31 protein-coding genes and 1 pseudogene are annotated in these 47,329 nt (G+C 67.1%); 21 read left to right on the top strand and 11 right to left on the bottom strand.

The window, feature by feature from the left end:
- Positions 1–500 precede the first annotated feature (500 nt).
- The 5 genes and pseudogenes from JWN03_RS18755 to JWN03_RS18735 form a co-directional block, all read left to right on the top strand.
- A pseudogene (locus JWN03_RS18755) lies at positions 501–2,096 on the top strand (DNA polymerase III subunit gamma and tau); the annotation flags it as partial.
- Positions 2,097–4,297: 2,201 nt separating this feature from the next.
- Entirely contained in the window at positions 4,298–5,509 is a 1,212-nt protein-coding gene (locus JWN03_RS18750) for an acetyl-CoA C-acetyltransferase (protein WP_297616324.1), read from the top strand.
- A 36-nt stretch (positions 5,510–5,545) separates the two neighbouring features.
- Positions 5,546–7,699, top strand: coding sequence for a 3-hydroxyacyl-CoA dehydrogenase NAD-binding domain-containing protein (locus tag JWN03_RS18745; protein ID WP_297616321.1), 2,154 nt, complete (start codon positions 5,546–5,548; stop codon positions 7,697–7,699).
- A 207-nt stretch (positions 7,700–7,906) separates the two neighbouring features.
- Entirely contained in the window at positions 7,907–11,536 is a 3,630-nt protein-coding gene (locus JWN03_RS18740; protein WP_297616318.1) for a serine/threonine-protein kinase, read from the top strand.
- Positions 11,537–11,761: 225 nt separating this feature from the next.
- Positions 11,762–13,225: an alpha/beta hydrolase gene (locus tag JWN03_RS18735; RefSeq protein ID WP_297616315.1), complete on the top strand. Its 1,464-nt coding sequence runs from the start codon at positions 11,762–11,764 to the stop codon at positions 13,223–13,225.
- Between the two features lie 92 nt (positions 13,226–13,317).
- Here the strand turns inward: JWN03_RS18735 and JWN03_RS18730 are convergent, their stop codons facing one another.
- Positions 13,318–14,634 (bottom strand): class I SAM-dependent methyltransferase, encoded by a 1,317-nt coding sequence (locus JWN03_RS18730; RefSeq protein WP_297616312.1) that lies wholly within the window; start codon positions 14,632–14,634, stop codon positions 13,318–13,320.
- Positions 14,631–16,085: an FAD-binding oxidoreductase gene (locus JWN03_RS18725; RefSeq protein WP_297616335.1), complete on the bottom strand. Its 1,455-nt coding sequence runs from the start codon at positions 16,083–16,085 to the stop codon at positions 14,631–14,633. The genes JWN03_RS18730 and JWN03_RS18725 overlap by 4 nt, the downstream gene beginning before the upstream one ends.
- 394 nt (positions 16,086–16,479) lie before the next feature.
- Between JWN03_RS18725 and JWN03_RS18720 the strand changes: the two genes are divergently transcribed.
- A complete protein-coding gene (locus tag JWN03_RS18720; protein ID WP_297616309.1) occupies positions 16,480–16,914 on the top strand; it encodes an SRPBCC family protein in 435 nt (144 codons plus the stop codon).
- Positions 16,915–16,953: 39 nt separating this feature from the next.
- Here JWN03_RS18720 and JWN03_RS18715 read toward each other — a convergent pair whose 3' ends face one another.
- A complete protein-coding gene (locus JWN03_RS18715; RefSeq protein WP_297616307.1) occupies positions 16,954–17,316 on the bottom strand; it encodes a VOC family protein in 363 nt (120 codons plus the stop codon).
- 15 nt (positions 17,317–17,331) lie between these two features.
- Positions 17,332–18,171, bottom strand: a complete 840-nt coding sequence (locus JWN03_RS18710; RefSeq protein WP_297616305.1) for a MerR family transcriptional regulator — start codon at positions 18,169–18,171, stop codon at positions 17,332–17,334.
- A gap of 117 nt (positions 18,172–18,288) precedes the next feature.
- On the opposite strand from JWN03_RS18710, the gene JWN03_RS18705 reads away from it, so the two are divergent.
- Both JWN03_RS18705 and recR read left to right on the top strand, forming a co-directional pair.
- The gene (locus JWN03_RS18705) at positions 18,289–18,621 is read left to right on the top strand and encodes a YbaB/EbfC family nucleoid-associated protein (protein WP_297616303.1); all 333 of its coding nucleotides are present in this window, start codon (positions 18,289–18,291) and stop codon (positions 18,619–18,621) included.
- A gap of 57 nt (positions 18,622–18,678) precedes the next feature.
- Positions 18,679–19,287: a recombination mediator RecR gene (recR, locus tag JWN03_RS18700; RefSeq protein ID WP_297616301.1), complete on the top strand. Its 609-nt coding sequence runs from the start codon at positions 18,679–18,681 to the stop codon at positions 19,285–19,287.
- Here the strand turns inward: recR and JWN03_RS18695 are convergent, their stop codons facing one another.
- The 3 genes from JWN03_RS18695 to JWN03_RS18685 form a co-directional block, all read right to left on the bottom strand.
- Positions 19,288–19,476 (bottom strand): hypothetical protein, encoded by a 189-nt coding sequence (locus JWN03_RS18695; protein WP_297616300.1) that lies wholly within the window; start codon positions 19,474–19,476, stop codon positions 19,288–19,290.
- Positions 19,477–19,673: 197 nt separating this feature from the next.
- Positions 19,674–20,315 (bottom strand): hypothetical protein, encoded by a 642-nt coding sequence (locus JWN03_RS18690; RefSeq protein ID WP_297616298.1) that lies wholly within the window; start codon positions 20,313–20,315, stop codon positions 19,674–19,676.
- A 76-nt stretch (positions 20,316–20,391) separates the two neighbouring features.
- Positions 20,392–20,628 carry a hypothetical protein gene (locus tag JWN03_RS18685; protein WP_297616296.1) on the bottom strand — a complete coding sequence of 79 codons (237 nt, stop codon included), beginning with the start codon at positions 20,626–20,628 and terminating at the stop codon, positions 20,392–20,394.
- 128 nt (positions 20,629–20,756) lie between these two features.
- Between JWN03_RS18685 and JWN03_RS18680 the strand changes: the two genes are divergently transcribed.
- From JWN03_RS18680 to JWN03_RS18655, 6 genes are all read left to right on the top strand, one after another.
- Complete coding sequence (locus tag JWN03_RS18680; protein ID WP_297616332.1) at positions 20,757–24,377, top strand: transglutaminase family protein; 3,621 nt, start codon at positions 20,757–20,759, stop codon at positions 24,375–24,377.
- Between the two features lie 23 nt (positions 24,378–24,400).
- Positions 24,401–27,484, top strand: a complete 3,084-nt coding sequence (locus JWN03_RS18675) for a circularly permuted type 2 ATP-grasp protein (protein WP_297616294.1) — start codon at positions 24,401–24,403, stop codon at positions 27,482–27,484.
- A gap of 20 nt (positions 27,485–27,504) precedes the next feature.
- On the top strand, positions 27,505–28,365 hold the full coding sequence (locus tag JWN03_RS18670) for a transglutaminase family protein (protein ID WP_297616292.1): 861 nt from the start codon (positions 27,505–27,507) through the stop codon (positions 28,363–28,365).
- A 3-nt stretch (positions 28,366–28,368) separates the two neighbouring features.
- Positions 28,369–29,391: a zinc-binding metallopeptidase family protein gene (locus JWN03_RS18665; RefSeq protein WP_297616290.1), complete on the top strand. Its 1,023-nt coding sequence runs from the start codon at positions 28,369–28,371 to the stop codon at positions 29,389–29,391.
- Positions 29,392–29,566: 175 nt separating this feature from the next.
- The gene (gene leuA / locus JWN03_RS18660) at positions 29,567–31,369 is read left to right on the top strand and encodes a 2-isopropylmalate synthase (protein WP_297616288.1); all 1,803 of its coding nucleotides are present in this window, start codon (positions 29,567–29,569) and stop codon (positions 31,367–31,369) included.
- Between the two features lie 266 nt (positions 31,370–31,635).
- Positions 31,636–33,501 (top strand): MinD/ParA family ATP-binding protein, encoded by a 1,866-nt coding sequence (locus tag JWN03_RS18655; RefSeq protein WP_297616286.1) that lies wholly within the window; start codon positions 31,636–31,638, stop codon positions 33,499–33,501.
- 366 nt (positions 33,502–33,867) lie between these two features.
- On the opposite strand, the gene JWN03_RS18650 is transcribed toward JWN03_RS18655, so the two are convergent.
- Both JWN03_RS18650 and JWN03_RS18645 read right to left on the bottom strand, forming a co-directional pair.
- Positions 33,868–34,857 (bottom strand): LLM class F420-dependent oxidoreductase, encoded by a 990-nt coding sequence (locus JWN03_RS18650; protein WP_297616284.1) that lies wholly within the window; start codon positions 34,855–34,857, stop codon positions 33,868–33,870.
- 217 nt (positions 34,858–35,074) lie between these two features.
- Entirely contained in the window at positions 35,075–35,986 is a 912-nt protein-coding gene (locus JWN03_RS18645) for a LysR family transcriptional regulator (RefSeq protein WP_297616330.1), read from the bottom strand.
- Positions 35,987–36,570: 584 nt separating this feature from the next.
- On the opposite strand from JWN03_RS18645, the gene JWN03_RS18640 reads away from it, so the two are divergent.
- From JWN03_RS18640 to JWN03_RS18610, 7 genes are all read left to right on the top strand, one after another.
- Positions 36,571–37,527 (top strand): EamA family transporter, encoded by a 957-nt coding sequence (locus JWN03_RS18640; protein ID WP_297616281.1) that lies wholly within the window; start codon positions 36,571–36,573, stop codon positions 37,525–37,527.
- Between the two features lie 130 nt (positions 37,528–37,657).
- Positions 37,658–39,409 (top strand): hydroxysqualene dehydroxylase, encoded by a 1,752-nt coding sequence (locus tag JWN03_RS18635; protein ID WP_297616279.1) that lies wholly within the window; start codon positions 37,658–37,660, stop codon positions 39,407–39,409.
- A 56-nt stretch (positions 39,410–39,465) separates the two neighbouring features.
- The gene (locus JWN03_RS18630) at positions 39,466–40,086 is read left to right on the top strand and encodes a pyridoxamine 5'-phosphate oxidase family protein (RefSeq protein WP_297616276.1); all 621 of its coding nucleotides are present in this window, start codon (positions 39,466–39,468) and stop codon (positions 40,084–40,086) included.
- 108 nt (positions 40,087–40,194) lie between these two features.
- Positions 40,195–41,442 carry a Mur ligase family protein gene (locus JWN03_RS18625; RefSeq protein WP_297616273.1) on the top strand — a complete coding sequence of 416 codons (1,248 nt, stop codon included), beginning with the start codon at positions 40,195–40,197 and terminating at the stop codon, positions 41,440–41,442.
- Positions 41,443–41,515: 73 nt separating this feature from the next.
- On the top strand, positions 41,516–42,226 hold the full coding sequence (locus JWN03_RS18620; protein WP_297616270.1) for a type 1 glutamine amidotransferase: 711 nt from the start codon (positions 41,516–41,518) through the stop codon (positions 42,224–42,226).
- 510 nt (positions 42,227–42,736) lie between these two features.
- On the top strand, positions 42,737–44,365 hold the full coding sequence (locus tag JWN03_RS18615; RefSeq protein ID WP_297616267.1) for a GMC oxidoreductase: 1,629 nt from the start codon (positions 42,737–42,739) through the stop codon (positions 44,363–44,365).
- 129 nt (positions 44,366–44,494) lie between these two features.
- Complete coding sequence (locus tag JWN03_RS18610) at positions 44,495–45,277, top strand: ion transporter (protein ID WP_297616264.1); 783 nt, start codon at positions 44,495–44,497, stop codon at positions 45,275–45,277.
- A 3-nt stretch (positions 45,278–45,280) separates the two neighbouring features.
- Here JWN03_RS18610 and JWN03_RS18605 read toward each other — a convergent pair whose 3' ends face one another.
- Both JWN03_RS18605 and JWN03_RS18600 read right to left on the bottom strand, forming a co-directional pair.
- Positions 45,281–46,486 carry a low temperature requirement protein A gene (locus JWN03_RS18605; protein ID WP_297616327.1) on the bottom strand — a complete coding sequence of 402 codons (1,206 nt, stop codon included), beginning with the start codon at positions 46,484–46,486 and terminating at the stop codon, positions 45,281–45,283.
- Positions 46,487–46,688: 202 nt separating this feature from the next.
- Positions 46,689–47,249, bottom strand: coding sequence for an SRPBCC family protein (locus tag JWN03_RS18600; RefSeq protein ID WP_297616262.1), 561 nt, complete (start codon positions 47,247–47,249; stop codon positions 46,689–46,691).
- Positions 47,250–47,329 lie beyond the last annotated feature (80 nt).

The following is a 47,329-nucleotide window of genomic DNA, read 5'->3' as shown; positions in this document are numbered from 1 at the left end:
AAAATTTGGTTGTGCCCCGGTCGGGATGAGGGACCGGCCGGGGCCACCAACCTGATGAAGGTTTGGCTACCGAAGTTGCCGATGTCCACGGTAGCCAAACGATTGCGATCTTGCTGCATCGGTTGATGTGATCGTTATGTCCGGTCTGCCAAGTTGAAACCGAATGCGCATCCGTAAATGGTGATCTTGGGTGGAGGCCGCGTCCGGCTATCGCCCCAGGAGGACGCGCTAAGAATTTGCTCGCTTGGACAAGCAATACCGAGTTCAGTCCGGTCGGTATCGAACAGGCGCGCAGATTGCATGTGACATACGCCACATGGGTGTCAGGTTTAGGTTTGTCACCTCATGTTCGCGGCCCGCCCGGGTCTGGACTGACGTAGCGGGGGAGCGAAGCGGAGGAGCGGAGGAGGGAAGGCCCGGGTAACAGGGCCGCGAACCCGCCGCAGCGAAGCGGAGGCAATGAAACAGAGTGTCGGAGGTACTCGGTACCCTCAGAAGCCGTGGCTCTGTACCGGAAGTACCGACCGGCAACGTTCGCTGAAGTGGTGGGGCAGGAGCACGTCACCGATCCCCTGAGTATTGCGCTCGACACCGGGCGGATCAGTCATGCCTACCTGTTCTCCGGACCGCGCGGATGTGGCAAGACCTCCTCCGCGCGCATCCTCGCGCGCTCGCTGAACTGCGTGGAGGGTCCGACCTCCACACCGTGCGGGGTCTGCCACTCCTGCGTCGCCCTGGGCCCGGGCGGGTCCGGCAACCTCGACGTCATCGAGCTCGACGCCGCGAGTCACGGTGGTGTCGACGACACCCGTGAACTGCGCGATCGCGCCTTCTACGCCCCTGCCGAATCCCGGTACCGCGTCTTCATCGTCGATGAGGCGCACATGGTGACCACCGCGGGCTTCAATGCGCTGCTCAAGATCGTCGAAGAGCCGCCCGCGCACCTGATCTTCGTCTTCGCCACCACCGAGCCGGAGAAGGTCCTCCCGACCATTCGCTCCCGGACCCACCACTACCCGTTCCGGCTGCTCCCGCCCGCCACCATGCGCGGTCTGCTCGGCAAGATCTGCGACCAGGAAAACGTCCAGGTCGAAGAGTCCGTGTACCCCTTGGTGATTCGGGCCGGCGGCGGCTCCCCGCGCGACAGCCTCAGCGTCCTGGACCAGCTGCTCGCGGGCGCGGGGCCGGAGGGTGTCACCTACCCCCGCGCCGTCTCGCTCCTCGGCGTCACCGACGTCGCATTGATCGATGACGCGGTCGAGGCCCTCGCGATCTCCGACGGCGCAGCCTTGTTCGGCACCATCGACCACGTTGTCGAGGCCGGTCACGATCCCCGCCGCTTCGCCACCGACCTGCTCGAACGCCTCCGCGACCTCATCCTCATGCGCGCCGTCCCCGACGCCGTCGAGCGCAACCTCGTCACCGGCCCCGGCGATGTCCTCGACCGCATGCACGACCAGGCGCAGCGCATCGGCCCCGCCACCCTCACCCGCTACGCCGAACTCCTGCACGAGGGTCTCGGCGATATGCGCGGCGCCACCGCCCCCCGCCTCCTCCTCGAGGTAGTGGCGGCCCGCATGCTCCTCCCCGCCGCCACCGACACCGAGGTAGCGACCCTCCAACGCCTCGAAACCCTCGAACGCCGCATGGCAGGCGGCGCCCTCCCCGCCGCCGCCCCCGCAGGCAGCGCGCCCCCCGCCCCCCGCCCCGCTGCCGCGGCCCAAGCCTCGCCCGCCCCCGCAGCCCCGCCGACTTCCGGCGAGCCCCGCCGTCGCGGCGCCGAGGCCCTCGCAGCCCTCCGCGGCAACCGCGGCGAAACCCCCACCGCCCCAACCCCTCCCCAGCAGACCACTGCGCCACGCCAGGCTCCGCAGGCTGCCCCACCCGCCGCTGTGCCACGCCAGGCTGCCCAGCCCGTGCCGTCCCAGCCCACAGTGGACTCGCCCGCCGCACCGCCCATGCAGTCCCAGCAGGCCGTCCGGCCTGCGACTGTTGCGGGACAACCCTCGGCCCAGCCCGTCGCTGCGCAGCCCGAGGCTCCGCAAGCGGTCCGGCCCACCACGCCGGCTCAGGTCGAGGCCGCTAGGCCTCCCGCTCCCGCGCTGAAGTCCGATGTGGTCAGCGGTGCGAGCGCGGCAGCAGGCGCCGCTGCGGCTGTGTCGCAAGGTGATTCGCCGGAGACTGCCCCACAGGTCGCGGTTCGCCCACCCGAAATGAGCGCTGCCCGAGTCCCTGTCGGCGAGTCCGCACCGGCGAGCAGCACCACCGCGCCCGCGGAAACTCCTGCACAGCAGCCTGTTTCCGCACCGCCCGCCGAGGTTGTGGCGCAAGCCGCAATGGCCGAGGGCGCCGCACAGGAGCCGACTTCCGCAGCTGTACAGACGGCGACCTCGCCCGAGGTTTCGGCCGCCGCCCCGAGCACCCGCACAGCTGATTCCTCCAATGCGGCGCAGGCCGCCGGCTCCGCTGCACAGGCGGCGGTCACTACGCCGCCCACGGCGGCGGTGGCGCAAGCCGTTGTCGCTGAAGGTAGCGCGCAGCTGTCGGCTACTCCGTCTGTAAAGACTCCTGCCGCGCAGGAGGTTTCCTCCGCTCAGAGCGTGGGAGCGGTTGATTCCGCAGGCGCCCCGCATGCGGCCGCCTCCGACCGGGCTGCGGAAGCTCCTGCGCAGCAGCCTGTTTCCGCGCCTCCGGCAACCGTGGTGGCACAGGCGGCGGTGGCTGAGAGCGTTGATCTGGATCCGAATCAGACGAGCCTGCTGCCGGAGCTTGATGGGGTTGTCGGCGAAAGTGGTTCGGAGACTGCGGCGTCGGTTGATGCAACGGCTGCTGAAGTGTCCGCGCCGGCCTTCGCGTTCTCGGCCCAGTCCGATGAGCCCGCTGACGCGCCGCAGGAAGAGCTTGATGTCCCGCTCTTCGACACGCCGGAAAGCTCGGCAGTGCAGATCGTCGCCGGATCGACGGCTGTGTCTGCGGCGGCGGAAGCCATTGGGGCCCAGCCCGTCGCGGCTGCGAGTGCTATCGCAGCCGGTGCCGATTCAGGTGCCGAGGTTCCCGATGCAGCGCCTGCGCTGGACTCCGAAGCGGTCAGCGGGGCCGAAACCGGTGCTGCGACAGCAGGCTCCGAGTCGGTGGCCGGTGCTCGAGCGGACGCGGCGGACGCTGTGCAGGTCGCGGATGTGGCAGCGGTTCCCGCCCCGTCGGCGGAGGTTGCGGTAGCTCCTTCGGCTGCGGCGCAGTCGGCTGTGTCGGCGGGGCTCGATGGGGATGAGCTGCTGCGGGAGATCGAGGGGGCCTGGGCGGATATTCGGGCCAAGGTGCGGGAGTTCGGGGCCACGGTGCAGGCGATGCTGTCCGGCGCTTCGGTGTCGCGGATCGACGGCCAGTTGATCGTTTTCGCGCATCCCAACGAGATGCTGGCGCAGCGGTTGGCGCAGCCACAGAATGTGCAGGCGGTGCGGTCGGCGGTACAGGCCGTGCTCGGCCGCGATCATGACGTGAAGTGGGAAGTCGGGGGTGCGGGTGCGCCACCGGCCGCGCGGGGTGCGGGCAAGGGCCCGGCCGCGGGCGGTGAGGCCGCTCCGAAAAAGGCGGCGGCGAAGTTCTCGCGGCCCAGCCAGTCGAAGAGTGCGACGGCGAGTGCCGGTGCGGCGACGGCCGTCACGGATGGGACGGACTGGGGCAATGGTCCTACCGGAGGTGGCGCAGTTGCGACGGCAGCGGTGAGCGCGCCTCAGGTGGCGGAGGTGGTGGCTCCGGCCGAGCCGCGGGTCTTCGAGCGTCCCGCCGCGCCGCGGAATACACCGCCGGAAGACGATATTCCGCTGCCCGACGGTCCGGACCTTCCGGACGACCCGGGGCCCTCGGACTACTCGCCAGTAGGTTATGACAGCGTCCCACCTGCTATTACGCCGGAGGACGAGCGCGAGATGATGGCGGAGGCGGCCGTGCCGGTGCCCCCGGAGGAGCGTCGCGACCCTGATGATGTGGCCTTGGAACTCCTGCGCGCCGAATTGGGGGCCACTCCGCTGGAGGGTTGACAGTTGCCCTGTGAGACGCATTAAGTTAACCGGAGTTCGCATCGGGCGGTACTATGATCGGGTGGCCGTGAGTATCGGTTCGGCGAAGTTCTAAGGTATGCCCAGGCGTACGGGTTACCTGCGAGCGCGTCGGTCGGCTCGTGAGGCTGTTTGTACAGCGTCAGACGGTTGGCTGGAAGGCTCACCGGCGAGGTTATGGCTACGTGCTGACCGCACAACGCGGTGTCGGCGCACATTACGGAAGGAAGAACTCCGATATGACCACAGAGGCCTACATTTACGAGGCCATCCGCACCCCGCGCGGCCGCAATCGGAACGGGTCGCTGCACTCGGTCAAGCCGATCGATCTGACCACCGGTCTGGTCGAAGAGCTGCGGAAGCGCTTCCCGAACCTCGATGAGGATCGGATTTCGGACATCATCCTGGGTGTCGTTTCCCCCGTGGGTGACCAGGGCGCCGATATCGCTCGCACCACCGTGCTCACCGCCAAGCTCCCCGACACCGTCGGTGGCTTCCAGATCAACCGCTTCTGCGCCTCCGGCCTCGAGGCCGTGAACCTGGCTGCCCAGAAGGTCCGCTCCGGCTTCGATGACCTGGTCATCGCCGGTGGCGTCGAGTCCATGTCCCGCGTGCCCATGGGCTCCGACGGCGGCGCCATGTTCATGGACCCGGCCACCAGCTTCGGCGCCTACATTGTCCCGCAGGGCATTTCGGCCGACCTGATCGCCACCATCGAGGGCTTCACCCGCGATGATGTCGACGCCTACGCCGTCCGCTCGCAGGACCTGGCCGCCAACGCCTGGAAGAACGGCTACTTCACCAACTCCGTCGTCCCGGTCAAGGACATCAACGGCCTGACCGTGCTCGACAAAGACGAGCACATGCGCCCCGGCACCACCGCCGCCGACCTCGGCAAGCTGAACCCGGCCTTCGCCGGCATCGGCGACATGGGTGGCTTCGACGCGGTTGCCATGCAGCGCTACACCTACGTCGAGTCCATCAACCACGTGCACCACGGCGGCAACAGCTCGGGCATCGTCGACGGCGCCGCCATGGTGCTGGTCGGCTCCGAGGAGGCAGGCGCCGCTTCGGGTCTGACCCCGCGCGCCCGCATCGTCGCCACCGGCACCTCCGGCGCGGATGCCACCATCATGCTCACCGGCCCCACCCCGGCCGCGGAGAAGGCTCTCGCCAAGGCGGGCCTGAAGCGTGAGGACATCGACCTCTACGAGATCAACGAGGCCTTCGCCTCCGTCGTCCTGAAGTTCCAGAAGGACCTGCAGATCCCGGACGAGAAGCTGAACGTCAATGGTGGCGCCATCGCCATGGGCCACCCGCTGGGCGCCACCGGCGCGATGATCACCGGAACCGTTGTCGACGAGCTGCACCGCCGCAACGCCCGCTACGGCCTGATCACCCTTTGCATCGGCGGCGGCATGGGTGTCGCCACCATCATCGAGCGCGTCTAACGCCTCCCCCGACTTTTTTCAGGAGAACGAAAACACATGACTGAGAACATGATCGGCTGGGAAAAGGACGCCGACGGCATCGTCGTGCTGACCATGGACGACCCCAACCAGGGCGCCAACACCATGAACCAGCTCTACAAGGACTCGATGAAGGCGACCGTCGATCGCCTCGAGGCCGAGAAGGACGACATCACCGGTGTTGTCATCACCTCCGGCAAGAAGACCTTCTTCGCCGGCGGCGACCTCAAGAACATGATGAAGACCACCCCGGAGAACGCGGCGGACATCATGGAGGAGCTCGGCAATATCAAGGGCGACCTGCGTCGTCTGGAGAAGCTGGGCAAGCCCGTCGTCTCCGCGATCAACGGCGCTGCCCTCGGCGGCGGCCTGGAGATCACCCTGGCCACCCACTACCGCATTGCCGCCGACGTCAAGGGCGTGCAGCTGGGCCTGCCCGAGGTTTCCCTCGGCCTGCTCCCGGCCGGTGGCGGCGTCACCCGCATCACTCGCATGCTGGGCATTGCAGGCGGCCTGATGGGTGTCCTGTTGCAGGGCAACAAGTTCACCCCGGCCAAGGCCAAGGCCACCGGCATCATCAACGAGGTTGTCGGCTCGATCGAAGAGCTGATCCCGGCCGCCAAGGCGTGGATCAAGGCCAACCCGGACAAGGGCGTGCAGCCCTGGGATGTCAAGGGCTACAAGATCCCCGGCGGCACCCCGTCCACCCCGGCGCTCGCCGCCAACCTGCCTGCCTTCCCGGCCAACCTGCGCAAGCAGATCAAGGGTCAGAACATGCCGGCGCCGGTCGCCATCATGTCCGCCGCGGTCGAGGGCGCCCAGGTCGATTTCGACAACGCGTCGCTGATCGAGTCGCGCTACTTCGTCTCCCTGCTGACCGGCCCGGTCGCGAAGAACATGATCCAGGCGTTCTTCTTCGATCTGCAGTCGATCAACAACGGTGGCTCGCGTCCCAAGGACGTGCCGAAGCGTGAGATCAAGAAGATCGGCGTCGTCGGCGCGGGCATGATGGGCGCGGGCATCGCGTACGTCTCCGCGAAGGCCGGTTACACCGTCGTGCTCAAGGACGTCACCATCGAGGCGGCCGAGCGCGGCAAGAACTACTCCGAGAAGATCGAGGCCAAGGCCCTCTCGCGTGGCAAGACCACCGAGGAGAAGTCCAAGGCGCTGCTGGCTCGGATCACCCCGACCGCCGATGCGGCCGATTTCGCGGGCGTCGACTTCGTGATCGAGGCTGTCTTCGAGAAGCCGGAGCTGAAGAACGCGGTGTTCCACGAGATCGAGGACATCGTCGATCCCGATGCGCTGCTGGGCTCGAACACCTCGACCCTGCCGATCACCCTGCTGGCCAATGGTGTGAAGCGGTCCGAGGACTTCATCGGCATCCACTTCTTCTCCCCCGTGGACAAGATGCCGCTGGTCGAGATCATTCGCGGCGAGAAGACCTCGGACGAGGCGCTGGCCCGGGTGTACGACTACACCCTCGCGATCCGCAAGACCCCGATCGTGGTCAACGACAGCCGCGGCTTCTTCACCTCGCGCGTGATCGGCACCTTCATCAATGAAGCGATCATGATGCTGCAGGAGAACATCGATCCGGCGACCATCGAGCAGGCCGGTCTGCAGGCCGGTTACCCGGCGGCGCCGCTGAAGCTGAGCGATGAGCTCAACTTCGAGACGATGAACAAGATCTTCAAGGAGACTCTTGCGGCCGCGGAGAAGGAGGGCAAGAAGATCTCTGCCTCCTCCCTCGCCTCGGGCAATGTCATCGACACGATGATCGACAAGTTCGATCGCAAGGGCAAGCTCGGCGGCGCCGGCTTCTACAACTATGTCGACGGCAAGACCGCCGGCATCTGGGAGGGCCTGCGTGAGGCCTTCGGTTCCAACCGCGAACTGCCCGAGGGCGTTTCGCTGCAGGACCTGAAGGACCGCATGCTCTTCATCGAGGCCATCGAGACCCAGAAGTGCTTCGACGAGGGTGTACTGACCACCACCGCCGACGCCAATATCGGCTCGATCTTCGGTATCGGTTACCCGGCCTGGACCGGTGGCGTGCACCAGTTCGTCGTCGGCTACCCGGGCGGCACCGCCGGCTTCGTGGCTCGCGCCGACGAGCTGGCTGCCAAGTTCGGCGAGCGCTTCGAGGTTCCGGCTTCGCTGCGTAAGTAGTACGAGCACGCAGGGCCCGGGTTGCGGAATCGCGACCCGGGCCTTGTCGTTTGTATAGGTATGGCACAGAGCAGCCAGGACGGCGGCGTGGGAGCGAATACCGCACACATCGGTGCGTCTCGCGCTACGTTTGGAATATGCGCGGGTAGAACACCGGAATCGCCCGTAGATTCGGTGCGCGCTCGTCACAGCGGGAGGTGGGCCGAGATGAATCCACAGCCGCGTCCGGAGGGCTCTCCGGGCGACTCTACTCGCCCCGAATCTGCCACGCAGTCATACGTTCCCATCAGCATCGTCGATGAACTCGAGGCCATGGGCCTGGTCGATGCCGAGGAGGTCGGGCGCGGCGGGTTCGGGGTGGTCTTCCGCTGCACGCAGCGCATTCTGGATCGCATTGTCGCGGTGAAGGTGCTCTCGACCGAGATAGACGACGAGAGCCGGGAGCGCTTCCTGCGCGAGGAGCACGCCATGGGGCGGCTCTCCGGGCATCCGAATATCGTCGACATCCTGCAGGTCGATGTGACGGCGAGCGGCCGGCCCTACATTGTGATGCCGTATGCGACGCACGGGTCGCTGGAACAGCTGGTGCGCGACAACGGCCCGCTCACCTGGTCCGATTCGCTGCGGGTCGGGGTGAAGCTGGCGGGGGCCATCGAGACCGCGCACCGCGCCGAGGTACTGCACCGGGATGTGAAACCCGCCAATGTGCTGTTGAGCCGATACGGGGAACCGCAGCTCACCGATTTCGGAATCGCCCGCATCCCAGGCGGTTTCCGCACCTCGACCAGTTTGATCACCGGATCGCCCGCCTTCACCGCCCCCGAAGTGCTCAAGGGTGACGAGCCGACGGTGCGCTCGGATGTGTACGGTCTCGGATCCACCCTGTTCGCCCTGCTGACCGGCCATGCCGCCTATGAGAGGCAGTCGGGGGAGAAGGTGATCGCGCAGTTCCTGCGCATCACCAGCCAGCCGGTGCCGGATCTGCGGGAGCTGGAGATTCCACCGGCCGTGGCGGCCGCCATCGAAGCGGCCATGTCACCCGATCCGCGTCATCGGCCCGAATCCGCTGTGGAATTCGGGGAACTGCTGCGCACAGTGCAGGCCGGGCAGGGGCAGGTGCCGGACGAAATGGCGCTGCTGGACGGTGCCGCGGACGCCGAGTCCGGTTTCGTGGACGGCACGGAATCCGGTGCCACCCAGCAGTATTCGCGGCAACGCCCCGCCACCGTGGTGAGCTCCCCGCGCAATCGTTCCCTGATACTGCGGCCGGGGACGCCGAGCGGCATCTCCCCGCCCATGGGCGGCGTGAGTACGCCGACCGGAAATACGCTGCCGCCCACGGCCACTACGAAATTCCGCCCGCCGACGCCCGCGCGTGAGCCGGTGTCGCGTCCGCGGCTGCTGGAACCGCTGCGGGCCGGGGGACGGCGGCGGCTGGCAATCATCCACGGCCCGGCGGGATTCGGTAAGAGCACCCTGGCGGCGCAGTGGTGCGCCGAACTCACCGATCGCGGAGTCGCGGTGGCCTGGATCGGAATCGATCGCGGCGACGACAATGAGGTGTGGCTGCTGGCCCACATCATTGCGGCTATTCGCCGGGTGCGGCCGGAGCTCGGGGCCGGGCTGGAGCAGGTGCTGGAGGAGCGGCCGGCCGAGGCGGTCCCGTATGCGGTGTCCGCGCTCATCGACGAGGTGCATGCCGGAGGGCATACCGTCGTGGTGGTCGTGGACGACTGGCACCGTGTCACCGACACCGGTGCGCATCGGGTGATGGATTCGCTGCTCGACAATGGTTGCCACCATTTGCGTTTCGTCGTCACCAGCCGGGAGCGGGCCGGATTGCCGCTGAGTCGGCTGCAGGTCGCGGACGAGCTGGTCGAAATCGGTTGTGAGCAGCTGAGTCTCACCGAGGAGGAGACGCGGCAGATTCTGGTGGATCGCACCGGCCTGCAGCTCACCGACCGGCAGATCGAGCAGATATACACCGCCACCGACGGCTGGCCGGCGGCCATTCAGCTGGCGGGCCTGTCGTTGCGCGCCCGGGGATCGGATGCGGATAAGCTGATCTCTCGAATATCCGGTGACAACAAGGCAATTCGCGAATATCTCGCCGAGAATGTGTTGGACAGTCTGGAACCGCGCATGCTCGACTTCCTCACCGGAATCTCCGTACCGGAGCGGGTGAACGCCTCATTGGCGGAGGCGCTCACGGGTATTGCCGAGGCCGCTCAGCTGCTCGATCAGGCCGAACAGCGCGAGCTGTTCCTGCATCGGCTCTCCGAGGATTCCTCCTGGTATCGCATGCAACCCATGGTGGCGGAGCATCTGCGGGCACGGCTGGAGCGAGCTCATCCCGGGCAGGTGAAAGCACTGCACCGCAAGGCTTCCCGCTGGTTCGCCGAACATCAGCTGCTGCGGCAATCGGTGGATCACGCGCTGGCCGCCACCGATTTCAAATTCGCCCTGGATCTGGTCGAGAACGGCGGGATGGATCTGATCGACCGCTCCCGGTTGGCGACGCTGTTCGGCACGGTATCGAAACTGCCTGTGCAACAGGTGGCTTCGCGCAGCAAGCTGTTGATGGCGCTGGCGCGGGCCAATGTGAATCTGCAGCAGTCCGGCGCCGCGCGCACCGCACTGGGCAAGCTCTCGAGCATGCTGGCGCGCAGCTCGCCCACGGATGCGGAGGCGGTGAATCAGCGCTGCCAGGCCGCCGTGCTGGCCGCCGCCGATCAGGTGGCGCGGGACCGCACCGACGGTGTGCTGGACAAGCTCACCGACTGTCTGGAACTGGCTGACGAGCTCCCGGCCTGGACGGTCTCCACCGCCGCGAATCTGGTGTCGTTCGTACGACTCTGTGATTTCGACTTCGACGGCGCGCGCGGCATGCAGGAGTGGGCCGAGCCCTATCACCAGCGCTCCGCCGATCCGCTGGGCGAGGTGTTCGGCCTGTGCAGTCAGGGTGATGCCGCCTACGAGCAGCTCGATATCGCCACCGCCACAGCCTGTTTCGAGCAGGCGTGGCAGACGGCACGGGATCGCTCCGGCCCGCGCTCTGATTCGGTGCGGGTGGCGGCGGCGCTGCTGGGTGAACTGGCTTATCGCCGTGGCGATCTGGAGAGCGCGGAACGGCTGCTGGACCAGAGTCATCAGCTGGTCACCCATGTCGGGCCGGTCGACTTCCTGGTCAGCATCTTCGTCATCGGCGCCCGGGTGAAGGCGGCGCATGGTGATCTCGATACCGCGGCCGCCCGCCTGGACGAGGGGGCGCGGATCGCCGCCGATCGCAAGCTCGTCCGCCTCGCCGCACACATCCGGGCGGAACGTCTCCGGCTGGGCCTGCCGTCCGATCAGCTGACCGCCGGTCTGGTCACCGATCCCATGGTCCGTTCCGTCCGGCATCTCACCGGCGCGGCCGCGCTGGCCTCCGAGGCCGAGGAGATCGCCGTCATCCGCGCCCTGCTCGCCCGCCACTACCGGGGGGACGACCGCGGCGGCACGGATGCGCTCGCACCCCTCGGCACGGACGACACCGCCGTCAAACGGGCCCGCGTGCTGCATGCCCGGATACGCGAGAAGAATCGGCCCCGAGCCGAACTCGATGCGGCCCTGCTGCTCACCGAATGCCTCTCCGCTTCCGGCTGGGTGGGTGAGTCCATAGCCGTCCTGACACCCGTCGTGATCCGCTGTGCCCAACTCGGCTGGACGCGTCCGCTCCTGGACGCTGGGCCGGGCGTACAGGGCATTCTGCGCACCATGCGCCAGTTCGCGCTTGTCGATACCGGCAACCCGGACACCCCGGAGCTGCCGCGCGCCTTCCTCGACTCGCTACTCTGAGCAGCCGGGCGCAAGACCCTCGTCGTCGCAGTCGGGTGCAAGACCCTCGTCGTCGCAGTCGGGTGCAAGACCCTCGTCATCCCGGCGTGCTTGTGGCCGGGATCCTTCTTAACCAGGTCGATTCCCCCTGGAAACACGTCCGAATTACGAGTGTTCATGCGGTCGCCAGGGTTCGTTGAGGTCGTTCACAGGGTTTCTCGAGGAAAGTCATCGACAATCGCCGACGTGCTATCCACCCGAGTGCTGTCGCAGACCCCACCCCTGGCGCCGCCGCCGGCGCCGCACGCGCCGGTGAATACGGGGCATCAGGGATTCGAGTTCCATCACGGACTTTCGCTGCTGAACGGCTGGGTCCCGCAGGTGGCGGCGTTCCTGGCGGTGTTCGCGCTGATCGTCGCGCTGGCGCGGTTCAACAGGAGATGGTGGCTGCTGAGTGTGCCGATCTGTCTCGCCCTCGGGGTGGCGGCGGCCTTCGGCGCCTGGATGTACACGAATGACGAAGGGCTGGCGTCGGATCCGGCTCCGATATTGCTGTGGGTCTGCATCGGCATGATCGCGGCGGCACTCGGCGCGATTGTGGTGGGTTTTCGCCGGGGCCCGTGGTGGCAGACGGTCGCCGCGGTACTGGCGGTGCCGTTTGCGCTCGTGAATGCCCTGATCGTGCTGGACCAGTGGGTCGGTTACTACCCGACGGTGCAGTCGGCCTGGGCCGCGGTGACCGCCGAGCCACTGCCGCATCAGACGAGCCTGGCATCGCTTGCCGGTCTGCGGAATACGAATGTCGGCACGGGCCGCATTGTGCCGGTGGATATTCCGGAGAGCGGCAGTCACTTCAAGCATCGCACCGAGTACGTCTATCTGCCCCCGGCCTGGTTCGCCGGTGACAAGCCGCCCGCGCTCCCGGTGATCATGATGATCGGCGGCGAGTTCAATACCCCGAAGGACTGGGTGAACAGCGGCCAGATCATGCCCGCGGTGGACGATTTCGCGGCGAACAACAACGGCCAGGCGCCGGTGCTGGTCTTCGTCGATTCCGGCGGCAGTTTCAACAATGACACCGAATGCGTGAACGGCACCCGCGGCGATACGGCCGACCACCTGACCAAGGATGTCCCCGGCTACGTGGAGTCGACCTTCGGCGTCTCCGCCGATCCGGCCGAGTGGGCGGCGGTCGGCTGGTCGATGGGCGGCACCTGCGCGGTGGATCTCGCGGTCATGCACCCGGAGCTGGTCGACACCTTCGTCGATATCGCGGGTGACCTGGGCCCGACCGCGGGCACCAAGGACCAGACCATCCGGCGGCTCTACGGCGGAAATGCCGATGCCTGGGCACAATTCGATCCGCAGACCGTGATGGCCAAGCACGGCCCGTACAGCGATATGGTCGGCGTCTTCGACGATCTGACCCCGCCGAAGCGGCAGGCGGAGATGTACCAGAAGTACTCCCAGATGCACGGCCCCGCCAAGGATGACGACAATGCGGGTCTGGGCGGGCACGACGGCGTCATGGACACCGGTGAGGTCGGCGCGGCGGACACGCTCTGCGGCGATGGCCGCAAGGTGGATATGACGTGCTGGGTGAACACCGCGGAGGGTGGTCACACCTGGCAGTTCGCGTCGTCGGCCTTCACCTCGTCGCTGCCGTGGCTGACGGCTCGCCTCGGACTGCCGGTGCAGAATCAGTCCTGAGCGAAACAGGCTGCTGCCCTGAGCGAAACAAGCGAAACGCCCCGGGCGGATACCCGGGGCGTTTCGATTCAGCTGAACTCAGCCGACACCGCTCAGGGCTTCCACCAGGGCCGCAGCGGCACCGTCCAGGCCTGATCGTCACCGAGCTTGACGCCCAGCACCTGGTGCAGCTGCACCACATTCTTTTCGAAGCCGAGCTGACAGCCGGCCATGTACAGGCCCCACACCTTGGCGGTGCCCTCGCCGACCTCGTCGACGCAGGCTTCCCAGTTCTTCACCAGGTTGTCGCACCATTCGGCGAGGGTGAGCGCGTAGTGCTGGCGCAGGTTCTCCTCGTGCAGCACCTCGAGTCCGACGTTCTGGATCTCGGAGATGATGCGCCCGGAGCCGGCGAGCTCACCGTCCGGGAACACATAGCGGTCGATGAAATCGCCCGCCCGGGTGGTGTGCTTATTGTCCGGCCGGGTGATGGTGTGGTTGAGGAAGGTGCCGCCGACCCGGAGCTTGGACTGCATGTACTCGAAGTAGGCCGGGTAGTTCTGCACCCCGATGTGCTCGGTGAGGCCGATGGAGGAGACGGCGTCGAATTCGTCCTCGGCCACATCGCGGTAGTCGGAGTGCCGGACTTCGGCGAGTTCGGCGAGGCCCTCCTCGGCGATCTTCTGCTGCGCCCATTCGGCCTGTTCGGCCGAGAGCGTGGCGCCGATGACCTTGACCCCGCGCTTGGCCGCGTACCGCACCATGCCGCCCCAGCCGCAGCCGATATCGAGCAGCCGGTCGCCGGGCTTCAGGTTCAGCTTGTCGAAGACCAGCCGGTACTTGTTCTCCTGCGCCTGCTCGAGGGTCCAGGACTCGTCCTCGTACACCGCGCAGGTGTAGGTCATGGAGGAGCCGAGTACGTACTCGTAGAAGGTATTCGAGACGTCGTAGTGGTGATGGATCGCCTCGGCGTCACGAGTCTTGCTGTGCCGCAGGCCTTCCAGTGCGATGCGGCGCCAGCGCGGCAGTGTCTCCTGCGGCGGCGGGGCCACAGGCTTGAGCAACTCCCAGCCGAGCGAGCGTGCGATGGCGACCAGCTGCATGGCGGTCGGCCGGCGGAACTTCAAGCCCGCCATGGCCTTCAGCAGTTCGTACGGGTCGCCCGCGTGCACTCCGTGCGCGATCATGTCGCCGGAGATGTAGGCGCGGGCCATGCCCAGATCACCTGGTGCGTTGGCTACGTAGTTCACGCCGCGGGGGTGGATGATCTCCAGGCCGAATTCCGAGTCCTCGGGACCGGTGCTGCTGCCGTCGTACGCGGTGAAGCGAATCGGCACCGGGCCGTCGATGAGGGTCTCGAAGATCTCGGCAATGGTGAGCTTCGTTCCGAGCTCGGCGAATACGTCGGAACGATCCTTGAACGTGGTCACTTGCGTTGCACCGCCTTCGAATACAGATCCAGTAAACGAGAATCCGGGTCGTAGGTTCGTTTGAGATTCCGGTACGTGTCGCCGCCGTAGTAGAGGTCGGCGAACTCGTCCAGTTCGTAGTAGGAGTCCGAATACAGCGACTTGTGGCCGTCGAGGGCGGACACCTCGTGTTCGATGGCGCGATTGGCCGCGCCCTCCGGCTGCCCCGCGGTGGTCGGCACGGCAGACCAGAAGCCGATGTTCACATAGGTGCGGTCGGGTTCGAGCGGGTAGAGCGGCCACGGCCGTTCGGCACCGCCGCCCGCGGTCGGGTTGTCGGCGGAGCCGCGCAATCGCAACGGGCACAACCAGATCGGCTCGATGGGGATCTCGCGCAGGAACCAGTGCAGGAATTCCGCGGTGCGCTCGATGGGCACCTCGATGTCCTGCACGACCCGTTCGCGCGGCAGATTGCCCTGGCGGGCCTCGAGGCGGTCGCCGATGCCGTACTTCTGGTCGAGGGCGATGAGCTTCCAGTAGAAGCTGCTGCGCCGGTACTGCTTCGGCCAGATCTTGCGGATCTTCGGGTTCTGGGCGCCGAAGGCCCGCGAGCACCAGAACCAGTCGGTGTCCCAGCGCCACAGGTAATCCGCGATGGTAAGCCGGTCGCGTTTGGGCTCTGGCGAATCGTGCTGGATAGACCGGTAGAAGATGTCCTGATCGGTGTAATCGCTGACCGGGCCGGTTTCGGCGGTCTGCCGTCCGAGCACCAGGTAACTCTCGTCGGCGGTGAATACCGCGCCGTCGAGATAGTCGACCTGCTCACCGGCATACGAGCGGTCCGCGATGATCTGCGCCATGGTTGTTTCCAGCTCCTGCAGATCATGAAACCGTATGTGCCGCAATGCCACATACGGTTCGACCGCTTCCAGCTGGATTTTCAGGCGGGTGGAGTAGCCCAGCGTCCCGTAGGAGTTCGGGAATCCCCGGAACAGATCGGCGTACTCGCCGTCCGGGGTGGCGGTGATGATCTCGCCCGCCCCGGTGAGCACGTCGATCTCCAGCACCGACTCGTGCGGCAGGCCGTTGCGGAACGAGGTCGACTCGATTCCCAGCCCGGTCACCGCCCCGCCGAGGGTGATGGTCTTGAGCTGCGGCACCACCAGCGGGGCCAGGCCGTACTGCAGGGTGACCGCGACCAGATCCTCGTAGGTGGTCATGCCTGCCACATCCGCGGTCCGCGCCTGCGGATCCACCGCGATGACCTGCGTCAGCCCGGAAACGTCCAGTCCGGGCGCGGTGCTCTTCGCACGCGCCCGGAACAGGTTCGAGGTCTTTTTGGCCAGGCGGACGTTCGCATCGGGTGGAATGGCGCGATACGACGCGAGCAGTCGATCGACTCCAACCCGATGCGCTGCGAACCCTGATTCCTGCGCGGCCGGTGCGCGGCCGGCCTTCCCCAACAGACTCACTGCCACCCCCGGAACGCTAGCCTGCACCGACGGCTCAGGCCAGCAGGAGCACACCGGCGGGCCGGTTTTTCACGCACAGTTTTCCTATGCCACGGCTGTTGCTACCAGCCGCACTCCGAGTCTATTCCCACCTACCCCGTGATTATTATTACTTCAGCTAACAATCTAAACTGCCTGCGCAGGCGAACCTTTCGGCGCGTGTGTGAACGCCGCGCCAGGGTCTGGGTACTAATTCGTTGCCCAAGGTGACAGCTGATCTAGTTCCGATCGGGGTAACTCCTGGGGTACCCCCCAAAATAGGTGTCCCACCTCACCGCTCCTACGCGTCTAGAATTCTCCACGGCTCCCGGCCGGGCGCTAAAGTCCCGGAGGGTCGGAACATAAGGAGCACATGGTGGGACAGGTCAGCGCCTCCAGTTCGATCGTCGTGACGGCAGATCCGAAGCGCACTCTCGATGCGATCGCGGATTACGAGTCGGTGCGGCCGCGCATCCTCTCCTCGCACTACCGGGACTACAAGGTGGTCGAGGGCGGTAAGGGCGCGGGCACCGTGGTGGATTGGACGCTGGACGCCACCGAGAAGCGGTCCCGCAACGTACACGCAACCATCTCGGTGTCGGATTCCATGGTGACGGAACGGGATTCGAATTCCTCCATGGTCACCACCTGGACGGTCACTCCGCAGGGCGAGGGCTCGCTGGTCACCACGCGCACCAGCTGGAAGGGCGCCGGCGGTATCGGCGGCATCTTCGAGGGCATCTTCGCGCCGCTCGGCCTGAAGAAGATCCAGGCCGAGGTGCTCGAGAACCTCAAGGAAGTACTGGCCTGAGCCCGTGGCCAAAACGGCCGGCGGACGAGCCGGCATCGCTTAGTCGGCCGCTTTTTCCACTGCTACATCGAACAGGTTGCCCTCGGGGTCGGCGAAGGTCGACCAGCGCACGCCGTACTCGTCGAAATCGGCGATGTGCTTGGCGCCGAGGGCAACCGCGCGTTCGTGCTGTGTGGGCAGATCGTCGGCGGTCAGATCCATATGCACGACATTCTTGCCCGGCGTCTTGTCCGGAACCTGGACGAACATCAGCGTCGGAGTGAATCCGGTGCTCTCGCCGACGGTGGCGAAATGCTCGTTGCCGCCCGGATCGACGGTGCGCTCCAGCAGCTGCGCCCAGAATTCGGCCAGTTCCGCGGCGTTCGCGCTGTCGATGGTGATGTTGGCGATCTTCAATGCCATGACGATGTCTCCTGTTCAGAGCCGGCCGATGGGCCAGCAGATTTCGGTGAGGTAGTCGGCCGGTTCGGCATCGCCGGGTCCGACCAGGTAGAGCTCGCGAATGGGTTCCGCGAGCGCGGTATCGTGTTCGGCCACATGGGTTCCGAGTGCGCCGTAGGTGCGGTCGAAGTCGGTGAACGGGCCGTGATGGACGGCGACGGCGAAGCGGCGGGCGGGCATATCGACCACCGTGTTGATCGTTCCGGCACTGCTGCCGAGCGTCGCGAAGCGATCCCGGTCCGCGGGTGCGATCGGCACGAAGGCCACCACCTCGCCGAAGTCCTCCTCGAAGAACTCCAGCGCATAGGTGGCCCCGCCCGGACCGTCCGGCTGCACGCCCGCGATCTCCAGCGCCTGATACAGCGCGGGGAAGGCGGTCTCGCACCACTGGTCGATCGCGTCCCGGGTCACCTTCTCGGTGAGAGCGAGCGCGGGATAGCTTGGGATGGAACGATATTCGATCCGCAATCGGACTTCGCTCGGTGGCAGCAGCAGTGCCCGCAGCGAGGCCACCACATCGCGGGTGCGCAGCAGCTCCGCCTCCATGCGCGCCAGATGCGCCCGCAGTGCGGCATCGCGTGCCGCCCGATCCGGTGCGGCCAGTACCGCTTTGATCTCCGGTACCGGCATGTTCAATTCGCGCAGCCGCCGGATCAGGTGCGCCTGCTCCACCTGATCGGTGGAATAGAAGCGGTAGCCGGAGCTGATATCCACCTCGGTCGGCTCCAGGAGCTCGATCTCGTGGTAATACCGCAGCGCCTTCACGCTGAGATGGCTGAGCCGGGAGAACTCCCCGATCGGAACCGTCGCTGTCATGCCTTCAGCGAACACTCTCCCACCGGGGGAGAGTCAAGACTCGCCGCGAACGGCGACGACTAGGCTGGTGCCGATCGCTTACTTCGAGAAGCGCAGGCCCCGCAGAGAGGACACACCGTGCAACCCGGTGGAGAGTTCGATATCCAGCAGTTGATGGCCCAGGCCCAGCAGATGCAGCAGGCCGTGATGGCCGCACAGCAGGAGATCGCGGAGTCCGAGGTGGACGGCGAGGCGGGCGGTGGCCTGGTGCGCGCCAGGATTCGCGCCACCGGCGAGGTGCTGTCGCTGACCATCGACCCGAAGGTGGTCGATCCGGAGGATGTCGAGACGCTGCAGGACCTGGTCATCGGCGCGCTCAACGATGCCATGGACAATGCTCAGCAGCTGGCCGCCGATCGGCTGGGCCCGCTGGCCGGTGGTCTCGGCGGCGGCGCACTTCCCGGCTTCTGATTCAGCGAGCCGGGCTTCTGATCGACGTCGGGGCAAGCCACAGAGAGGTGTGAAGGCGTGTACGAGGGTCCGGTTCAGGATCTCATCGACGAGCTGGGCAAGCTGCCGGGCGTCGGTCCGAAGAGCGCACAGCGCATTGCTTTTCATTTCCTCTCGGTGGAGCCGCCCGAGATCGACCGCCTGCAGGCGGCGCTGCAGAAGGTGCGCGACGGCGTGCGGTTCTGCGCCGTCTGCGGCACGGTCTCCGATGGCGAGCTGTGCCGTATCTGCGCCGACCCGCGCCGCGACCGCACCATGATCTGTGTCGTCGAGGAGCCCAAGGACGTGCAGGCCATCGAGCGCACCCGCGAATTCCGCGGCCGCTATCACGTGCTCGGCGGCGCGCTCGATCCACTGTCGGGTGTGGGCCCGGATCAATTGCGCATCCGGGAACTGTTGACGCGCATCGGCAATCAGGACGACGGCGTCGATGTCAGTGAGGTCATTATCGCCACCGACCCGAATACCGAGGGCGAGGCGACAGCCACCTATCTCGTGCGCATGCTCCGGGATTTCGCCGGCCTCAGCGTGACTCGGCTCGCTTCGGGCCTGCCTATGGGCGGCGACCTCGAATTCGCCGACGAGCTCACTCTGGGCCGAGCGCTTTCCGGCCGCCGAGTGCTGTAACTACGTCCAAACGGGCGGGGCGAGCGCTGCCGGTTGCGGGCACGGCATGTGCTGGCTGTTGCGAGGAACGTCGGCGCCCGCGCCGGTGGCGTGCAATGCGACCACCGCGGCCAGGGCGGCGGCGATTCCGGCCAGTACGGCCAGGCTCTTGCGCAGCCCCGGGGTGGCGGCTTTTCGGCGTAGCTTCATACGTTCTCTCCTCGCTCCGGGTGAGTTACGAGAACAAGCAGCGTGCGATTCGTGCGGTGCCGATTCCGTGCAGCGGGGAATCAGCGTGTGGTGTGACACGAGTGAAAGGCTAGCGTTCCTACACCTGTGCAGACTGGACGGTACGGGTACAAGAATCCGAATCGAGATGCGGTTGTTACTGCATTGTTCGCGTCCGTTCAGAAGGTGAGGCGCTGCCAATCGAGGGCGCCGAAGTTCGAGCGATCATCGAGGGTCCAGGACCAGATCAGGTCGGCGACGGTGTGCGGGTCATCGATTCGCACGGCGAAATGCCGGTCCGGCGAACCGTCCCGATATTCGACGTCGTAGCGCCCGTTCTCGTGCCGGTAGATCTGGATATAGACCTGTTCGGCGCTCTCGACGATCAGGTACGGGCCGGGCGCGCTCAGCTCCGGCACCCACCGATGTGCGAGTGCGCTTGTGAGATACGGGAATTCGCCCGCACCACCGTGTGAGACCGTGACCGGCACCGAATCGGCCGGATCGATGATCCAGGCCAGCTGCGGATCGTAGACGGCGTACCCGCGGGGCGTCGCCAGCTCGAACAGCAGGGCGCGCACATGCCCGATGGCGTCATAGGGGCTGGACACGAACAGTGCGGCGCCGATGGCGCCGTCGACGGCGTCCGCACTCAGGAACCGATCCGCTTCGGGCAGGTCCGCATTGCGCTTGTCGAGCTCGGCGGCCATCTCGGCGACCGGGTGCGCGGCGGGTTTCCCGTCCTGCGCGGTCAGGTACGCATCGACGTCGGCGGGCGTCGCGGCTGCGCCGGAGGGCAGCAGAACGTAGTCGTAGCTCACCTGACCAGGCTAGTAGCCGACCCGGCAGGCGCCGAAATGAGCCCGGCGCAGGCCTCGAAACCCGGTGGCGCGCTGGCTAGCCCGCCAGGGGATGCAGTGCGATACGGGGGCTGACCATGGCTTCTGCACATTCGCAGCCGCCTGCCACATCGGAGCAGTCGGCGGAGAAGGGGTGGCGTAGCCGATCGGTATCGGCGCACGCCCAATCCGTGCACTCGGCGGAACCGTCGGCATGCGCGATCAGTGTCCCGTGACAGTGATCGAGGGCCGATGCGCAGAGCGAACAGGCCGCTTTGTTCATGAGGTGGCTCATGAAACCTCCTTCGATCGTCGCTGTAAATCCAAGCACTCGGGTGTGACAACTGTGGGAGGTCGCCGCGTGTCGTCCGATCTGTCGGGAATAAGCCCGCGTGTCAGGGCACTGGCGTGGTGAACTTGATTATGGGGATTCGGGTTTCCCTCGAACATCGCACGACGTACACCTTCGACCGGCCCGTGCAGATTCATCCGCACGTGGTCCGCTTGCGGCCTGCGCCGCATACGCGCACGGCCATCGAGGCGTACTCCATGCGGGTCGAGCCTGCCGATCACTGGGTCAACTGGCAGCAGGACGCCTTCGGGAATTTCCTTGCGCGCCTGGTCTTCCACGAACCCGCGACCGAGCTCTCGGTGGTGATCGGCCTGGTCGCCGATATGGACGCGATCAATCCGTTCGACTTCTTCATCGAGGAGTACGCCGAGCATTTCCCGTTCACCTACGCGCCGGAGCTGGCCGCCGACCTGGAGCCGTACCTGCGGCCGGTGGACGAGCACCAATCCGGTTCCGGGCCGGGCGAATCGGTGCGCGACTGGGTGCGCCGGAATACGCCGCGCGATCGGCCCCGCACCATCGAATTCCTGATCGCCCTGAATCTGGCGCTGCGCCAGGACGTCGACTACACCATCCGGCTGGAACCGGGCGTGCAGACGCCCGATCACACGTTGCGCGCCGCGCTCGGCTCGTGCCGGGATTCGGCGTGGCTGCTCGTCTCCATTCTGCGTGAATTCGGGCTGGCCGCGCGCTTCGTATCCGGTTATCTCATTCAACTGGCACAGGATGTTCCGTCCCTGGACGGGCCTTCGGGACCGCCCGCCGATTTCACCGATCTGCACGCCTGGACCGAGGTGTATCTGCCCGGCGCGGGCTGGATCGGATTGGATCCCACCTCCGGTCTCTTTGCGGGGGAAGGTCATATCCCGCTCGCCGCGACCCCGCATCCCGTTTCCTCCGCGCCGATCACCGGCACCACCGATCCGGTCGATGCCACGCTCGATTTCTCCAATACCGTGCGCCGGATCCACGAGGATCCGCGAGTTACGCTGCCTTACAGCGATACCCAGTGGAATCGCATCACCACCGCCGGTGCGGCAATCGATTCGCGCACCAGGGCGGCCGGGATCGGACTGACCATCGGTGGTGAACCCACCTTCGTCTCCATCGACGATCAGACCGGTCCGGAATGGACCATCGAGGCGGACGGACCGCACAAGCGGCAGCGGGCCGCCGATCTCGCACAGCGTCTGCGCCGCATCTACGCACCCCGTGGCCTCGTGCAGTATCGGCAGGGCAAGTGGTATCCGGGAGAACCCCTGCCGCGCTGGGAGATCGCCACGCTCTGGCGTGCCGACGGCGAGGCGCTGTGGCTGAACCCCGAACTCCTCGCCGATCCGTGGCTGCCGAGCGCCGGTTCGTCGAGTGCCCGCGCGCCCGGCCCGGTCGCTGACGAGCAGCGCACCCACGGTGCCGATGAACAGCGGAAGGACGTCGGCGACGAACAGCGCGGCGGCCGGCCCGCGGCCGGTGAGCGTCGCGAAAGCTCTTCGAGTGCAGCGCGTCCCACCGCCACCATGAGTCAGCAGCAGCGCGCGAGCGCGGCGGTCGGCGAGGACGCCGCGGTGTCCGGACTGCCGTGGCAGGCCGATGCGGCCGCGGCGCACACCCTGCTGGCCGAGGTGGCGGACGGGCTCGGGCTGCCGCACACGCAGATTCGCCCGGCCTACGAAGATCCACTACTGCGCATGGCGGCGAAAGCACGTGCGCCGGAGGGCGAGCCGGTCGAATCCGAGGAGGATCTCGCGCCGCAGCAGGATTCGGTGCAGGCGCGAAAGGAGTTGCTGGCCCGGCTGGATTCCGCTGTCACCGAACCTGTCGCCTATGTGCTGCCGCTCTACCGGCGTGCGGACGAATCCGGTTGGGCGAGTGCGGACTGGCGGCTGCGGCGTGGCCGAATCATGCTGACGGAGGGCGATTCTCCGGCCGGTCTGCGCCTGCCGCTGAACGCCGTCTCCTGGCATGAGCCGCCGATCCCGTTCGAGGTGGACCCGGTGGTGCCGCGTGCGCAGCCGATCGCCGCGTACGAGCCGGCCGCCATGATCGAACCCGCCGATCGCGTACCGATCACCGCGCTGGTCGTCGAGGTACGGGATGGTCGGCTCTGCGTATTCCTGCCGCCTGTCGAGGAATTGGAAGCCTTCTTCGATCTGGTGGCCCGGGTGGAGGCGGCAGTGGTCGCGGTGGGACAGCCGATCGTGCTGGAAGGCTATGCGCCGCCGGTCGATACCCGGCTGCACAGCCTGTCCATCACGCCGGATCCGGGTGTGATCGAGGTGAACATCCAGCCGACCGGCAGCTTCGCCGAGCAGTCACGGCTCCTCGAAACCCTTTATGATCAGGCGAGATTGGCCCGTCTCAGCACCGAGACCTTCGATATCGACGGCACTCACAGTGGCACCGGCGGCGGCAATCACATCACGCTGGGCGGTCGCACCCCGGCGCAGTCACCGCTACTTCGCCGCCCGGACCTGCTGGTCTCCATGCTCACCTACTGGCAGCGGCACCCGGCGCTGTCCTATCTGTTCTCCGGCCGCTTCATCGGTCCCACCTCGCAGGCTCCGCGGGCGGACGAATCGCGTCCGGACTCCCTGTACGACCTCGAAATAGCGTTCGCGGAGATCGCCCGGCTGGCGGGGCGCAATGCCTCGGACGGACCCGGTTCGACTACGCATGGTGCGGGACGCGGCTCGAGCGGCGGCACCGGTGAAAGTACCGCTGCCCCATGGATGGTGGATCGCGCACTGCGGCATCTGCTGACCGATCTCACCGGCAATACGCATCGCGCCGAATTCTGTATCGACAAGCTGTACAGCCCGGACTCCGCGCGCGGCCGGCTCGGGCTGGTGGAACTGCGCGGTTTCGAGATGCCGCCGCACTTCCGCATGGCCATGGTGCAGTCGCTGCTGGTACGGGCGCTGGTGCTGCGATTCTGGGAGCGGCCGTACACCGCGCCGCTGCTGCGGCACGGGTCGAATCTGCACGGGCGATATCTGCTGCCGCACTTCCTGATCGCCGATATGTCCGAGGTCGCGGCCGATCTGCGCGCACACGGTATCGATTTCGATATCAGCTGGCTGGAACCGTTCACGGAATTCCGTTTCCCGCGCATCGGCACGGTGGTACACGGTGGCATGGAGCTCGAATTGCGCGGCGCCATCGAACCGTGGAACACGCTGGGGGAGCAGACCACCCTCTCCGGCACCGCTCGCTATGTGGATTCTTCGGTGGAGCGTTTGCAGCTGCGGGTCGTCGGCGGCGACCGGGGCCGATACCTGATCACCTGCAATGGTTTTCCGGTGCCGCTGCTGGCCACCGACAAGGCGGATGTGCAGGTGGCGGGCGTGCGCTTCCGGGCGTGGCAGCCGCCGAACTCCCTGCATCCGTCGATCACGGTGGATGCGCCGCTGGTCTTCGATGTGATCGATCTGGAGGCGGGTGTGTCCCTGGGCGGTTGCACCTACTACGTGTCGCATCCCGGCGGCATGTTCTATCCGTCGCCGCCGGTGAATGCGGTGGTGGCGCAATCTCGGCGCAATCGTCGTTTCGAACCGAACGGTCACACTCCCGGGCCGGTCGATATTGCGGATCTGCGTGCCAAATCGGCCATACAGGCCACCGATGTCGGTGCGCCTGGGATCCTCGATCTACGCCGGGCGCGCACGGTGTGGGGCATGACCGGCGACCGGTAGGCACACCCTGGGAAGTGGTAGCGGTGACAGTGTTCGACACAACGCCACCCGATGACGCCACGACCGGCGGACCCCACGGCTGGGGCTCCCCGGCCGGCGCGGGAACGGCCGACGAGTACGCGAAATACCGTGCGGCAGCGGCTGATACCGGTGCTTTCGATGCCTGCGGGCTGCCCACCGACGGCTACTACGACGAACTCGTGAACGGTGGCGGGCGGCTGCGCCCCATCTGGTCCGAACTCTCCACCGACTTCCTGGAACAGGGCCGCGACGGGCTGCACGCACTGGATGCACGGGTGCGGCGGCTCATCGAGGACGACGGCATCACCTATACCGAGCTCGGCGCCACCGCGAACGAGCCCGCCTCGCCGCGCCTGTGGCGGCTCGACCCGATTCCGCTGCTGCTGTCCGCCGAGGACTGGGCCACGCTGGAGGCGGGCGTGGTGCAGCGCTCGCGACTGCTGGATGCGGTGCTGGCGGATGTGTACGGGCCGCGCCGCACGCTCACCGCGGGACTGCTCCCGCCGCAGGTGGTGTTCGGGTACACCGGGTATATGCGTGCCGCGCACGGGATTTCGCTGCCCGGACAGCATCAGCTGTTCCTGCACGCCTGCGATATCAGCCGCTGGAGCGACGGGCAGTTCCGGGTGCTGTCCGATTGGGCGCAGGCGCCGTCCGGTGCGGGCTATGCGATCGCGGATCGGCGCGTGGTGTCCTCGGCCATCCCGGAGGCCTTCGAACTGGCCAGCCCGCTGCCGATCACGCCGTTCGTGCGCGCCATGCGGCTCATGCTCGTGGAAGCCGCGCCGCACGCCGCCGACGAGGAACCCGTGGTGGTCGTGCTGAGCCCCGGGCCGCAGTCCGAAACCGCCTTCGATCAGGCATATCTCGCGTCGGTGCTGGGTTTCCCGCTGGTCGAGAACGCCGATCTGGTGGTGCGCGACGGCCATCTGTGGATGCGTTCGCTCGGCACGCTCAAACAGGTCGATGTGGTGCTGCGCCGGGTGGACGCCGAATTCTCCGATCCGCTGGATTTGCGCCCGGATTCGCGTCTCGGTGTGGTGGGTCTGGTCGAGGTGCTGCGCCGCGGCGCGGTCACGGTGGTGAATACGCTCGGCAGCGGACTGCTGGAGAGTCCCGCTCTCGCCGCGTTCCTGCCGCAACTTTCGCGTGCGCTGCTGGACGAGGAGCTGAAACTTCCCAGTGTCGAAACCTACTGGGGTGGAGATGATTGCGCGCGATCGCAGCTCATCGCCCAGCTGCCGCGCCTGATCCTGCGCTCCACCATCGACGGCACCACGGTGTTCGGCCACCTGCTCACGGCGGCGCAGCGCGCCGAGTGGGGAGCCCGCATAACCGTCGAAGGCTGGAAATGGGTGGGTCGCGAGCCCGCCCGGTTCTCGGTGGCCCCCGCCGTCACCGGTTCCGGCGATCTCGCCGCGGCTCCCGTCGCCGTCCGCCTCTTCTCCCTGGCCGGCCGCGTCGGATATCGCGTCATGGCAGGCGGACTCGGCCAATTGCATCAGCGCACCGGTCCCGACGGCATGATCGGCGAAGCCGCCGCCAAGGACATCTGGGTCCGTGCGCTCCCTGCCGAAGTCCCCGCCGTCGAGGTCGCCGAGGAGCGCGAACGCCGCGCCCCCGCCGCCCCGGCTCTGGATGTCATCAGCTCCCCCCGCGTCCTCAACGACCTCTTCTGGATGGGCCGCTACAGCGAACGCGCCGAGTCCACCGTCCGCCTGCTCGGCGCCACCCACGACCGCTACCAGGACTACCGCTACCGTCCCTGGATGGAAGGCGCCGAAGCCATGCCCATCCTGGTAGCCGCCCTGGGCCACATGACCGGCACCACCCCACCCCTCCCCAGAACCTCTGCCGCCCAACAGGAATCACTACCAGACAAACCGGAACCGATTGCGGAGCAAACAGCTTCGTCGCAACAGCAAAGCGCAACCGGGCACTCGCAAGGTGTGGGCGGGCAGTCACAGGGCTCGGGCGGGCAGTCGCAAGGTGTGGGCGGGCAGTCACAGGGCTCGGGTAGGCAGTCGCAAGGTGTGGGCGGGCAGTCGCAAGGCTCGGGCGGGCAGTCGCAAGGCGTGGGCGGGCAGTCACAGGGCTCGGGCGGGCAGTCGCAAGGTGTGGGCGGGCAGCAGCAAGGCGCTGGTGGGCAATCGCAAAGTGCGGGAAGACAGTCGCAAGGCGCGGGTGGGCAATCCCAGGGTGCCGGGGCATTGTCGGGTGGGCTGCAGCCGAGTCGGCGGGAGTACTCCGATCAGCCGACCGTGCCGATTGCGTTGCCCGGGGCTTCGCGGCGGGATCATGCGTATTTGGTGTCGCTGACGGTGGATCGGGAGTTGTCGGGGTCGCTGGCCTATGCGGTGGAGCGCTACGGGCAGGCGGCGCGGGCGGTGCGGGACCAGCTGTCGCCGGATACCTGGATGGTGCTGGGCTCGGTGGATCGGTCGCTGTCGGAATACCGCAGCGCGCGGGGGGATCGGGGTGCGGCGCTGTCGGCGGTGCATTCGCGGGCTTTGGCGGCGCTGCTGTCACTGTCGGGGATCGATGCGGAATCGACTGTGCGCGATTCCGGCTGGCACGTGATGGATATCGGGCGGCGGATCGAGCGGGGGCTCGCCCTGTCCTCGCTGCTGGCGGCGGCGCTCACCGATACCTATCCGGAGCCGGTCGGCCGGGTGGTGGTCGACGCGGTGCTGCAGGCGACGGTGTCGGCGGTGAGTTATCGCCGCCGCCACCGGGATTCGATGCGATTGTCGGCTGTTGCGGGGTTACTGCTGTTCGATTCGAGCAATCCACGCTCGCTGGCCTATCAGCTCGAGCGCCTCGAAGCCGATTTCCTGGCACTGCCCGCGGCCTCCGGATCCTCACGCCCGCAACGGCTGTTGACCGATGCTCAGCGCATGCTGCGCCGCGTCGACCCGGCCGATCTGGAGATCATCGACGCCACCGGCTGCTACGCCGAACTCGCCGAACTGCTCGACGGCGTCCACCTGCGACTGCGCAAGATCTCCGAATCCTTCGAGACCACAAGACTTTCGGTGCCACGTGAAACACAGCCGCTGTGGGGCACCACCCGGGTGGTGGGGTGAGGGTGCGCCGCTATCGGGTAGTGCATCGCACGATCTACGTGTACTCGGACGGGGTTTCCAGTTCCTACGGTCGCGCCTATCTGACGCCCCGCGAATTCCCTGGTCAGCGCTCACTGTCGCACGACGTTCGGATCGATCCGGTGCCCTCGGACCGTTCGGTCGGCGCGGATGTGTACGGCAATACCACCCTGTATTTTCATGTCACCGCCGAGCATCGCCGCCTGGAGGTGACCGGCGAATCGATGGTGGAGGTGACCAGCCGGCTCCCGCCGCCGGATTCCAAACCGTGGGAGCATGCCCGCCCGGGCATCGAAAACGGCCCGCTCGCAGTGGAATTCACGCTCGATCTGAATCCGCCGGAAATCAACCCGGAGATCGCCGCCTATGCCGCCGAATCCTTCCCGCCGGGCCGCCCGCTACTCGACGCGGTCACCGAGCTGACGGCCCGGATCTACACCGACTTCACCTACAAATCCGGTTCCACCACCGTGAGCACCCGCGTCGCCGATGTCTTTATCGCGCGCAAAGGCGTCTGCCAGGATTTCGCCCGCCTCGGCATTGCCTGCCTGCGCTCCCAGGGTCTGGCCGCCCGCTACGTCTCCGGCTACCTCGCCACCAATCCGCCACCCGGCAAGCCCCGCCTGATCGGCGCGGACGCCACGCACGCCTGGGCGGCGGTCTGGCTGCCGGACGATACCGCCGGCGACGGCCACTGGATCGACTTCGACCCCACCAACAATAAATTCGCCGACGAGCGCTACGTGACCCTGGCCTGGGGTCGCGACTACGCGGACGTGCCGCCGGTGCGCGGCATCATCTACACCGACGCGAAGGAAAGCACCATCACCGTGTCCGTCGACGTCGCTCCAGTCGAGGTGTGAGTTATGCGTGATTTCAACTGTCCCCGTTGCGGCCAGCGCTTGGCTTTCGAAAACTCCCTCTGCCTGAGCTGCGGCAGTTCGCTCGGGTTCAGCCTGACCGAGCGGGCACTACTGGTGCTGGCGAGCGAATCCGCGCCCGCGAGCGGTGGCATCGTGGATATCGCGGCCTTCCGCCTGTGCGATAACCAGCATGTGGCGCAATGCAATTGGCTGGTCCCGAACGGCCCCGGCCAGGTGCTGTGCGAATCCTGCCGCCTCACCCGCACCCGCCCCGCCGACCAGGATGACAAATGGCTTGTCGCCTTCGGGGAGGCCGAAACCGCCAAACGCCGCCTGGTCCTGGAGCTCACCGAACTCGGCCTGCCGATAGTGGATCGGGTCGCCGATCCGGAGTTCGGCCTCGCCTTCGACCTGCTGGCCAGTGGTGAGGAGCCGATCATGACCGGCCACGACAACGGCGTCATCACCCTCGATCTGGCAGAGAGTGATGACGTGCACCGCGAGCAACTCCGCATCGAGATGGACGAGCCGTACCGCACCCTGCTCGGTCACTTCCGCCACGAGATCGGCCACTACTACTTCCCGGTCCTGGTCTCCGACGCGGATCTGGACCGCGCCCGTGCCCTGTTCGGCGACCCTTTCGCCGACTATCAGGAGGCCCTGGACCGGCACTACTCCGTGGGCCCGCCGCCCGGCTGGGAATCGGACCACGTCTCCTCGTACGCGACCATGCACCCCGCCGAGGACTGGGCCGAAACCTTCGCCCACTACCTGCACATCCGTGACACCTTGGACACCGCAGCGGCTTTCGGATTCGCTCCGGCCGCCGCGACCTTGGACCGCCCGCAGATCGGCCAGGCCGGTTTCGACCGCATCATCGAATTGTGGCTACCGCTGACCTGGGCGCTGAACATGGTCAACCGTTCCATGGGTCACCCCGATCTGTACCCGTTCGTACTGGCCGGACCGGTGCTCGACAAGATGAGATTCATCCATGAACTCTGTGCGCGGCCGGCAGATAGCTAGCCGGGCTTCCGGGCACTCGTTGCCGCCCTGTAAACTCGTGATCATCATGCAGCGGGCCAGCCTTCTCCTCGGCCGCCGCGACGGGGTCTGATACGGACCGGCGCCCGTCGCGGGTGCTAGTCGTGCCGGTCTACCCCACCCCTGGGATCCAGCCACACTCTCGGAGATAATCGCCATGTCACCCGCTGATGCTTTCGTATCCGGCTCTCGCACGATCAATGTGCCGAGCAAGCCCGCTCCTGCCGACCAGCCTGCCTGGAACACGCAGAAGAACTCCTCCATGCCGACGTTCCGGTACCGGCCGTTCGCCGAGGAGGTCGAGCCGATTACGCTGCCCGACCGCAGCTGGCCGAACAAGATCATCGACCGCGCGCCGTCCTGGTGTGCCGTGGATCTGCGCGACGGAAATCAGGCGCTGATCGATCCGATGAGCCCGGCGCGCAAGCGCCGCATGTTCGATCTGCTGGTCCGCATGGGCTACAAGGAGATCGAGGTCGGCTTCCCGGCGGCCAGCCAGACCGACTTCGACTTCGTCCGCGAGATCATCGAGGACGGCGCGATTCCGGACGATGTCACCATTCAGGTGCTGACGCAGTCCCGGGCCGAGCTGATCGAGCGCACCTTCGAGGCGTGCGCCGGTGCGCCGCAGGCGATCGTGCACTTCTACAACTCGACCTCGATCCTGCAGCGCCGCGTGGTCTTCCGCGCGGACCGCGCGGCCGTGAAGAAGATCGCCACCGATGCCGCCACGCTGTGCCTGGAGATCGAGAAGAAGTACCCGGACACCAACTGGCGCTACGAGTACAGCCCGGAGTCCTACACCGGCACCGAGCTGGATTACGCACTGGATGTGTGTGATTCGGTCTCCGCGATCATTGCGCCGACTCCCCAGAAGCCGCTGATCATCAACCTGCCGGCGACCGTGGAGATGGCGACCCCGAACGTCTACGCCGATTCCATCGAGTGGATGAGCCGCAATCTGGCTCGCCGCGATTCCATCGTGCTGTCGCTGCATCCGCACAATGACCGCGGTACCGCCGTGGCCGCCGCCGAGCTGGGCTACCAGGCCGGTGCGGATCGCATCGAGGGCTGCCTGTTCGGCAATGGTGAGCGCACCGGCAATGTCTGCCTGGTGACGCTGGGGATGAATCTGTTCTCGCGCGGTGTCGATCCGCAGATCGACTTCAGCAATATCGACGAGATCCGCCGCACGGTCGAATACTGCAACCAGCTGCCGGTGGCCGAGCGCCACCCGTACGGCGGCGACCTGGTCTACACCGCGTTCTCCGGATCGCATCAGGACGCCATCAACAAGGGCCTGGACGCCATGAAGTACGCCGCGGACGCCGCGGATTCCGATGTGGCCGATATGACCTGGGCGGTCCCGTACCTGCCCATCGACCCGAAGGATGTCGGCCGCACGTACGAGGCCGTCATCCGGGTGAATTCGCAGTCCGGCAAGGGCGGCGTCGCCTACATCATGAAGACCGATCACGGGCTGGTGCTGCCGCGCCGCCTGCAGATCGAGTTCTCGCAGGCCGTGCAGAAGATCACCGACGGTGAGGGCGGCGAGGTCACCCCGAAGGAGATGTGGGATGTCTTCTCCGAGGAGTACCTGACCCCGATCCTGCCGCTGGAGCGCATCCGCCAGAAGGTCACCGCCTCCGAACTGGATGGCGGCGTCGATCACATCGAGGCCGTGGTCAAGGTGGACGGCGTCGAACAGGCCATCTCCGGTGAGGGCAACGGCCCGCTCGCCTCCTTCGTGGACGCGCTGGCCACCATCGCCTACGACGTCCGCGTGCTGGACTACAGCGAGCACGCCATGTCCTCCGGTGACGACGCCCAGGCCGCGGCCTACGTCGAATGCGCCATCGGCGACAAGGTGACCTGGGGCGTGGGTATCGCCACCTCCATCACCACCGCGTCCCTGCGTGCGGTAGTTTCCGCAGTCAACCGCGCGGCCCGCGAGAGCTGAGTACCGTCGTATAGAGCCCGCTCCGGACTATCGGGGCGGGCTCGATCGGTTTCGGACCGATTGGTCCGGGGAGGGCGACCACGCCTGCGCCCCAAAGCTTTTCATAGCCGATTCGCATAACCACTTCGGTGAACTCTCGGTTGCGGTGCAGTTGCAGGGGGGTGCGAAGGTTTACCAGGGCCGGGTATGGCCCGGTCGGCAATGCTAGCGTTGGGACGCATTAGCGCCGAGCTCTCTGTTCGAGCTGTCGAGCAGATGGGGGACACGTGACCACGAACGATCAGAATTCGAAGTCGAAGCCCGCCCCGGGCACGACGGTGGATGGCGACGACGTCAAGGACGACGCCGCATCCGCCGGGGTTGTGCCGGAGTCGGGTAAGGCCGGGCCGGAGTCTCCGGTCGAGGGGGAGCAGCCGGGGTCGGGGTTCTTCCCGCCGGTTCCCGACTCGATCGAGCAGACCACCGTCTTCCCGGCCGAGAGTGTGGGGCAGTTCGCGCCGCCGTACGGCCAGGGGCAGCCGGGTGGGCAGCAGCCGAACCCGTTCGCGCCCGGGCCACACGGTGACGGGCCGAATCCCTTCGCGCCCGGCGGGTTCCCGCCGGCGGGGCCGTACGGCGCTCCGGGTCCGTTCGCGGGCGGTCCGAACGGACCGTTCGAGGGGCAGGGTCCGTTCGCCGGGCCCGGGCCGAACGGTCCAGGCGGGCAGTTCCAGCCGGGTTTCCAGCACTCCGGCAATCATCAGATGCCCGATGCGGGGCAGTTCGCGCCGCCGCCGAATCCCGGTGCGCCGGGTGCGTTTCCGCCGCCCGAGGGGACGTACGGCGAAGTCCGTGACAACACCCCGTACGGCGAGATCCGGCAGGAAATCGGCAGCGACGGCATGGTTCGCCGAGTGTTTCCCGATCAGCCCGCGCCGCCGGAGCAGCCCGGTGCGCCGGGGCCGGACGGAGTGCCCGGACAGTTCGGTGGACCGGGGCAGCCGGGGCAGTTCGCGCCGGGCAATGATCAGCCGGGTGGGCCGATCTACAGCTGGTCCCCGCCGCCCGCGCAGCCGCAGCCGCCGATGCAGCAGGGCGGACAGCCGCCGATGCAGCCGGGTGGTTATCCGCCGCAGGGCTGGAACGGTCAGCCGCCGCAGGGTTTTCCGATGCAGCAGGGCGGTTTTCAGCCGCCGCCGCCTCCGGGGCATTCGGTCAATGATCTGAACCTGTTGAAGCGGGCACGTCGTGCACCGCGCAGCGGGTGGCGGCGGGCCGTGCACAAGGCCTCCGGCGGTGTGATCAACCCGGGCGAGTCGCCCGCGGATGTGGTGCACGCGCAGCTGGTGGATCGGGTCAATCAGCCGGTGCGCGGTGACTACCGCATTGCGATCCTGTCGCTCAAGGGTGGTGTCGGAAAGACCACCACCACAGTCGGTCTCGGCTCTACCTTCGCTTCCGAGCGCGGTGACCGGGTCATTGCCATCGACGCCAACCCCGACCTGGGCACCCTGGCCCACCGGGTGCCGCGGCAGACCCGCTCCACGGTGCGGAACCTGCTGGAGGACAGCCACATCTCCCGCTACTCCGATGTGCGCGCCCACACCTCGCAGGCGCCCAGCCGTCTCGAAGTGCTTGCCAGCGAGCAGGATCCGGCGGTGTCGGAGGCGTTCAGCGAGGCCGATTACCGCAAGGCCATCGGCATCCTGCAGCAGTTCTACAACATCATCCTCACCGACTGCGGTACCGGACTCATGCATTCGGCCATGTCGGGCGTGCTGGATATGGCGAGCTCACTGGTGCTGGTGACCTCACCGGCCATCGACGGTGCGCGCAGCGCCTCGGCGACGCTGGACTGGCTCGATCACCACGGCTACCACAAGCTGGTGGAGCGAACCGTGGTGGTGGTCAACGCTTCTCGCAAGGGTTCCTCGACCGTGGACCTGGACCAGCTCCGCAAGCTCTTCCTGGACCGCACCCGCGCAGTCCAGGTGGTCCCCTTCGACGATCACCTCGCCGAAGGCGCGGAGATCGACCTCGAACTGGTAGGCAAACCCACCCGCCAAGCCCTCCTCGAACTGGCCGCCATGGTCGCCGACGACTTCGGCTACCACGCCACCAGACAGGGCCAGCCCCCGTACCAGCAGCGCTGACCCGAACCGCAACACAAACCAACGCCCCGCAGCAACAAGCTGCGGGGCGTTTCCCGTCCACCACCCGCAATGCAACGCAGGCGCATGTCCCCTCGTCATCCCGGCATATTTTCGGCCGGGATCCACACCCGCACCGGCCGCCGAGTCAGTGCGCCGCGCACTGGTCGGCGTCGTGCGCACGAAATCGCCGTCGATTCCGTGCGCACCATGCGATTTCGTGCGCGGGCAGCGGGATCGGGCTGGTGCGGCGGGTGATCGAGGTGGCAACCGATTGCGCGCACCGAACAACCCGTGTCCTGACCGGACAGCCTTTGCAAGGACTGTTCGGGGGGACACGGGCTGTTCGGTCAAGTGGTGCCGGGGTGGTCAGGCGTGGACGAGGGGGGAGAGGGCGCGGCCGGCGAGTTCTACGGTGCCGGGCTCGTGACCGCCGGTGACGAGGTTGACGATGAGGCCGTCGATGCCGTGGTCGAGGACTCGGGATTGGAATTGTTCGGCGACCTCGTCGGGGGTGCCGACGAATTGGCGGTCGGCGGGGGACTGGCGCAGGGCCTCGGCGGGCATGGAGGACAGGTCGGCAATGCCTTGGCGGGCAAGCAGATCGGCCTGGACCTTGCGGGCGCGGTCGCCATCCTCATCGACGATGACGAAGGCCAGGAAGCTGGTTTCCAGAGTCTTCGGATCGCGGCCGGCCTCGTCGAGGCGGGCGTGCAGGGCCTCGAGTTTGCGGGGGAGCTCGGAGGCATTGCAGATGATGTTGAGGTGGTCGGCGAAGCGGGCGGCCAGGGCGAAGGTCTTCTTCTCGCCGCCGCCGCCGAGCATGATCGGCAGATCGTCCCGGACGCGCGGCTCGTTCATGGCGTCCTTGGTCTGGTACCACTTGCCGTCGAAGGTGGACTGCCGGCCGCGCAGCATGGGCGTAATGATCTGGAGGGCTTCCTCGAGGCGTTCGAAGCGCTCGGTGAAGGTGCCGAATTCGAAGCCGTAGGCCTGGTGCTCCAGCTCGAACCAGCCCGCGCCGATACCGAGCACGGCCCGCCCCTGGCTCACCACATCCAGGGTGGTGACGGTCTTGGCGGTGAGCGCCGGATTGCGGTAGGTATTGCCGGTCACCAAGGCGGACAACTGGATTCGCTCGGTGGAGGCGGCCAGGCCGGACAGCGCGGTATACGCCTCCAGCATGGGTTCGCTGGGCGCGCCGATCAGCGGCAACTGATAGAAGTGGTCCATTACGAAGGCGGCGTCGAATCCCGCGGCCTCCGCCTCGCGCGCCTGCGCGACAACCGCCGGGAACAGCTCGCGCGGCGCTACCCCGTAGCTGAAGTTGGGCATCTGGTATCCGAGACGAATGCTCATGAGCTCAACGCTAGGACCTGGAGTGCACTCCAAGTCAAGACCTGCCCCACTCGTCGTCGTGTCGGCGGTGGGTTCGGCGGCCGGGCGGCATCGGCGGCACAGCGGCCGCCGGTGGTGTTGTCCAACCGAACCGTTGAATCATCCTCCGCGGTATACATTCAAGTGCGCAACGGGTGAGGGACCGCCGCCGGGTGCGGTGAATAACCCAGGGGCGCAGTTATTTCCGTGATTCGCCAGGCTCGGTCGCACGGCGGGCGGCGGTGTGGAAGGCCGCCAGAACCGTTGCGACGGCGGGACGCTTCTCGGCGTGCGGGCGGGTGGCCAGGTCGTAGAGGCGGGCGGCGCGGACGCCGGCCAGGCGGAGCATGACCACGTCCGGGTGACGTACGGCGTGGCGCGGCATGAGGGCGATGCCGTAGCCCGAGGCGACCAGGGCTTCGATGACGGTGAAGTCGTTGAGCCGCTGGGCAATTCGGGGTTGCACGCCGGTGACGGTGGCGATGGAGCGCAGCACGTCGTCGACCGGGAATCCGCCGCGCACGCTCAGCCAGGTCTCGTCGGCGAGTTCGGCGGGCACCACCGCGCCGTGTTTGGCCAGTCGATGGTTCGGCCCGACCACCACGTCGATCGGCTCCCGCATGAGTACCCGCGACGCCACCCGCGGCCCGCTGATCGATGCCGCACGCTCATCGCGATGGGTGAGCACCACGTCGTAATCGGCCAGCAATCGTGGCACTTCGATCGACGGCACGTCCTCGTCCCGGGCCACCATCTCTACTCCGCTGTCGGCCAATTCGGCCAGCACCCGCGGCAGCAACAGCGCGGCCCCCGACGGGAACAGCGCCACCCGCACCTCCCCCCGTGGCGATCCGCGATAGGACGCCATCTCCGCCGCCGCCTTGTCCATGGCCGCCAGCACCTCATCGGCCCGCACCACCAGCGCTCGCCCCGCATCGGTCAACCGCACCCGCCGCCCATCCGGCTCCAGCAGGGCCACCCCTGCCTCCCGCGCCAGCACCTTCAACTGCTGCGAAACCGCCGACGGCGTCATCGACAACGCCGCCGCCACCGCGGCCACCGTCCCCCGATCCGCCAACTCCCGCAAAACCCGCAACCGCTCCACCGCCATCCCTGCTCCGCCGCGGCCCTGGCCGAGCTCCGAATCATCCACGCGCACTGTGCCGTCCGGTCCCGTGCGGGATCCTCTGCCTGCGTCGGGCGGGTGGGAAGCGCTGGCGTTCCCGGCACCCGAAGTCGGGCCACCTGGCAGCGTGCCGGTATCGGAAGACTCGCTATTGGTCTCAGCGCGGGACGTTTCGGCCGCATGCTCGTCGTTGCCGAGGGAGGCTGCCTCGCCGCGCCCGAGGCTCGTGCGCGCGCCCGATGTCTTTTGCCTGCGTGTGGCGGTAGTGGACGGCTTGTGGGCGGTGTCCGCTACGCCGGCGTCGGCGGTCGCGCCGCGAGTGCTGTGGTCGGCGGCCGCTGAGGTGATTCGGCGGGGCCGAGCGGGGGTGCGCGGGGCGGGGTCGGGGGTTGCCGAGGCGGGGTCGGGTGGGAGGGCGGCGGTTGGTGGTTGGATGCGGCGTGGGGGTGGGACGGTGCGGGGTGGGTGGGGTGTGGGGTCTTCAGGGTGGGGCATAGGTAAGTTTTACTACATTGTTGGTGTGGATATATTCGATTGTTCTTACCTATTGGTGGCCTCAGTATTCGGGTATGACCAATCGTGATCGGGTGCTCGGGCTGGCCGTTGTGGTGCTGTGGGGACTGAACTTTCTGGCTATTCGGGTGGGGCTCGACCACTTTCCGCCGTTCTTCTTCGCGGGATTGCGGTTCGCGGTGATCGCGGTGCCCGTGCTGATTTTCGTGCCGCGGCCGCAGGTGCCGTGGCGGTGGCTGCTGCTGTACGGCGTGGGCTTCGGGATTCTGCAGTTCGCCTTGCTGTTCACGGCCATGCGGGAGGGCATGCCGACCGGCCTGTCTTCGCTGGTGTTGCAGTCGTCGGCGCCGTTCACGGTGCTGCTGGGCGCGGTGTTCCTGCGGGAGCGGCTGCGCGGGATCCAGCTGCTGGGTATCGCGGTCGCCCTGGCGGGGATGGGCGTGATCGGCTGGGACCGGTCGCACCATGCCGCGCTGCTGCCGGTGCTGCTGACGCTGGCGGCCGGGCTGGGCTGGGCGTTTGGCAACCTCGGATCCCGCTTGGCCGCAGCCGAATCCGCGGGACCGGCGGTGAACCCCCTGCATCTCACGCTGTGGATGGCGGTGGTACCGCCGCTGCCGATGTTCGCGCTCTCCACGCTCACCGAGGGCCCGACCACCGGATGGCACGATCTGGCCGCCTCCTTCTCGATGAGCGGCTGGCCGGCCTTCGCCGCACTGGCCTACATCGTGCTGCTCGGCACGATCGCGGGCTCGGGATTGTGGACGTATCTGATGAGCCGCTACCCGGCGAGCACGGTGGCGCCGCTGTCGCTGGGCGTGCCGGTGGTGGGCATCGCCGCCTCCTGGGCTTTCCTGCACGAGACGCCGTCAGGGCTGTCGCTTGTGGGCGCGGCGATAGTCATCGCAGGCGCGTTCACAGCAACCTCGGCAGGGCGTCGAACGGTCTCGACGCCCAGCTCTGAGCCCCGGTCGGTGCCGACGGAACCCGCCCCCCGGCTCGTCGAGGCCTAGCGAACGGCCGGCATCCTCGCAAAATCCGCAGACTCGCGGTACGAAAAAAGCGACCCTACGGACCCACTGCCGGTTCCTGCTGCCTAGGATTCCCCCCAGGCGTGGGAGGTAGGGAATGGCTGGACAGCGTATGTCCGTCACACGGCGGACGGTGCTGCGTGGCGCGGTCGCGGCCGGTGCGATGGCCGGGGCGGCCGCAACACTGCGCCCCACCGCCGCGGTCGCCGATCCGGGTCGTCGAGTGGTGGTGCTCGGCGGCGGTGTCGCCGGCCTGACCGCCGCGCACGAACTGGCCGAGCGCGGTTTCGATGTGACCGTGTACGAGCGCCGCGCGCTGGGCGGGAAAGCGCGCAGCATCGCGGTACCCGGCAGCGGCAGCGGCGGCCGCCCGGAACTGTGGGGCGAGCACGGCTTCCGCTTCTTTCCCGGCTTCTACAAGCACATTCCCGACACCATGCGGCGAATCCCGTTCGCGGGCAATGCGAACGGGGTGTGGGACAACCTGGTCGCGGCTCCCGAGGCGCGTTTCTCGCGGCAGAACGCCCCGGACACCATCATCCCGATGGGCCGATCCGGGAAACCGTGGGCCACACCGGACGATTTCCGGGAGACCGTCGGTTCGGCCATCAGCACCAGCACCAAGATGACCGACACCGATGCCCTGTACTTCGCCAACCGCCTGCTGGTCTTCAATACCAGCTGCGATGCCCGCCGCTACGGGCAGTGGGACAAAGTGGCGTGGCGCGAATATGTAGGCGCGGGAAGGCGTTCCACCGAGTTCCGCATGCTGCTCTCGCGCACGCTGACCACGCTGCTGGTGGCCGCCAAGGACGATCTGGCCAGCACCCTCACCATCGGCAATATGGGCGAGCAGTTCCTCGGCAATCCGCTCGAGGTCGGCAATGACGGCGCCCTGGACCGGCTGCTGAACGGCGCCACCAATGAGGCCTGGATCAATCCGTGGGTGGCGCGGCTACGCGAATTGGGCGTGAAGTTCGTCAGTGCCGAGGTGCGCGGCCTCGAGGTCGCGGACGGTCGTATTTCCGCCGCCCGCATTGTTGATGCCTCGGGCTCGGCGCAGCAGGTCGACGCCGACTACTTCGTGACCGCTCTCTCCACCGAGGTGGCCCGCACCCTGTGGACGCCCGAAATCCTCGCGCTGCGACCGGATTTGGCGGGCATGAGCCAGCTCATGGTGGATTGGATGACCGGCATCCAGTTCTTCATGCGCACCCAGACCGATATCGCGCGCGGCCATGTCGCCTATGTGGATTCCCCGTGGTCGCTGACTTCCATTGCGCAGAACCAGTTCTGGAACCGCACCCCGCTGCCCGGCTTCGGCGACGGGTCCGTGCAGGACTGCCTGTCGGTCGACATCTCAGACTGGAACACCCCGGGAATGCTGTACGGCAAACCCGCCAAAGAGTGCTCGCCCGACGAGATTTCGCGTGAGGTATGGGCACAGCTCAAGGCGCACCTCAATGACGAGCGCGTGCTGCTGCGCGATGAGGACCTGCACTCCTGGTTCCTGGACACCGGTATTACCTGGGATGCGGGGCAGCATCGCAATGCCAATGCCGATCCGCTGCTGATCAATACCGCGGGCTCCTGGGCGCTGCGCCCGGTATCGCATACGGCGGATCTCGAAAACCTGTTCCTGGCAGGCGATTACGTGCGCACCAATGTGGACCTGGCCACCATGGAAGGCGCCTCGGAGGCGGCGCGGACAGCGGTGAACGCACTGCTGGACGTGAGCGGTTCGGATGCGCCGCGCTGCAAGCTGTTCACCCTGTACCGGGCCGCGGAACTGGAACCGTTCCGGCAGATGGACATCGCGCGGTACGCGGCGGGACAGTCGAACCTGTTCGACGCACCGCTCTAGCGACATTCCGCACAAACCACTGGCCCCGGACCGCGGTGCACGCGTTCAATCGAGTCATGAGCGAGATCACCGATCCGGCCGAACTGCGGGAACTGCTGGGCGCGCCGACGCCCCGCGCCATCGCCAAGGAGCGGGTCGCACTGCACCCGCGGGACCGGGAGTGGATCGCCAACTCCCCGTTCGTGGTGCTGGCCACCAGCGATGCGGACGGCAACTGTGACGCCTCGCCCAAGGGTGATCCGGCCGGTTTCGTGCGCGTACTGGACGACAAGACCATCGCCATTCCGGAGCGCCCGGGCAATCGCCGCGCGGACGGCTACCTCAATATTCTGGTCAATCCGCATGTGGGCGTGATCTTCCTGATTCCGGGGCGTGGTGAGACCCTGCGGGTCAACGGCCGCGCGCGCCTGGTGCGCGACGCACCGTACTTCGACGACATGGTGGTGCGCGGGCATCGGCCCATCCTCGCCATCGAGGTGCGGATCGAGCAGATCTTCCTGCACTGCGCCAAGGCATTCCTGCGCAGCGGGCTGTGGAAGCCGGAGCAGTGGCCGGTCGACACCCTGCCCAACCAGGCGCGACTGGTGAAGGAATTGCAGCCGGACAGCACCGAGACGCTGGAGCAATTGGAGAAGCACTACTCACACACGTACGAGGAGCTGCTCTACAAGTCCTGATCGGCGACACGCCTGAGGTACGCGGTGGAACCGTGGTGCGGCGCAGCTCACGCCGAATCCGGCGATACCGCCTGCGCAGCAACCGGGTCGCACCAATAAACTCGCGGCGTGGCAGACATCTCGGTACGCGGCAAGCTGGCGTTGCGGGCAGCAACGGCGGCCTCATGGGCTTCGCAGCAGGCCGGGCGCGGTAAGGGATCGATGATCGGCGGCCTGATCGCGCTGAAGATCGACCCGACGATCATGGCCCAGCTGGGCCGTGGCCGCCGCACGGTGCTGGTGACCGGCACCAATGGCAAGTCCACCACCACGCGCATGACCACCGCCGCGCTGCAGACGCTCGGTGCGGTCGCGACGCAGGCGGACGGCGCGAATATGGATGCCGGAATCGTGGCCGCGCTCACCGCGAATCGCACCGCGGCGCTGGCGGCGATCGAGGTGGACGAGCTGCATCTGCCGCATGTGGCCGATGCGCTGGATCCGGCCGTGGTGGTGCTGCTCAATCTTTCCCGTGACCAGCTGGACCGGGTCGGCGAGATCAATATGATCGAACGCCGCCTGCGCGCCGGTATGGCCCGGCATCCGGACACCGTGCTCATCGCCAACTGTGATGACGTGCTGGTGACCTCGATCGCCTACGACCATCCCAATGTGGTGTGGTTGTCGGCCGGTAGCGGCTGGTCGGTGGATGCCACCAGCTGCCCGCGCAGTGGTGAGCCCATCATGTGGGAGGGCGACCACTGGTACAGCACCGGAACGGATTTCAAGCGCCCGGAGCCGCAGTGGCGGGTGGACGAGCACACGCTGTACGGGCCCGAGGGGCTGGAATTGCCGCTCACCCTTGCACTTCCGGGCCGCGCCAATCGTGGCAACGCCGCCCAGGCGGTGGCGGCAGCCGTGGCGATGGGCGCCGATGCGGCGGCCGCCGCGCAGGCCACGGGGACCGTCGACGAGATCGCGGGCCGCTATCGCACCGTCGAAGTCGACGGCCGCAACGCGCGCCTGCTGCTGGCCAAGAATCCGGCCGGCTGGCAGGAGGCGCTGTCCATGATCGACCCTGCCGCAACGGGTTTGGTGATCGCCGTGAACGGCCAGGTGCCCGACGGCGAGGATCTGTCCTGGCTGTGGGACGTGCGTTTCGAACACTTCGAGGGCACCCAGGTGGTCGCGGCGGGCGAGCGCGCCACCGACCTGGCGGTGCGCCTGACGTACGCCGGGGTGGAGCACACGACGGTCGCGGATCCCTTGCGCGCCATCGCATCCTGTCCACCGGGGCAGGTGGAAGTACTCGCCAATTACACGGCATTCCGGGACCTGAACCGCGATCTCGAAGTGAAGGCGAAGGCCCGGGCATGAGTGAGCGAAGCGAACGAATCATGACACAGCGTGCATCGCGCATGACCGAGCCGAGCGCTAGCGAGGTTCGGGCATGAGTGAATCGACCGTACGCATCGGCCTGGTGCTGCCCGATGTCATGGGTACCTACGGCGACGGCGGCAATGCGCTGGTGCTGCGCCAGCGCCTGCGCATGCGGGGCCACGACGCCGAAATCGTCGAAATCACCCTGGCCGACCCGGTTCCCGACTCGCTCGACCTCTACACCCTCGGCGGTGCGGAGGATTCCGCGCAGCGCCTGGCCACCCGGCACCTGCAGAAGTACCCCGGTATGCAGCAGGCCGCCCAGCGCGGTGCGCCGATCCTCGCCATCTGTGCCGCCATCCAGGTGCTCGGCCACTGGTACGAAACCTCCTCGGGTGAGCGCGTGGACGGCGTCGGCCTCTTCGACGTCACCACCTCCCCCCAGGACAAGCGCGCCATCGGCGAGGTGGCCACCCAGCCCCTGCTCCCCGGCCTCACCCAGCCCCTCAGCGGCTTCGAAAACCACCGCGGCGGAACCAAACTCGGCGGCGACGCCACCGCCCTCGCGCGCGTCACCAAGGGCATCGGCAACGGCGTAGGCGATGGCATGGAGGGCGTAGTCCAAGGCTCCGTCCTCGGCACCTACATGCACGGCCCCGCCCTGGCCCGCAACCCCGAACTCGCCGACTACCTCCTGGCCCGCGCCCTCGGCGTCGATTCCCTTCCCCCCCTTGCCCTCCCGGAAGTAGACCAACTCCGCCGCGAGCGCCTCCGCGCCTGACCCGCAGCCGGTCCATCCCGACCGAACAGCCCGTCTCCGAACAGCGCAGCTCCTATCACGCTGTGCCGTCGGGACGCGCGTTGTGTGGTCGCGACGCAACAGTTCATCTCGACGGAACAGCCTGTCTCTGAACGGCGCAGCACCTATACACGCTGTGCCGTCGGGACGCGCGCTGTGTGGTCCCGACGCAACAGCTCATCTCGACGGAACAGCCTGTCTCCCAACGGCGCAGCTTGTATGCGCGCTGTGCTGTGGGGACGCGCGCTGTATGTCGCGACGGAACAGCTCATCTTGACGGAACAGCCCGTGTCTGAACGGCGCAGCTTGTGTGCGTGCTGTGGCGTTCAGGCTCGGGCTGTGTGGTTCCTGGTGGCGGTTGCCTAGCACGGTTTGGGCGTGACGCATAGCAGACACGCATGACCGGGTGGTCTGGTGTTGCCGAATGTGTTGTTGCGGGGGCGGGTGGGCGGTAGTGTCGCGCGCGGCCTACTTGATGAGGGAGGTGGCCGCTTGCGCAGGCGCGCCGTGTTGAAAGCTGCCGGATTGGCGGCTTTGCTCGCGGGCGCGGGATCGGGTGCCGCTGTGCGCGGCGCCGGTGTCGCGTCGGCAAATCCGTTGTGGAACGCGCTCTTTCAGGCGTGGGTGCCGGAAATCTTCGCACCGCTACCCGATCCGCCGGAGCACTCCGAGGCCATTGTCATCGGGTCCGGATTCGGGGCGGCCGTGACGGCGTTGCGACTTGCCGAGGCCGGGGTGCAGAACACGGTGCTGGAGCGCGGCTCGCGGTGGCCGAATGATCCCTGGCGGGAGATCTTCACCGGCGACGATCTGCCGGACGGGCGCGGCTTCTGGCATCGCACGAGTTTCACCGGCGTCACCAAGGTGCCCATGCCGTTCAGCGATTTCGGCGGCGTCCTGGATGTCACCGAATTCGCCGGCATCGATGTGTGGCGCGGTGCGGCGGTCGGCGGCGGGTCGATCGTCTTCACCGGCGCGATGGTGGCCCCCCCGAAGCATCTGTTCGACTCGGTGTTCGGCGGCATCGTCGACTACGACGAACTCGACCGCGTCTACTACCCGCGCGTGCGGGACATGCTGCGACTGAGCACCATGCCGGCCGACGTCTACAACTCCGTGCCGTTCACGCATTCCCGGGTGTGGGACCAGCAGGTCCGGGCCGCGGGTTATGAACCGCAGGCCAATGATTCGATCTTCAACTGGGATATGCTGCGCGCCGAACTGGCGGGCAACTCGCGCCCCTCGGCGACCGCCGCACGCAGCAATCTCGGCAATTCCAACGGCGCGAAGTTCGATCTGAACCAGAACTATCTGCGTTACGCCGAAGGCACCGGACGCTCGGCGATCTTCCCGGGGCACCGGGTGGACTCCATCGGCCAGGATGCCAATGGCAAGTACGTGGTATCGGTGACCAAGCTGGCGCCCGCCGGTCAGGTGCTCGCCACCCGCACCCTCACCTGTGACCGCCTGTTCCTGGGCGCGGGCTCGGTCGGCACCTCCGAACTGCTGGTGCGGGCCCAGGCCACCGGCGCGCTGCCGCGGCTGAACGAGCATATCGGCGACGGCTGGGGCACCAATGGTGATGTGGTGCTCGCCCGCGCCGAGAGCTCGCTGGCGGGCGTCGGCAGCGGTGTGCCCAGCGCCAGCCGCATCGCAGACGAATCCGGTATGCCCCTGACCCTCGAAAACTGGTATGTGCCGGGCATTCCGGTGGACACCGGCGCGATCGCCTCGCTCGGTATCGCGCTGGATCCGACCCGCGCCCGCTTCGGCTACGACGCTGCCCGCAATGCGGTCGGTCTGTCCTGGCCGCGGGGCGCACAGGGCGAGGTCGTCGGCGCCTGCCGCGCGGTCGATCGCCGGATCGCCGAGCGCGCCGGTTCCATCGTCGACTACGCCCCGATCGGCTACGACGCCAATGCGGCTTTCACCGCCCACCCGCTCGGCGGCGCAGTGCTCGGGCAGGCGACCGATGCGAACGGGCGGGTGATCGGCCATCCGGGTCTGTACGTCATGGACGGCGCTGCCATCCCCGGCAGTACGGCCACGGTGAACCCGGCGCTCACGATTACCGCACTCGCAGAACGCAATATCGAAGCGATCATCCGCGCGGGCCGATAGCTGGACCACGGGCTGCGGTGTTGCCGAACATCACCGCAGCCCGAAACTCGCGGAATTGCTCGGAGCTCACGGGTGGTTCAGCTGGGCCAATTACGCTGGCGGAGGCCATTCGATGAGGAAGGGGTCCGCGTGATCGAGGTCAGTGAACCGGAGGCGGGGGAATTCCCACACAAGCCGCCTGCCCTGTGGACGGATCTCTTCATGCTGGCCCTGGCCGTGGTGTCGGTCGCGCTGGTCACCTGGGTGACGTTCTTCCCGGTGGCGGACGACACCTACCGGACGATCCGGTACATCGACTACAGCATCTGCGCGGCCTTCGCGATCGAGTTCCTGTGGCGCTGGCGGCACGAGGGCTGGAGTTGGACGTTCCCGTTCATCTACTGGTACGAGGTACTGGGCATGGTCCCGGTGACCAGCCCGTTCTTCCGCGGCTTCCGTCTGCTGCGCGTCGTGGCGATCGCGGTCCGGGTGGCCCGGGTGGCAGATCGCGCCTTCGGTGACCGGGTCACGGCGGCGGTGGTGAACCGCTTCGTCGGCACCATCGTCGACATCGTCAAGCGCCCTGTCACCATTGCCGTCCTGGACGAGGTCGGCGATGTCCTGCGCACCGGCCATTACACCCAAAATATCGCGAATGCGCTGGAGGAGAACCGGGGTGAGATCAACCAGATGATGCTGGACCTCATCCAGCAGGATCCCCAGCTGGGCCGGGTGCGGTATTTCCCGTTCCACGAGGAGATCATTCACGGCATCACCGATGCCAGCTTCCGCATCATCCTGCAGGTGCTCGCCGATCCCCGCACCGACGAGCTGGTAGCGGATGCGCTGCGGGAGAACGTGACTCAGATGCGCGCCGCGGTGCACGCCGGAGTGCGGGTGCCGGAGTCGGTGAACAACCGGCTCCCGCAATAATTCTCAGCCTCCGTGCCGGACGCGCTCGCGCTTCTGCGCGTACGCCACCACCTCCCAGACGATGAGCGCGAGCAGAACCGCGCACAGCATCCCCAGCGATCCCAGCGCCGGCAGCGCGGTCGCGGGCCAGATGAGCGCCAGCAGCGCCACAGCCGCCACCAGACGCGGTATGAGGACTTTGTGTGTCGCGGAGTACCGGAAACCCACCAGGGCCACCAGATAGGCCACCACGCCGCCGTAGAGGGCGTACAGCGGGATGCCGTACAGCGCGTCGTTCAGCGAATGCCCCTGTGCCCCGCCCACATAGCTGAGCACCTTCTTCAAACCCAAGGACATGGCGACGATCCCGGCGATCATCGGAAAGTGCCAGTAGGTGTAGCAACCGCGCGCGATCTGCACCCGCCGCTCCCCGGTGGAGTGCTCGAGCTCATGCTCCACCACGATCGACGCCACATCGAAGTACGCCCACCACAGCAGCCCCGAAACGGCCAGCCCCAGCATCGATCCCAGCGTGATCGCCCAGGAGATGGGCAGTCCGGCCACACCCACGCCGATGGAGACGATGGATTCGCCCAGCGCGATGATGACGATCAGCCCGTACCGCTCGGCGAAATGCTTGGCGGAGTTGAGCCGCCACTCATTGCCGGAGAACGCCGTCCACAGCATGTCCCAGGCGAGCGCGCCCAGCCACAGTCCGATCTGCGCGCCGCCGTTGTAGTGCGCGCCGAGCAGCAGCAGCGCACCGCCGATGGTGAGTGATCCACTCGCCCAGCGCACGACCTGTCCGCGCAGTTGCTCGTCCTCGGCACTGGCCAGCCAGAACACCCACAGGTGGATCAGCCGTGCCACCAGATAGGCGATGACGAAGACCAGCGGCCCATACCAGCCGCCCGGAAGATCATGGAAGGCCTCGGGAATGGTGAGCGCGATGAGGAACGACGCGCCCATGGCCACGAACATGGCCACCCGGGCAATGCCCTCATCGGCCTTGACCACATTGCCGAGCCACGAGTAGCCGATCCACATCCACCACAGCAGCATGAGGATGACCAGGGCCCGCAGCAGATTCACCGCAGTGGTCTCATGGGCGGCGAGATCGGTGACCATGGTGAAGGCGAAGACGATCACCAGGTCGAAGAACAGTTCGAGTTGGGTGACCGAGCCGTCCTCGGACACCAGGGTCATTCGGGATCGTTGCGCACCGGGCATGGCGGACATATTGCAGTGTCCAGGGCTCGAAAGACAGTGTCAGCGACGCGTGTTCGCGCTCGGCATGATCACAACCGCGGTGATGTGGGCGTCAGGGTCACGTGACACGAGGCGCGGTGTCCTGTAGAGACCGAGCATCCGGTGTCACGCAAAACGGGCCGTCGGCGTCACGCAAAACGGGCGGTCGGCGTCATGCGCAGTGTCAGGCGGTCCCGAAGCCCGGTTCGAAGCTGCCGCCGTAATGCAGTGGCGGCGTATAGGTTGCGGGCTCGTAGCCGGCCTGCTCGGTGTACGGCGGTTCATCGGCTTCGGAGAGTCCCTCGATGCCGGTGACCGTCTCGACGAAGGCGACAAAATTGTCGATGGTGACTTCGCCCTCGCGCCGCGCACTGCGCTTGAGCAGCATGCCCGGCGCGGGAATCGGCAGGTAAACCTCGGTGTGGTACCAGACCTCGGTGCAGCCGTCCTCGGTCTCGGCGAGGTCGAACCAGCCCTGGCCGCCGGCGCCCGCGCTGCTCTCGGAGACCTTCCAGGCCACCCGGTTCTCGGTGCAGGTGTATTCCACGACCTGCCGGTCGGGCCGTCCCATCAGACTCGCGGAGACGTACACCTTCTTCGGACGGCCCAAGGTGTCACGGGTGGCGACGCGGACGTCCTGATGGGCGGGTGACCAGTCGGGGAGTTGCTCGACCATGAGCAACGCCTCCATCACTTGATCGGGATCGATGTCGATGATGAAGCGGTGATCAGTCTTAGTGCGCATACCTACCCTCCAGCTTGGGCACCGATTGTGACCAGCGTCGCTCGCGGAGTCAACTGTGTCGCATACCGATCGGTCCTGTC

The sequence above is a fragment of the Nocardia sp. genome, from assembly GCF_025465275.1.
GTDB lineage: Bacteria > Actinomycetota > Actinomycetes > Mycobacteriales > Mycobacteriaceae > Nocardia.
The sequence above is the reverse complement of the archived record's forward strand: the minus strand, read 5'-3'. Positions and strand labels throughout refer to the sequence as shown.

Coding starts and splice junctions, on each gene's coding strand:
- JWN03_RS18645 (WP_297616330.1), bottom strand. CDS start 35,986: ATGGCGGTGGAGCGGTTGCGGGTTTTGCGGGAGTTGGCGGATCGGGGG.
- JWN03_RS18650 (WP_297616284.1), bottom strand. CDS start 34,857: ATGAGCATTCGTCTCGGATACCAGATGCCCAACTTCAGCTACGGGGTA.
- JWN03_RS18620 (WP_297616270.1), top strand. CDS start 41,516: ATGAGTGAATCGACCGTACGCATCGGCCTGGTGCTGCCCGATGTCATG.
- JWN03_RS18635 (WP_297616279.1), top strand. CDS start 37,658: ATGTCCGTCACACGGCGGACGGTGCTGCGTGGCGCGGTCGCGGCCGGT.
- JWN03_RS18745 (WP_297616321.1), top strand. CDS start 5,546: ATGACTGAGAACATGATCGGCTGGGAAAAGGACGCCGACGGCATCGTC.
- JWN03_RS18665 (WP_297616290.1), top strand. CDS start 28,369: ATGCGTGATTTCAACTGTCCCCGTTGCGGCCAGCGCTTGGCTTTCGAA.
- JWN03_RS18685 (WP_297616296.1), bottom strand. CDS start 20,628: ATGAGCCACCTCATGAACAAAGCGGCCTGTTCGCTCTGCGCATCGGCC.
- JWN03_RS18750 (WP_297616324.1), top strand. CDS start 4,298: ATGACCACAGAGGCCTACATTTACGAGGCCATCCGCACCCCGCGCGGC.
- JWN03_RS18630 (WP_297616276.1), top strand. CDS start 39,466: ATGAGCGAGATCACCGATCCGGCCGAACTGCGGGAACTGCTGGGCGCG.
- JWN03_RS18710 (WP_297616305.1), bottom strand. CDS start 18,171: ATGACAGCGACGGTTCCGATCGGGGAGTTCTCCCGGCTCAGCCATCTC.
- JWN03_RS18640 (WP_297616281.1), top strand. CDS start 36,571: ATGACCAATCGTGATCGGGTGCTCGGGCTGGCCGTTGTGGTGCTGTGG.
- leuA (WP_297616288.1), top strand. CDS start 29,567: ATGTCACCCGCTGATGCTTTCGTATCCGGCTCTCGCACGATCAATGTG.
- JWN03_RS18600 (WP_297616262.1), bottom strand. CDS start 47,249: ATGCGCACTAAGACTGATCACCGCTTCATCATCGACATCGATCCCGAT.
- JWN03_RS18695 (WP_297616300.1), bottom strand. CDS start 19,476: ATGAAGCTACGCCGAAAAGCCGCCACCCCGGGGCTGCGCAAGAGCCTG.
- JWN03_RS18715 (WP_297616307.1), bottom strand. CDS start 17,316: ATGGCATTGAAGATCGCCAACATCACCATCGACAGCGCGAACGCCGCG.
- JWN03_RS18605 (WP_297616327.1), bottom strand. CDS start 46,486: ATGCCCGGTGCGCAACGATCCCGAATGACCCTGGTGTCCGAGGACGGC.
- JWN03_RS18680 (WP_297616332.1), top strand. CDS start 20,757: ATGGGGATTCGGGTTTCCCTCGAACATCGCACGACGTACACCTTCGAC.
- JWN03_RS18740 (WP_297616318.1), top strand. CDS start 7,907: ATGAATCCACAGCCGCGTCCGGAGGGCTCTCCGGGCGACTCTACTCGC.